Origin of the sequence: Solimonas flava DSM 18980, assembly GCF_000426685.1 — a bacterium.
In the GTDB taxonomy this organism is placed as follows: Bacteria; Pseudomonadota; Gammaproteobacteria; order Nevskiales; family Nevskiaceae; genus Solimonas; species Solimonas flava.
The window spans coordinates 54,924-110,639 of sequence record NZ_AUFV01000009.1; the positions used below are offsets into that span (position 1 = coordinate 54,924).

A 55,716-nucleotide genomic window follows, 5' to 3' on the forward strand; every position below is an offset into this window, starting at 1 on the left:
ATAGTAACCATCGCCCACGGCTTGTCGTTATCCTCGCCGTAGAATCAAGATGGGTGGGCTTATGACACATAAGCGGGGGACGTGCTGGCAGCAATGAGGGTCCGGACCAAACTCCTGGCCGTAATGATCCTGGTGAACCTGGCCATCGTACTGGCCGGGCTGGTGATCGTGCCGTCTCTCGATGCCGACCGCGACATCGAGTCGGATGTGCTCGGCCGCGCCAACCGCGTGGCGATGACCGTCGTGCTGCAGCGTGCGCTGGCCGACGTCCGCCGCGAGAGCACCGCGCTGCAGGCCGATCTGGCTGCCGGCGCCGATCCGGGACCGGCGCTGACACGCCTGCAGTCGGCGCGCGCCATCGTCCGCAACCAGCTCGCCTTCCTGCCGTCCCGCAACGAAGCCGGCGTCAAGGCGCTGCGCCAGTACATCGAGGACGGCGACGCGCAGCTGGAAGCCCTGTTGCAGCCGCCGCTCGACGCCGCCCGCGCCGAGCAGGCCGCCCGCCTCGGCGCCGCGCTCGACGACCGCGCCGGACGGCAGCTGTCGATGCTGATGGAACGCGACAACGCCGAAGGCCTGCGCGATACGTCGGCCGAATTCACGCGTCTGCACCGCCGGCTCGGCATCGCGCTCGGCGCGGTGCTCGGCGCTCTGCTGCTGTCGGTGACGCTGTCGGTGTTCGCGTACCGGCGCGTGCTGCGCCCGCTCGGCTCGGTCACCGGCAGCCTCAACGCGGTGCTGACCGGCCGCCAGCCGAACAGCAACATGATCGAGACCGCCGACGAGTTCGGCGACATCGTGCGCGCGATGCGGCGCATCCAGGCGCAGGCCGAGCACATCCGCCGCATCGCCTATCTCGACCCCGGCAGCGGCCTGCCGAACCGCAACAGCCTCGACGCGGAGCTGCGCGAGGTGCGTCGCCTGCGGCCGATCGACGGCACGCACGGCCTGCTGCTGATCGGCGTCGACACCTACGTGGCGATCCGCAGCGGCTTCGGCACGCGGCTGGCCGAGGCGGCGATGCGCACGGCCGGCGAGCGCCTGCGCAATCTCGACGTGCTGCCGACGCAGACCTTCCGCGTCGACGCCGAGACGATCGCGCTGCTGATCGACCGCGGCAGCACCGAGGCGGTGACCCGCGTCGATCTCAAGCGCATCGCCGCCGAGGCGCTGCTGCGTCTTGCGCAGCCGGTCGAGGTCGACGAGCAGCGCTTCCTGCTGACCGCCAACGCTGGCGGCGCGGTGTACCCGGACGATGCGCGCGATCCGGAGGAATACGTCAATGTCTGCCTCGAAGCGCTGCGCCTGGCGCGCAGCGAGGGCGCCGGCCACCTGCGCTTCGGCGAGCGCGGCCACACGCACCGCCTGCGCCGCCATCTGGCGCTGACCGAGCAGATCCGCAGCGGCCTGCGCCAGGGCCAGTTCGTGCCGTTCTTCCAGCCGATCGTCGACGTTGCGCGCCGCAAGGTCGTCGGCGCCGAGACGCTGACGCGCTGGCGCCAGCCGGATGGCCGCGTCACGCTGCCGAGCGAGTTCATCTTCGTCGCCGAAGGCTCGGACCTGATCGCCGACATGACGCGCGCCGTGCTGGCGCGCGCCTGCACGACCTTCCGCAACTGGAACGATCGCGGCTACGAGCTGCGCGTGTCGTTCAATCTGTCCGCCAAGCTGCTGTCGGCGAACGTGCTCGACATCGTGCGCGAGGCGCTCAAGGAAAGCAGCATCAATCCGGCCCACCTCATCGCCGAGGTCACCGAGACGGCGCTGGTCGGCAACGTCGACGACGTCAGTCTCGTGCTCGACGACCTGCGCAATCTCGGTGTGACGCTGTCGCTCGACGACTTCGGTACCGGCTATTCCTCGCTGACCCACCTGTACCGCTTCGACGTCGGCGGCCTCAAGATCGATCCGGTGCTGACGCGTGCCGCGGCGCAGAACCGCCGCGTGCAGGAAATCATCCGCAGTCTCGTGCAGCTGACCAGCGCGCTCGACATCACGCTGATTTCCGAAGGCGTCGAGACCGAGGATGACATGCGCCTGATGCAGAAGCTCGGCGTGCGCCTGATGCAAGGTTTCCACTTCAGCCGCGCGATGCCGGAGGAGCAGTTCCTCGACTGGCTGCGCAACTACGAGGCCGGCATTCTCGCCGCCTGATTCACGACGCGGACCGCGTCCGCCAACGCCGGAGCAACCCGATGAAAACCCCTGCCTGCAAGCCGCTTGCGCTGGCGCTCGGCGCCGCCTTCGCGGCCGGCGCCGTCAACGGCTTCGCCGCCACCGACCTCGGCCGCGGCTACGAGCTGGCCGCCAGCACCGAGCCGGCGCCGCCGGTGCCGGCGGCCGGAACGCAGGCCCCGGCGGCTCCGGCGGCGCAGCCGGCCGCCACCGACGCCGGCAAGGCCGCCGACAAAGCTGCCGACAAGACGGGCGGCAAGGCCGACAAGGCCGCCGAGCACGCCTGCGGCGAGGGCCTGTGCGGCAGCGCGCCGCCGCCGTCGCGTTGAACGAACGCGGCCGCGTCGGCCTCGGCCTGCGCCGCGGTCTGCTCGATGCGCTGGAGCGTGAGGACGCGCCGCTCGACTTCCTCGAACTCGCGCCCGAAAACTGGCTCGATCTCGGCGGCCGCGACGCGCAGCGCCTGCGCGCGCTGGCGAAGCGCTTCGCGCTGAAGGCGCACGGGCTGTCGCTGTCGCTCGGCGGCTTCGCGCCGCTCGATCTCGACTTCGTCGGCCAGGTGGCGCGCTTCCTCGACACGTTCGGCATCGACGACTACAGCGAGCACCTGAGCTGGTGCGCCGACGATGGCCAGCTCTACGAGCTGCTGCCGCTGCCGTTCAGCGCCGAGGCGGTCGAGCACGTCGCGGCGCGCGTGCGCCGCGTGCAGGCGCTGACCGGCCGCTGCCTGGCGCTGGAGAACATCAGCTATTACGCGAGCCTCGGCGGCGAACTCGACGAGCGGCAGTTCATCGCCGCGGTGCTCGACGCCGCCGACTGCGAGCTGCTGCTCGACGTCAACAACGTCTACGTCAACGGCCGCAATCACGGCTACGACCCGCGCGCCTTCATCGACGCGCTGCCGGCGGCGCGCGTGCGCGGCTTCCACATCGCCGGTCATCGGCGCGGCGACGACGGCGTCTGCGTCGACACGCACGGCGAGGCGGTGGCGCCGGCGGTCTGGGATCTCTATGCGTACGCCTGCCGGCGCTTCGGTGCACGGCCGACGCTGCTCGAACGCGACAGCGCGCTGCCGCCGTTCGCCGAGCTGTGCGCCGAGCTGGACACGATCCGCCGCCTGCAGGCCGCGAGCGCATGAGCGAGACCGCGCTCGCCGCGCGCCAGCGTGCGTTCGCCAGGGCCCTGCGCGATCCGTCGCTGCCGGCGCCGGCCGGGCTCGATCCGGCGCGGCTGGCGCTGTACCGGCGGCTGCTGCGCGACAACGTCGACCGCGCGCTGGCGCGTGCGTTTCCGGTGCTGCGGCGCGCGCTCGCGGCGTCGGCGTGGGACGCCTGCCGTGACGACTTCCTGCTCCGCCATCGCTGCCGCACGCCGCTGTTCCGGGCGCTCGGCGGCGAGTTCGTCAGCTATCTGGAGCACCGCGACGGCGGGCCGCCGCTGCCGGGCTACGCGGCGGCGCTGGCGCATTACGAGTGGCTGGAGGCCTGGCTGGCGGCGGCGCCGGACCCGGCCGAGCCCGGGCCGCTGCGCGATGGCGATCTGCTCGACGGCGTGCCGGTGCTGTCGCCGCTGGCCGTGCTGCAGGCCTACGACTGGCCGGTGCACCGCATCGGCGCGGACCTGCAACCGGCGGCGCCGCTCGCGGTGCCGGTGTTCCTGCTGCTCAACCGCGACGCCGCCGGCGCGGTGCGCTTCCTGGAGGTCGATGCGCTCGGCGCGGCGCTGATCGACGGTCTGCGCCGCGCGCCGCAGCGCAGCGGGCGCGCGCAGCTGAGCGCGCTGGCGGCGCATCACGGCCTGGCGCCGGCCGCCGCGCTTGCCGCCGGCGGCGCTCTGCTGGCCCGCCTGCGCGAACGCGGTGCAGTGCTGGGCGTGCGCGCCGACTGAGGCGGCCGGCGCGACGCGGCGGCTTCGTCCGCCGACGGTCGGACCGGACCGATGCCGCCGCGCTTTGCGCCGCGCGGCGATCCGCCGCCGGCGCGCTCCGTGCGCGGCGGGGATGGCGGCGACGACGGGCCGGCGCAGCCCCGGAACCGGCGCATTGCCCCGCGACGGATCGGGATCGATTCCGGTCCGATCGCGGCAAGGCGCGGCCGTCGTCCGCCCGTTCGTCGCCGGTCCGCGGACCCCGGCCGGCGCGGCGGCGTGCGGGGCGGTGCAGCGGGTACAATGCGCGCCCACCCGGAGGCCTCCATGAGTGTTATCGCCGAGCGCGCGGCACGACGCCGCACGTTCGCCATCATTTCGCATCCCGACGCCGGCAAGACGACCTTGACCGAGAAGCTGCTGCTGTTCGGCGGTGCGATCCAGCTGGCCGGCACGGTGAAGGGGCGCAAGGCGAGCCGCCACGCGACCTCGGACTGGATGGCGCTCGAACAGCAGCGCGGCATCTCGATCACCACCTCGGTGATGCAGTTCCCGTACAACGACTGCATCGTCAACCTGCTCGACACGCCGGGCCACGAGGACTTCTCGGAAGACACCTACCGCACGCTGACGGCGGTCGACTCGGCGCTGATGGTGATCGACGCCGCCAAAGGCGTCGAGGCGCGCACGATCAAGCTGATGGAGGTTTGCCGCCTGCGCGACACGCCGATCGTCACCTTCATCAACAAGCTCGACCGCGAAGGCCGGCCGCCGCTGGAACTGCTCGACGAGGTCGAGAAGGTGCTGGGCCTGCAGTGCACGCCGGTGACCTGGCCGCTCGGCATGGGCCGCGACTTCAAGGGCGTCTACCACCTGCTCGAAGACCGCTTCTACCTGTACTCGGGCGACAAGCACCGCATCTCGGAGATCGAGACCATCGACGGCATCGATGCGCCGGGGCTCGCCGAGCGCTTCGGCCACGTCTACCAGCAGCTGCGCGACGAGATCGAACTGCTGCAGATGGCCGGTTCCGAGTTCGATCTCGACCAGTACCGTGCCGCCATGCTGACGCCGGTGTTCTTCGGCTCGGCGATCAACAACTTCGGCGTGCGCGAACTGCTCAACGGCTTCACCGCCTGGGCGCCGCCGCCGCAGTCGCGGCACGCCAAGACCCCCGGCGGCGAGCGCGACGTGCAGCCGGACGAGGAGAAGTTCACCGGCTTCGTGTTCAAGATCCAGGCGAACATGGACCCGAAGCACCGCGACCGCGTCGCCTTCCTGCGCGTCTGCTCGGGCGTCTACAGGAAGGGCATGAACATCCACAGCGTGCGTCTCGGCGGCCCGGTGCGCGTGTCGAACGCGCTGGTGTTCATGGCCGCCGACCGCGAGGCGGTCGAGGAAGCCTATCCGGGCGACATCATCGGCCTGCACAACCACGGCACGATCTCGATCGGCGATTCGTTCTCGGAAGGCGAGGTGCTGAACTTCACCGGCATTCCGAACTTCGCGCCCGAGCTGTTCCGCCGCGTCGTGCTCAAGGACCCGCTGAAGGCCAAGCAGCTGAACAAGGGCCTCGATCAGCTGTCCGAGGAGGGCGCGACGCAGGTCTACCGGCCGATCGTCAGCAACGACATCGTGCTCGGCGCGGTCGGCGTCCTGCAGTTCGAGGTCGTGCAGTACCGCCTGCGTGACGAGTATGGCGTCGAGTCGGTGTTCGAGCCGGTGCAGGTGCACACGGCGCGCTGGGTCGAATGTGACGATCCGAAGAAGCTCAAGGAATTTCGCGACAAGAACGATTCGCGTCTGGCGCTCGATCATTACGGCCAGCTGGTGTATCTGGCGTCGAGTTCGGTGAATCTGAGCATGACGCGGGAGCGCTTTCCGGACGTGCGCTTCCTTGAAACGCGCGAGCACGGTGCCCAATGAAGGGGTATGCCGATTCTGGCGCGACTTTCGCATCCTTTTCCTGCTGTTCCCGGCGCACTGTCGCGCTGTCACCGTCGATGCAAGACTTAGATGGACACTCCGCTTAAATCCCGCCGCTTCGATCCGTCGAGCTGGCCGATGATGGTCCTGTTCGCCGCCATCCACCTCGCCTGCTTCGCGGCGATCTGGACCGGCGTGCACTGGAGCGACGTCGCCCTGTGCGCGGCGCTCTACGTGGTGCGCATGTTCGGCGTCACCGCCGGCTACCACCGCTACTTCTCGCACAAGGCCTACAAGGCCGGCCGCGTGTTCCAGTTCGTGCTCGCCTGGCTCGCGCAGTCGTCGCTGCAGTCGGGCGCCCTGTGGTGGGCGGCCAAGCACCGCGACCATCACCGGTACTCCGATACCGAGCTCGATGCGCACTCGCCGCGCCAGCACGGCTTCTGGTTCGCGCACGTCGGCTGGATCTTCAACAAGCAGGCGCAGGCGGTCGACTACGAACGCATCGCCGATTTCGCCAAGTACCCGGAGCTGCGCTGGCTCGACAAGTACCACTGGGTGCCGGGCGCCACGCTCGGTGTCGCCGTGTGGCTGATCGGCGGCTGGTCGGCGCTGGTCGTCGGCTTCATCTGGTCGACGGTGCTGCTCTGGCACGCGACGTTCTGCATCAATTCGCTGGTGCACGTGCTCGGCCGCCAGCGCTATCTGACCGGCGACGATTCGCGCAACAACTGGCTGTTCGCGCTGCTCTCGCTCGGCGAGGGCTGGCACAACAACCATCACTACTACATGGCCTCGGCGCGCCAGGGCTTCAAGTGGTGGGAGATCGACATCACCTACTACACGCTGCGCGGCCTCGAGAAGATCGGCCTGGTGTTCGATCTGCGCGATCCGCCGGCGCACGTGCTCGACGGCAGCCGCGCGCTGTCGGCGGACATCAAGGAGCGCGTCGCGCAGGCGCTGGCGCGCCGCTTCTCGCCGGATCACATCGTCTACCGCATGCAGAAGCGCTGGGCCGAGCTGCACGGCGGCCACGCGATCGCCGACTGGCGCCGGCACTGGGCCGAACAGATGGCGAGCCGCCGCGAGCAGCTGCTGCAGAACGTGCACGCCGAGCTGCCGAGTCTCGACCAGCTCTACCGCACGGCGCGCCGCCGCTTCGCGCGCACGCCGGCGATGGAGGAGATCGTGGCGCGCGCCCGCGAGCTGATCGCGCACGCCGTGGTCGCACGCCTCGAGACCGTACCCGTGCATGCCTGAGACGCCGGCGCCGGCGCGGCATGATCCGTATGCCGCGCTGCGCTATCCGGAGTTCCGGGCGTTGGCGGTCGGCGCCTTCCTGCTCAGCTGCGGCCTGCTGATCCAGGAAGTCGCGCTCGCCTACGAGATCTACCGCGTCACGCACGATCCGCTGTCGCTCGGCCTGATCGGCCTCGCCGAAGCGGTGCCGTTCATCATGCTGGCGCTGTTCGGCGGCCATCTCGCCGACCGTCGCGAGAAGCGCGGCATCATCCGCGCCGCGATCGCGGTGATCTTCGCCGGCTCGCTGGCGCTGGCGGCGCTGTCGTGGCCGGGCGTGCGCGCGCAGCTGGCGCACCACGTCTGGCTGTTCAGCGCCTACGGGCTGATCGCGCTGGTCGGCTTCGCGCGCGGCTTCTATTCGCCGGCGGCATCCTCGCTGCGCGCGTTCCTGGTGCCGCGCGAGGTCTACGGCAACAGCGCGACCTGGTGGAGCACCTTTTTCCAGACCGGCGCGATCCTCGGTCCGGTCTCGGCCGGCTTTCTGTTCGCGCTCGGCGGCCTGTCCGGCACGCTGGCGGTCGTGGTCGCGATGTTCACCGGCAGCCTGGTGCTGATCTCGTTCGTGCAGCCGCGCCCGGTGGTGCCCAGTCCCAACGCCGGCAATCTGTGGGCGAGCCTGCGCGAGGGCGTCGACTACGTCTTCCGCACCAAGATCATGCTCTACGCGATCTCGCTCGACATGTTCTCGGTGCTGTTCGGCGGCGTGGTCGCGCTCTTGCCGGTGTTCGCCGAGGACATCCTGCGCGTCGGTCCCGAGGGGCTCGGCGTGCTGCGCGCGGCGCCGGCGATCGGCGCGCTGCTGACCGTGGTCTGGTGCGCCTACCATCCGCCGCTGGCGCGGCCGTGGCGCAACCTGCTGCTGGCAGTGCTCGGTTTCGGGCTGGCCACGTTGGTGTTCGCGGTCTCGAAGCTGTTCTGGCTGTCGATCGCTGCGCTGTTCGCTACCGGCGCGTTCGACAGCATTTCCGTGGTGATCCGCAACACCATCCTGCAGACGGTGCCGCCGGATCACCTGCGCGGCCGCGTGCAGGCCGTCAACAGCATCTTCATCAGCTCGTCGAACGAACTCGGCGCGTTCGAATCCGGACTCGCCGCCAGGCTGCTCGGCACGGTGCCGTCGGTGATCGCCGGCGCGGCGGTGACCTGCGGCGTCGTCGCCTGGATGTGGCGGCGCTCGCGCGAGCTGTTCACGGTGAAACTGTAAGGCGGGATTCCATGCGTATTTGCGTGTTCTGCGGCTCCAGCGCCGGTGCGCGGCCGGCCTATCGCGAGGCGGCGGTCGCATTCGGCGAGGCGCTGGCCGGCGCCGGCATCGGCCTGGTTTACGGCGGCGCCTCGGTCGGCCTGATGGGCGCCGTCGCCGACGCTGCACTGGCGCGCGGCGGCGAGGTCATCGGCGTGATGCCGCGCGCGCTCGCCGACCGCGAGCTGGCGCATCGCGGGCTGACGCAGCTGCACGTGGTCGGCTCGATGCACGAGCGCAAGGCGCTGATGGCGGAACTGGCCGATGCCTTCGTCGCGCTGCCGGGCGGGCTCGGCACCTTCGAGGAATTGTTCGAGATCTGGACCTGGGCGCAGCTCGGCGAGCACCGCAAGGCCTGCGCGATGCTCAACACCGACGGCTACTACGACGGCCTGCTCGCCTTCCTCGACCATGCCGTCGGCGAGGCCTTCATCAAGCCGCTGCATCGCGGCACGCTGCGCGTCGAGCGCGATCCCGCGCTGCTGCTCGACGCGATCCGCGCCTACGTGCCGCCGCCGGCGGCCGGCAAGTGGATCGGCCGCGACGAGACCTGAACGCGGGACGGCGGATCAGGGTTTCTGGCGCGCGGTGTTGACGACGGTGGCCGCGAGCCCGAACGGCTGATCGCCGATCAGCTCGCGCAGGCGCGTTGGCAGGTGGCGCTTGTCGAGCTGCAGCACCGAGACCTGCGCGAAACCGTCCCGCGCTTCGCCGGCCCAGGTCTCGGCGATCGGCTGGTCGCCGGTGCGTTTCGGGCGGATACCGAGCGCGGCGAGGCGCTCCTGCTGCGGCAGCAGGTCATGGCTGCCGGCGTCGAGCGAAGCAGTCGAAGCCTGGATCTCGACCCAAGTGTTGAGATCGAGTTGCAGCAGCGGCTCGGCCAGGCGGCGGACCAGCGGCACGGCGAGCGCGCGTTGCGCGACGCTCTGCACGGCATGGCCGGCGCGTTCGGCGAGACGCAGCGAGCGGCCGCTCGGCGCCGGCGGTGCGCCGGCGGGCGGCAGCGCCGCGCGCTCCGTGCCGTCGCGCCGCGCCTGCGCGGCGGCCAGCGCCGGACGCAGCGCGCTCGCGAAATTGGTTTGCAGGTGCGCGCGCAGGCGCAGGCGCTCGCCGTCGGCCTGCGGTTCGGTGACCATCTGCACCTGCAGTTTCCACAGGGGTTCCTTCTCGCCGACCGGCAGCTCGGCGACGAACGCGAAATTCTCGGTGGCCGGCGCCACCGCCTGCGTCTTGCGCTTGCCGCGCCGGTTTAAGATCGCCATGGGTTTTCCTCGATGCACACTTCGAGCATGTCGACATCGTACCGGTTCCGCGTCCGCGGCCGCGTCCAGGGCGTTTTCTTCCGGCAATCGACGCGCGACCGCGCCGAGGCGCTCGGCCTGTCGGGCTGGGTCGAGAACCGTTCCGACGGCAGCGTCGAGGGGCTGGCCTGCGGTGCGGCGCCGGCGCTCGAAGCGCTGCGCGAATGGCTGCAGCACGGTCCGCCGCGGGCGTGCGTCGATGGGCTCGACTGGGAGCGCAGCGACGAGCCCGCGGTGACCGGCTTCAGCGTGCGGCGCTAGGCAGCGGCCTTGGCGGCCGGCGCCAGGGCTTCGGCGAGCGCCGTGGCATTGCGCGAGACGAAGCCGTAGATCGTCAGCTGCGGGTTGGCGCCGATCGAACTCGGGAACATCGAGCCGTCGAAGATCGACAGGTTCTCGGTCTCGTGATGGCGGCCGCGGCTGTCGATCACGCAGCGCTGGCGGTCCTCGCCCATCGCGCAGCCGCCCATCAGGTGCGCGGTGACCAGGCCGGCGCGGTGCTTGCGCATCGGCAGTGCGGCGATCGCCGCGCGCGCCTCGTCCATGCTGGCGTACGGCTCGGCGTCGATGTGCGCGGGGCGCACGGACTTGGCACCCGCCGCGAACTGGATCTCCGCCATCTGCACGAAGGCGTGGCGCAGGGCGTTCCACAGCGGCTCGTGCACGTCGTAGTCGAACACCGGCTGGCCGGAGTCGTCGATGCGCACGCGGCCGCCGGCCGACTGTTCGTGGAAGCCGTCGCGCATCAGCGCGATCAGCACGTTGGTGTTCGGCAGCTGCGCCATGTCCTGCGCCAGCGCGTCGCCGTAGCGCGCGAGCACGCTGCTGGCGAGCATCGGCTGCAGCGGCGGCACTTCGAGCTTGTAGCCGATGCCGCCGTCCTCCGGCCACAGGAAGTGGTCGGAGTAGATCGACTGCGGCGCGCCGTGGAAGCCGTCGATCTCGCGATCGAACACGGCGAGGCTGGCGTTGACCGGATGCACGCAGGTGCGCTGGCCGATGCGCTGATGCGGGTCCGGCGCCTTCGAGCGCAGCAGCAGCGCCGGCGTGTTGATCGCGCCGCCGGCGAGCACGTAATGCTTGGCGCGCACGTTCAGCGTGATGCCGGTGGGGTGCCGCGTGTCGGCGTCGAGCGCCTGCACGGTCAGGCCGTTGACGCGGCCGCCGGCGAACTGCAGGCGGTCGGCGCGGGCGTGATGGACCAGCGTCATGCCGCGGTCGAGCGCCGCCGGAATCGTCGTCACCAGCATCGACTGCTTGGCGTTGACCGGGCAGCCGAGGCCGCAGTAGCCGAGGTTCCAGCAGCCGCGCACATTGCGCGGGATCGTCTTCCAGTGCAGCCCCAGCTTGTCACAGCCGTCGCGCAGTACGGCGTTGTTGGCATTCGGCTCGGCCGCCCACGGCGCGATGCCGAGGCGTTCCTCCATCTTCGCGAACCACGGCGCCATCTCGTCGGCGGCGGAGCCCTTCAGGCCGAAGTCGCGGGCCCAGTATTCGAGCGTCGGCTTCGGCGTGCGAATGCTGGTCGTCCAGTTGACCAGCGTGGTGCCGCCGACTGCGCGGCCCTGCAGGATCGGGATCGCGCCGTCCGAGGTCGCGCGTCCGGCGGCCTCCTGGTAGAGCTTGCTGTACGAGCTGAATTCGTCGAGCGCCTTGAAGTCGCGCGAGGTGTAGAGCCCGCCTTCCTCCAGCATCAGCACCGACAGACCGGCCGCGCTGAGGATTTCGGCGGCGGTGCCGCCGCCGGCGCCGCTGCCGACGATGACGACGTCGGCTTCCAGCGTTTCGTCGTTCGTCAGCGTCGAGGCGTCGCGGATCTTCCAGCCCTTGGCGAGGCCGTCGGTGTAAAGGTCATTGATGGCCATGGCGGGACTCAGGCGTTGAGGGCGGCGACCGCCCAGGCCGGCGGGCCCGGGTAGCGCGCCAGCGGATAGGCGACCGGCTGGCTCCAGAAGACGACGCTGCCGATCTTCGCGAGCGCGCGGAAGGCGCCGTTGAGCAGGCCCAGGCGGCTGGCGCTGAGGTTGGCGAGCAGGGTCTGCATGTCGGCGGCCGTGGCTTCCGTCCACGGCTTGGCGACGCCGCCGGCGAAGCGGCGGAACGGCGCCCACTGCAGCAGATCGAACAGCTTGCGCACTTCCTTCTGCGCCGGCGCGTCGAGCGCGTCGAGGCAGATGTCGATGCGGCGCGCGCCTTCTTCGAGGGCGGCATCGGCGATAGCCGGGTCGGCGGGCAGCGCCGAGCCGGCGACGCCGGCCACGAGCAGGCGCGCGAACGGCAGATCGGCGGCGGTCAGCCAGCGGAAGCCGGCGGCGGCCGGTGCGGCCTGCTGGCTGCAGCCGGCGAGCTGCACGCTGGCGCCAAGCAGGGTGAAGGCGGCGGCGCTGCCGGCGCCGAGTTTGAGAAAGCCGCGGCGATCCAGCGCCGTGGCGGGCGCCCAGTCGGGGGACATCGGGACTCCTCCGTTCGGTCTTGTATTAATTGAACGATAGATCAATTCCGGCCGGCAAAACGGCCGAAAACGCCGCGACTCTAGCGCGGCGGCACCCGGTCTGCGATTGGCCCTGGCGCCCGCGAGGTGGGCGACCGACCGTCAGAAGCGCAGCGCGCGCCGCAGCCTGGCGGCGGCCGGCCAGGCCTCAGAGACGGACGGCGCGGCCGAAGATGAAGTCGAAGCGGAAGTCGCGGGCCGTGGTCTTGGCGTTCTGGAAGTCCGCCATGCGCGCGAGGCGTGCCGGCACCTTCATCAGCTTTTCCTGGGCTTCGCGCCCGGCGGCCGACAGGTTGGTCATCACGCCGATCTTCCAGAAATCGAGCAGTTCGTCGACGATTTCCTTGTACTGGCTCGCGCAGAAGACGCCGGCGCGGCGCACGACTTCGCTCATGTCGTCATAGCCGCGGATCGCGTGGCCCGGCATCGCGAAGTTCAGCGTGACCTTGAGCAGCGAGTTCAGCGCGCGGTTCGGATCGTGCTCGAGGATCGCGCCGAACACGGCGCGGTAGAACTGGTAGTGGCGCGCTTCGTCGCCGGCCAGATGGGCGAGCACCTTCTGCGCCATCGGTTCGATCGTCGCGCACAGGCGGCCGGTGTTGGCGTGCGAAATCTGCGTGGCTTTTTCCTGCAGCGAGGTATACGCGAGCAGGCGATACGGATCCTGCTCCCAGTCCGGGTTGAAGCCGGCCTCGATGTAGCGGTACTGCAGTTTCTCCAGCGCGCCCATGTCGAACAGGCGGGCGTCGCGCACGTAGTCGCGCAGCGCGCAGCCGTGGCGGTCTTCTTCGGCCGTCCACAGATTGTTCCAGTCGCTCCACGGCGCGCTGTTGCCGAGGTGCACGGCGATCAGGCGGTGGAAGTGCGGCAGGCCTTCCTCGGTCAGCAGGTTCAGCGCGACGGCGACGCGCACGGTGTCCGGCAGGCCGCGCGCGGCGTCGCGGATGCGGGCCAGCTCGGCATCGGCGGCGGCGTCGAGATTGGCGTCGGCCGGCATCAGATCATTCGGGAACCACAGGCGGCGCTTCTCGATATGCAGCGCCATCTGCTGGGCGACCACGCCCTCGATCGCGACCAGCGTCTCGATCTGATCGGGAGAACCGAAACGCGCATTGGGCGCCAAGCCAGACATCGTCACTCACTCCGGGTTCATCGTGTTGGCCGCAGCCCTTGTCGCCGGGCGCGGTAGGTCGAGCTTATAAGAAATTCACATTACCCGCGACGGACCAGGCTGAGGAACTCCTCACGGGTCCGGTGATCTTCCCGGAAGCGGCCCAGCATCATCGACGTGACCATCGTCGAGTTCTGTTTCTGGACACCGCGCATCATCGCGCACAAATGCTGCGCCTCGATGACGACGCCGACGCCGTTCGCGCCGGTCACCGACTGGATGCAGGCGCCGATCTGCTGGGTCAGGTTTTCCTGGATCTGCAGGCGGCGCGCGAACATGTCGACGATGCGCGGGATCTTCGACAGGCCGATGACCTTGCCGGCCGGCAGGTAGGCGACGTGCGCCTTGCCGATGAACGGCAGCAGATGGTGCTCGCACAGCGAGTACAGCTCGATGTCGCGCACGATCACCATCTCGTCGTTGCTCGACTCGAAGACGGCGCCGTTGACGATCTCGTTGACGTCCTGCTCGTAGCCACGGGTCAGGAACTCCATCGCCTTGGCGGCGCGGTGCGGCGTGCGCAGCAGACCCTCGCGCTCGGGATTCTCGCCGATCGCTTCGATGATGGCGCGATAATTCTCTTCCATCGTCCCTTCCGTTATGCGTTGTAACGCTCATTATTTCATGCCTTGCCGGCGCGGCGTGCGCCGAACAGGGGAGAACCGGCGCGGCGGGCGCCGCGCGGCGCCGCCCCGTAAAATGCGCGCATGAGCCGCAAGCGCGCCACCGGCGAAATTCGCGACATCCCGATCGACCTGATCCGGCCCGGCAGCCAGCAGGCGCGGCGGCATTTCGATGCCGATGCGCTGCGCGAGCTGGCCGGCAGCATTCGCGAATCCGGCGTCGTGCAGCCGATCGTGCTGCGCACGCGGGTCTGGGGCTACGAGCTGCTGGCCGGCGAGCGGCGCTGGCGCGCCGCGCAGCAGGCCGGGCTGCACGAGATTCCGGCGCTGATCCGCGACGATCTGTCCGACAGCGAAGCCTTCGTGCTCGGCCTGATCGAGAACCTGCAGCGCGAATCGTTGACGCCGATGGAAACGGCGGCCGGACTGAAGCGGCTCGGCGAACTGTTCTCGCTCAAGCACAGCGAGATCGGCGAGCGCATCGGCAAATCGCGCGAGTACGTGACGAACTACCTGCGCCTGCTCAACCTCGCGCCCGAGGTGGCGGCGCTGGTCAACGAGGGCCATATCCTGCTCGGCCACGCCAAGGTGCTGGCCGGTGTGCCGGTGGCCGAGCAGGTCCGCTACGCCGACGAGATCATCCGGCACAAGCTCACCGTGCGGGGCCTCGAACAGCGCATCGCCGCGGCGCGCGACAAGCTCGTGGTGTTCCGGCCGGGCAAGCCGAGCGACTGGCAGCGCCTCGAGCGCGAGATCTCCGACCATCTGGCCTGCCCGGTGACGGTCAGCGCCGACAAGTCGGGCAAGGGCGAGCTGCGGGTGAAGTTCCACTCGCTCGATGAACTCGACGGCGTGCTCGCCAAGATCGGCTATGTCGCCAAGTGAGGGGCGGCGAGTTGTCCCCAGAAGACGGGGAAAAGCCTGTGGATAGCCGTCGGATGAAGCGGCCGCGATGCCGGCGGCCGCTGCGTTTCAAGCCGATCGGCGCTTTTTTCGACGACCGGCGGTGCGCGGGTGCCGACTTATCGACAGCGGCGCGGGATAAGCTTGTGGATAGCGCGCGGATGAACTGGCGCAGAGCTTGCTGCGACAAGCCTGTCCTGCAGTGCCGGCGAAAAATTCAGCAGCGGCGCGGGCTTGGCGGAAAGAGTTATCGACAGCGGGGCGGGATAAGCCTGTGGATGAGTTGCGCATGAAGCGCCGCCGGGCCAGCTGTGATGCGGCCTGCTGCGGGACTGCGCAAAAAATCATCGCGCCGGCGGGCTGAACGGCAGGAACGGCATGCAGATCGAATTGTTCCGCGACGACTATCACTTCGAGGAGCGGGTCAGCGCCAAGGCGCGCAGCATCCGTCTCGAAGTGCGGCCGGATCGTCGCGTGGTGCTCGTCTACCCGCGCTGGACGCCGCGTGCCGAGGCCCTGGCCTTCCTGCGCTCACGCGAGCGCTGGTTGCGCGAGAAGCTGGCCGAGATGGCGCAGCTCGCCGCGGCCCGGCCGTTGCCGCAGCAGCTGCGCTGGGACGGCAGCGATCTTCTTCAGTTGCGCGGCCGCGAGCTGGCGGTGCGTGTCGAGCCGGCGCGCCTGCGCAGCGTCAACGTGCGCTTCGAGCCCGAGCGCATCGTCGTGTTCGCGCCGCCGGCGCTGCGCGAGACGCCGCGCAAGCTGGAGGCGGCGCTGCGTCAGGCGCTCGCCCATCAGGCGCGGCTGGATGCGGTACGCCTGCTGGAGGACGGCGCGGCGCCGCTCGGTGTGCGTTACCGCGAATTGCGCATCAACGATCCGCAGACGCTGTGGGGCAGCTGCAATCCGGGCGCGGTGATCTGCCTGTCGTGGCGTCTGGTGATGGCGCCGCCCGACGTCTTCCGCTACGTCGCGGTGCACGAGCTTTGCCATCTGGTCCATCTCGATCACTCGGCGCGCTTCTGGAATCTGGTGGGCCGGCAGATGCCTGATTACGAAACGCACAAGCGCTGGCTGCGCGACCACGGCCACCAGCTGCATGGCTGGCTGCCGCGGCGCAAGGCTTGAGTGCGTCCCGCGCAGGGGCTATCGTCGACCCACAAACGCCACCGCGCGTCGGGCGGATCGAGGAGAGCGATATGGCCACGCTGGAAAAAGTCAGCGTCCGCGACTACATGAGCACGCGGCTGATGAGCTTCACCCCCGAGATGGAGGTGATGAACGCCGTGCACCAGCTGGTCAAGAGCGGTCACTCCGGCGCGCCCGTGGTCGATGCGCAGGGCACGCTGGTCGGCATGCTGTCGGAGCGCGACTGCCTGCAGATCGCGATGGTCGCCGCGCAGGACACCTGCGTCGCCGGTCCGGTCAGCCAGTACATGAGCACCAAGGTCGAGACCGTCAGCTCGGACATGAGTCTCGCGCAGCTGGCCGGCTTGTTCATCAGCAACCGCCACTTCCGCCGCTATCCGGTCGTCGATGGCGGCAAGCTGGTCGGGCAGATCTCGCGTTCCGACGTGCTGCGCGCGATCAGCCACTGCTGCTGAAGCGGCGCGCGGCGCTCAGGGCGTGCAGGGCCCCAGGTAGCGGCCGTCGATCTTCTGCGTCATCTTGATCGGCGCGCCGCTGCGGTCCTTGCCGGTGACGTGGGTCGTCGAGGTCATCGTCCCGCCGCTGTAGGTCGCGGTGCCGGTCGCATTCATCTTGCCGTGCGGCGAATCGCAGACCGACGTCCACTCGACGGTGTTGCCGCGGCGATCCATGCGCGTGATCTTGCAGTGCTCGCCGCTCTGCTCGTTGCGCGGCACCAGGTCCGCCCGGGTCACGCACTGCTCGAAGTTCATCGTCATGCCGCCGACGCCCATCTGCGGCAGCGCCATCCCCGGCGGCAGCTTCGAGGCGTCGACCTTCGGCATGGCCGGCATGGCCGGCATGTTCGGCATTTCCATGGTCATGGTGTAGGTCCAGCGGCCCTCGCGAATGCCCTCGGCCTGCGCGCCGAAAGTAACGGTCAGCAACAGCCCGGCCAGCGCCGGCACGATCGTCTTCATGGTCGGGTTCCCCGGTGCGAGGCTTACTTGAACAGCTTGTCGAAAACCTTGTCGAGCGCCTTGTCGACGGCCTCGTCGGTCTTTTGGTCGACTTTGTTGTCGACGCGCTGGGTGACGCGGTCGGTCTGACGCTCGACCTTGCCGCCGGCGTAGTCGCCGGCCGCGTCAGCGGCCTGGTGGCCGGCGTCGTCCGTCTCGCCGGCGGGCGGTTCGGCGGCGAGCGCGCTGCCGAACAGCAGCGCAGCGGTCACGGCGAGATAGGCAGAGTGGTTCATGGGTCCCCCCCGGAAAATGGCGTGGTGCAAGACAGCGCATGGTCGAAGAATCGCCGATCGCCAACCGAGACCTGGGTAGCAACGCGGCGGCGGGTTCGTGCGCCAGTCCACACCCGGCCGGCAACGCGCCGCGCCGCTGCGGGCAACAAAAAAGGGCTCTCTCGGGGGGGGATGAGAGAGCCCTCGGGGCGCCCTGCGGGGGGATGCAGGGCTGGGGGGACTGGTACGGCCTATGGCTTCTGCAGCTTGGCCTCGGCCTGCGCGTCGACGGCGCCCTGGCTGTGCAGCGCGCCAGTGGCCGAGGCGTTGACGGCGCCCAGGGCGTCGCTGGCGAGGCCCTGGGTCTGGCCGATCGTGGCCTGGGTCTTGGCTTTGGCGTGCTGCGATGCCTCGTGCGCGGTCTTGTGCGCCTGATGGCGGGTGGCCTTGGCCTGGTCGGCGGCCGCGCTCTTCGCGGCTTCGGTGTGCGCCTGGACGCCGGCCTTGGCGTCAGCGGCGTCGCTGCGCGCCTCGTCCTTCAGCGCCCGGGCCTGCGCCTGCACGTCGGCGCCCGTCGTGTTCGCCCCGGCTTCGACGCCGGCGCCGGCATTGACGCCGAGCGCGTCGACGCCCAGCTTGACGGCGGTCTTGCCTTCGGCCGCCTGCGCCTGGACGGCGAGGGACAGCAGGGCTGCGGCCGCGGCGACGGAAATGATCTTGTTCATGCAGCGCTTCCCCTGATGGTTCTTGCGGCCGGATTCCGACCGTGGAAGCAGACTACGAGGCCGCGCTGAATTGCAGATGAACGCTCGCCTCAGGCTTGGCGGCGCAGCCGTCCGGTCTTCTTGAGGTGGATCAGCAGCAGCGAGACCGCGGCCGGCGTGACACCGGAAATGCGGCCGGCCTGCGCGACCGTCTCCGGGCGATGCTCGACGAGCTTGGCGCGGACTTCGTTGGAGAGGCCGATGACGCTGTGATAGTCGAGGTCGTGCGGCAGCGGCGCCGCCTCGTAGCGCTGCACGCGCTCGATCTCCAGTTGCTGGCGATCGATGTAGCCGGCGTACTTGGCCTGGATTTCGACCTGCTCGGCGACCCGGGCGTCGATGTCGGCCGGCGCCAGCCCCTGTGCCTGCAGGAAGGCATAGTCGCCTTCGGGCCGGCGCAGCAGGTCGGTGGCGGACAGGCCGCTGTCGCTGGGCGCAGGCCCGAAGCGCTCGACCAGCGCCGCCTGTGCCAGCTGCGCCGGCTTCAGCCACAGCGCGTCGAGCCGCGCCCGCTCGCGCTCGATCGCCTCGCGCTTGCGCGCGAAAGCGTCCCAGCGCGCGTCGTCGACGATGCCCAGTTTGCGGCCGAGCGGCGTCAGCCGCAGGTCGGCGTTGTCCTCGCGCAGTAGCAGGCGGTGTTCGGCGCGCGAGGTGAACATGCGATACGGCTCGTTGGTGCCGCGCGTGATGAGGTCGTCGACGAGCACACCGATATAGGCCTCGTGCCGTTGCGGCGTCCACGGATCAAAGCCCTGCACCTGCCGCGCGGCATTGATGCCGGCGAGCAGGCCCTGCGCGGCGGCTTCCTCGTAGCCGGTCGTGCCATTGATCTGGCCCGCGAAATACAGGCCGGCGATGACCTTGGTTTCCAGCGAGCGCTTCAGGTCGCGCGGATCGAAGTAGTCGTACTCGATCGCGTAGCCCGGCCGCGTGATGCGCGCCTGTTCGAGGCCGCGGATCGTGCGCACGAAGCGCTCCTGGATGTCGTACGGCAGCGAGGTCGAGATGCCGTTCGGATAGATCTCGCGCGTGTTCAGGCCTTCCGGCTCGAGGAAGATCTGGTGGCTGTCCTTGTCCTTGAAGCGGTTGACCTTGTCCTCGACGCTCGGACAGTAGCGCGGGCCGACGCCCTCGATGACGCCGGTGAACATCGGCGAGCGGTCGAAGCCGCTGCGGATGATCTCGTGGGTCTCGGCATTGGTGTGCGTCAGATGGCAGGGCACCTGACGCGGATGCTCGGCGCGCGAACCGAGGAACGAGAACACCGGCGTCGGTTCGTCACCGGGCTGCGGCGTCAGCAGCTCCCAGGCGATCGTGCGGCCGTCGAGACGCGGCGGCGTGCCGGTCTTCAGGCGGCCGACGCGCGGATGCAGTTCGCGCAGGCGCGCGGCGAGCGGATTGCTCGGCGGATCGCCGGCGCGCCCGCCCTGGTAGTTCGCCAGGCCGACGTGGATGCGTCCCGCCAGGAAGGTGCCGGTGGTCAGCACCACGGCCGGCGCGTAGAACTTCAGACCGAGCCGCGTGACGACGCCGCGCACGGCGCCACCCTCGACGATCAGATCCTCGACTTCCTGCTGGAACAGCGTGAGATTCGGCTGGTTCTCCAGCGCCTCGCGCACCGCCCACTTGTAGAGCATGCGATCGGCCTGCGCGCGCGTCGCGCGCACCGCCGGGCCCTTCGAGGCGTTGAGGATGCGGAACTGGATGCCGGCGCGATCGGCGGCGCGCGCCATCAGGCCGCCGAGGGCGTCGATCTCCTTGACCAGATGGCCCTTGCCGATGCCGCCGATCGCCGGGTTGCAGGACATCTGGCCGAGCGTCTCGATCGACTGCGTGACCAGCAGCGTGCGGCAACCCATGCGCGCCGGCGCCAGTGCGGCTTCGGTGCCGGCGTGGCCGCCGCCGATGACGATGACGTCGAAGTGATGCAGGTCCGGCATGGCAGTGATTCGGCGGGTTCCGCGGGGGCGCGGATTCTACGCCAAAGCCGGCGGCGCGGCTAAAAAATGCTCATGGCAGCGGTGCCAGATCCGGCTCGACGAAATCCTGGCGGGCGTCGGCGCGGTCGAGCCGCTGCGCCGAGTAGTGTCGTGCGACGAGGCTGCGCGCATCGCCGAACAGCTCGGGATGGGCGGCGGCGAAGGTTTCCCAGTCGGCCTGCGGCATCTGCCGGCGGCGGGTCTCGATCAGGCGCAGCAGGGCGATCGTCAGCGTGTGGTGGTACTTGGCTTCGGCGCCGAGCGCCGCGACGTAGCCGCGCAGCAGGGCGACGAAGCGCCGCTCGGCCGCGTCGCGATCGGCGGCCTGCTGCAGGCATTGCCAGGCGGCCTCGACGTGACGGGCATGGCCGAATGCTGCCGGCGGCAGCGAGCCGTCGGCCAGCTGATCCAGCAGGCCGCGGTTGCCGGCCGACATTGCTCAGAACGCCAGGCGCCCGCTCAGCATCTCCCACCACATGCGCCAGTCGCCCATGAACGAGTAGAACGGATGCTTGAAGGTGGCCGGCCGGTTTTTCTCGAAGAAGAAATGGCCGACCCAGGCGAAGCCGTAGCCGAGCAGCAGCGCCAGCGGCAGATACCACCACAGGCCCTTGATCGCCGCGAACAGCACGCAGGCCAGCGCCAGACTGCTGCCGGTGAAGTGCAGGCGCCGGGCGGTCTGGTTCGAGTGCTCGGTCAGATAGAACGCGTAGAAATCGGAGAACGTCTTGTACTGCGCGGCAGCCATGTCCCACCCCCGTGACGAGAGTCCGAGTATAGGCGGCCCGTGTGACGCCGCGCAGCCACGGCTTCGCCGCTATGCTTGTCGGACGACGACGATACGGAGTGTTCGTGAGGCGACGCGACGATGAACCCCTGCGGGAGCTCGGCTGGCGGGAGTGGCTCGCGTTGCCGGATCTCGGCGTCACGCGGATCAAGGCCAAGGTCGATACCGGCGCGCGCTCCTCGGCGCTGTACGCCTCGGCGATCGAGGCCTTGCCGGAAGGGCGCGTGCGTTTCGTGCTGCGACCGCTGCAGAACTCCGGCCGCGAGCAGTGGTGCGAGGCGGAGCTGATCGACCGCCGCTGGGTGACCGATTCCGGCGGCCATCGCGAGCTGCGGCCGTTCATCCGGACCACCGCCGTGCTCGGGCCGGAGCGCTGGCCGATCGAGATCTCGCTGTCGGCGCGCGACAGCATGCGCTTTCGCATGCTGCTCGGCCGCACCGCGCTCGCCGGGCGCTTCACGGTCGATCCGGCGGCCAGTTACGTGCAGGGCCGCCGCACCGCGAAGGAGTGCGCATGAAAATCGCCCTGCTGTCGCGCAACCGGCGTCTGTATTCGACGCGGCGTCTGATCGAGGCGGCCGAGGCGCGCGGCCACAAGGTCCAGGTCATCGACGTGCTGCGCTGCTACATGAACATCCAGCCGGGGCGGCCGGAGATCTGGTATCGCGGCCGGCGGCTCGAGGGCTTCGACGCGGTGATTCCGCGCATCGGCGCGTCGGTGACGTTCTACGGCACGGCGGTCGTGCGCCAGTTCGAGATGCAGGGCGTCTACACGCTCAACGAGTCGGTCGCGATCACGCGCGCCCGCGACAAGCTGCGCGCGCTGCAGCTGCTGGCGCGCAAGGGCGTCGGCCTGCCGCGGACCGGCTTCGCCCATGCGCCGGACGACACCGAGGGGCTGATGAAGCTGGTCGGCGGCGCGCCGATGGTCATCAAGCTGATCGAGGGTACGCAGGGGCAGGGCGTGGTGCTGGCCGAGACCGGCAACGCCGCCGCCTCGGTGATCGAGGCCTTTCGCGGCCTCGACGCCTACTTCCTGGTCCAGGAATTCGTCCAAGAGGCCAAGGGCAGCGACATTCGCTGCTTCGTCGTCGGCGGCGAAGTGATCGCGGCGATGCAGCGCACCGCCTGCGCCGGCGAGTTCCGCTCGAACCTGCATCGCGGCGGCAGCGCGGCGCCGGTCGAGATCAGCGCCGCCGAGCGGCGCACGGCGCTGCGCGCGGCCAAGATCATGGGGCTCAACGTCGCCGGCGTCGATCTGCTGCGCTCGAAGTCCGGGCCGATGGTGATGGAAGTGAATTCCTCGCCGGGGCTGGAGGGCATCGAGGCGGCGTCCGGCGTCGACATCGCCGACGCCATCATCCGCCTGGTCGAGGCGCGTGCCCGGCCCGGCAGGACGGGCACGCAGGGACGCGGCTGATGGCTGGCGCCGGCTGCCGTCGCCGGGCGCGGACGGGTAGGGCGCGTGGCGGCCGCTGCGTCTCTATAAAAGGTGTGGCATGGCGATAAAAAAGCAGCGTCGCGCCGGCGACGGCTTCGAACTGGGCGGGCAGCAGATCGCGCCCGGCGAGGCGCGCGTCGTCGAGCTGCCGGTTGCCAACCTCTACACGCACACGCCGGTGACCTTGCCGGTGCGCGTGCTGCGCGGCCGCGAACCGGGGCCGACGCTGTTCGTCAGCGCCGCCCTGCACGGCGACGAGATTATCGGCGTCGAGATCATTCGCCGCCTGCTGCTGCAGCGCGCGCTCAAGCGTCTGCGCGGCACGCTGCTGGCGGTGCCGGTCGTCAACACTCTGGCTTTTCTGCACCAGTCGCGCTACCTGCCGGATCGCCGCGATCTCAACCGCAGCTTCCCGGGCAGCGAGAAGGGCTCGCTGGCGGCGCGGCTCGCGCACCTGTTTCTGAAAGAGATCGTCGGCCGCGCGCAGTACGGGGTCGACCTGCACACCGGCGCGATTCACCGCCCGAACCTGCCGCATATCCGCGGCGACCTCGGCAATCCGGAGGTCCTGCGTCTGGCGCAGGCTTTCGGCGTGCCGCTGGTGCTGAACTCGCCGCCGACCGCCGGCACGCTGCGCCAGTACACGACCGAGCGCGGCATTCCGGTGCTGTTGTACGAGGCCGGCGAGGCGCTGCGCTTCGACGAGCTGGCGATCCGCGTCGGCGTGCGCGGCCTGCTCAACGTGCTCAAGGCGCTGGATATGCTGCCGGCCGACGGCCGTCCGGACCGCATGCCGGAGCCGGTCGTCGCGCGCGCCAGCAGCTGGGTGCGGGCGCCGGCGAGCGGCGTGTTGCGCGCCCAGGTCGCGCTCGGCGAGGAGGTGCGCAAGGGTCAGGTGCTCGGCATGATCGGCGATCCGCTCGGCAGCAGCGAGGCGACGGTGCTGGCCACGGCGCACGGCGTGGTCGTCGGCCGCGCGGCACTGCCGCTGGTCTACGAAGGCGACGCCCTGTTCCATCTGGCGCGTTTCGACGCGCCGGAAACCGCCGCCGGCGTCGCGCGCAACATTCGCAACGCGCGGCGTGTACTCAAACGCAGCCGGCGCAACCAGCCGCGCGTGGTCTGATACCGGGGCGGCGGGAGGGCAATCTGCCCCCAGTCAATTCGAAGCGTTTCCCCATCTGGCTGCAAAAACGTTGTACAGAGCGCCGGATGACGTCGTTCAAGCCGTTGATTTCGGCTTACGAACGGTCGGAATTGTGCGGCCAGTCATATACAATTCCGCCACTTTACGCGGGCGCAACCCGGCAATGACGCCGCTGCGCCCATCCGGATGGCACTCAAGAGGCTTGCGATGGCTCCCATCAGCGCGTGGTCCGCTCAAACCTGGGCCCTGATCGTCTACGTGGTCGCGGTCATCGGTCTGGTGGCGCTGATGCTGGGGCTGTCCTGGGTGCTGGGCGGACGCGACTGGGGCCGCGCCAAGAACGAACCGTTCGAGTCCGGCGTGCTCGGCCAGGGCGGCGCACGCCTGCGTCTGTCGGCCAAGTTCTATCTGGTCGCGATGTTCTTCGTGATCTTCGACGTCGAAGCCTTGTTCCTCTATGCCTGGGCCGTTTCCCTCAAGGAAGCCGGCTGGGCCGGTTTCGTCGAGGCCTTCATTTTCATCTTCATCCTGACCGCCAGCCTCGTCTATTTGTGGAAGATCGGCGCGCTCGAATGGGCGCCGGCCTCCCGCGCGAAACTGGCCCAGGAACGGCAGGCCCAGCGGCCGACGCCACCCTCGCGCTGACCCAAGCCGCCAGCCTACGCAGAGCAAGCAGCCATGGAATACACACTCACGCGAATCGACCCGAACGCGCAGCGCTACCCGATGCAGGAGCGCGAGAAGGTGCGCGATCCGCTCGAGGAGCAGGTCCAGAAGAACGTCTTTCTGGGCACCCTGGAAGGCGCGCTGCACGGCGTCGTCAACTGGGGCCGCAAGAACTCGATCTGGCCGTACAACTTCGGCCTGTCGTGCTGCTACGTCGAGATGGCGACCGCCTTCACGCCGACCCACGATCTGGCGCGCTTCGGCGCCGAAGTCATCCGCGCCTCGCCGCGCCAGGCCGACCTGATGGTCATCGCCGGCACCTGCTTCATGAAGATGGCGCCGGTCGTGCAGCGTCTGTACGAGCAGATGCTGGAGCCGAAGTGGGTCATCAGCATGGGCTCCTGCGCCAATTCCGGCGGCATGTATGACATCTATTCGGTCGTGCAGGGCGTCGACAAGTTCCTGCCGGTCGACGTCTACATCCCCGGCTGCCCGCCGCGTCCCGAGGCCTTCCTGCAGGCGCTGAACCTGCTGCAGGACTCGATCGGCAAGGAGCGCCGCCCGCTGTCGTGGGTGGTCGGCGACCAGGGCGTCTACAAGGCGGAGTTCCCGTCGCGGCGCGAGACGCTGCGCCCGGAGCGCAGCGCGCAGACGACGCTGCGCACGCCGGACCAGGTCTGAGGAAGGGCGATGGCAGACGACGTTCCGCACGCCGTGCCGGGCCTCGACAACGAGGTCCTGCGCGAGCTCTATGCCCGCTTCGGCGCCGACGCCTTCGTCGCGCAGCCGACCAAGGACGGCATGCCGACCCTGTGGGTCGGCGCCGAGCGCATCATCGAGGTGCTGCGCTTCCTGAAGGGCGGCATCGCCAAGCCGTACAAGACGCTGTATGACCTGACCGCGGTCGACGAGCGCCTGCGCAAGAATCGCCAGGGCCTGCCGCCGGCCGATTTCACGGTCGTCTACCAGCTGCTGTCGGTGGAACGCGACATGACGCGCGCCGGCACGCCGGACCTGCGCCTGAAAGTCGCGCTGCACGGCGAGTTCCCGCACCTGCCGACGGCGACCACGGTCTACGCCAACGCCAACTGGTACGAGCGCGAGGTCTGGGACCTGTTCGGCATCGTCTTCGACGGCCATCCGAACCTGCGCCGCATCCTGCTGCCGCCGCGCTGGGTCGGTCATCCGCTGCGCAAGGAGCACCCGGCGCGCGCCACCGAGTTCGATCCGTTCGTGCTCGACCAGATGCGCCAGGATCTCGATCAGGAAGCGCTGCTGTTCAAGCCCGAGGAATGGGGCATGAAGAAGGGCACGGAGAACGAGGACTACATGTTCCTCAACTTCGGCCCGAACCATCCCGCCGCGCACGGCGCGTTCCGCATCGTGCTGCAGATGGACGGCGAGGAGATCGTCGACTGCGTGCCGGACATCGGCTACCACCATCGCGGCGCCGAGAAGATGGGCGAGCGCCAGTCCTGGCATTCGTACATCCCGTACACCGATCGCATCGACTATCTCGGCGGGGTGATGAACAACCTGCCGTACGTGATGACGGTCGAGAAGCTCGCCGGCATCCAGGTGCCGCCGCGCGCGCAGACCGTGCGCATCATGATGTCGGAGTTCTTCCGCATCACCTCGCACCTGCTCTTCTACGGCACCTTCCTGCAGGACGTCGGCGCGATGTCGCCGGTGTTCTACGCCTTCGTCGACCGCCAGAAGGCCTACGACGTCATCGAGGCCGTCACCGGCTTTCGCATGCATCCGGCGTGGTTCCGCATCGGCGGTCTGGCGCACGACCTGCCGCAGGGCTGGGAGCGTCTGGTCCGCGAGTTCGTCGACTACCTGCCGAAGCGGCTCGACGACTACCAGAAGGCGGCGGTCGAGAACAGTCTGGTCATCGCCCGTACGCGCGACGTCGCGGCCTACACCACGGCCGAAGCGCTCGAGTGGGGCACGACCGGCGGCGGCCTGCGCGCCACCGGTCTCGGCTATGACCTGCGCAAGGCGCGCCCGTACTGCGGCTACGAGAACTTCGACTTCGAGGTGCCGACCGGCTCGCGCGGCGACGCGTACGACCGCCTGGTGCTGCGTGTCGAGGAGATGCGCCAGTCGGTGCGCATCATCAAGCAGTGCCTTGAGAACATGCCGTCGGGCCCGTACAAGGCCGATCACCCGCTGACGACGCCGCCGCCGAAGGACCGCACGCTCAAGGACATCGAAACGCTGATCACGCACTTCCTGCAAGTGTCGTGGGGGCCGGTGATCCCGGCCGGCGAGGCGTGCACGATGGTCGAGGCGACCAAGGGCATCAACAGCTACTACCTGACGTCGGACGGCAGCACGATGAGCTACCGCACGCGCATCCGCACGCCGAGCTACGCGCATCTGCAGCAGATCCCGAGTGCGATCCGCGGCGAGATGATCGCCGACCTGGTCGTGTACGTCGCGTCGATCGACTTCGTCATGGCCGACGTGGATCGTTAAGTCATGACCGATACCGTCATCAAAGATACCGTCATCAAGCTCGCCGACCTGGTCGGCCAGCCGGCCGCCAAGGCCGAGCCGTTCGTGCTGTCCGACGCGGAAAAGCACGAGATCGAGCACGAGCTGACGCACTTCCCGGACGGCCGCGCCGCCAGCATCGAGGCGCTGAAGATCGTCCAGAAGCACCGCGGCTGGGTGCCCGACGGGGCGCTCGAACCGGTCGCGCAGCTGATCGGCATCACCGCCGCCGAGCTCGAAGGCGTCGCCACGTTCTATTCGCAGATCTACCGCAAGCCGGTCGGCCGCCACGTCGTCAAGGTCTGCGACAGCATCACCTGCTTCCTGGTCGGCTTCGATGAGATCAAGGCCGCGCTCGAGCAGCAGCTCGGCATCGGCTTCGGCCAGACCACCGCCGACGGGCGCTTTACGCTGCTGCCGATCTGCTGCATCGGCGCCTGCGACAAGGGGCCGGCGCTGATGGTCGACGACGATCTGCATTACGACCTGACGCCGCAGAATCTGGCCACGGTCCTGGAGGCGTACAAGTGAGCGATTACGCCCAAATCGAAAAGGAACTGCTCGTCCGTCCGCTGACGGCGCGCATCAACGCCAAGCTGCCGGTCGACATCGCCTCGTACGAGGCCACCGGCGGCTACCGCGCGATCCGTCAGGCGATCAAGGAGCTGTCGCCGGCCGACGTGCAGACGCGCGTCAAGGACTCGAACCTGCGCGGCCGCGGCGGCGCCGGCTTCCCGACCGGCGTGAAGTGGGGCCTGGTGCCGATGGGCCCGGACGCCGGCAGCAAGTATCTCGTCTGCAACGCCGACGAGATGGAGCCGAACACGTTCAAGGACCGCCTCCTGATGGAGGACGCGCCGCACCAGCTGATCGAAGGCATGCTGGTCGCCGCGTACGCGATCCAGGCGACCGCCGGCTACATCTTCCTGCGCGGCGAGTACGTGAAATCCGCGCAGCGCCTCAACGCCGCGCTCGCCGAGGCGCGCGCCGCCGGCCTGCTCGGCGACAACATCCTGGGCTCGGGCTGGAGCTTCACGCTCATCGTCCACACCGGCGCCGGCCGCTACATCTGCGGCGAGGAAACGGCGCTGATCAATTCGCTGGAAGGCCGCCGCGCCAATCCGCGCGCCAAGCCGCCGTTCCCGCAGATCGCCGGCGCCTGGGGGCGGCCGACCGTCGTCAACAACGTCGAGTCGCTGTCGAACCTCGCGCACATCATCAACAACGGCGCCGACTGGTTCAAAGGCCTGTCGCAGGGCAAGTCCAAGGACGGCGGCACCAAGCTCTACGGCGCCAGCGGCCGCGTCAAGCGCGGCGGCATCTACGAGCTGCCGATCGGCACCACCGCGCGCGAGATCCTCGAAGAGCACGCCGGCGGCATGCGCGACGGCTATACGCTGAAGTGCTGGCTGCCGGGCGGCGCCTCGACCGACTTCCTGATGCCCGAGCATCTCGATCTGGCGATGGACTTCGACACCATCGCCAAGGCCGGCTCGCGCATGGGCACCGGCCTGATCCTCGCGCTCGACCAGACCCACAACATGGTCTCGGCGGTGCGCAACCTCGAAGAGTTCTTCGCGCGCGAGTCCTGCGGCTGGTGCACGCCGTGCCGCGACGGCCTGCCGTGGAGCGTGAAGATGCTGCGCGCGCTCGAGGAAGGCCGCGGCAGCGCCGAGGACATCGTCCAGCTGCAGAAGCTGACGCGCCTGCTCGGCCCCGGCAAGACCTTCTGCGCGCACGCGCCCGGCGCGATGGAACCGCTGCAGTCGGCGCTGAAGTTCTTCCGCTCCGAATTCGAAGCCGGCATCGCCCAGACGCCGGCCCCAGCTGCCGCCGGGGCACCCGCCACCGGCGCAGCCAGTGCCAAGGTCGCATAAGCTCTCATGGCCACGATTCACGTAGACGGCAAGCAGTACGAGGTCAACGGCGCCGACAACCTGTTGCAGGCCTGCCTCAACCTCGGACTCGACATCCCGTATTTCTGCTGGCATCCGGCGCTCGGCAGCGTCGGCGCCTGCCGACAGTGCGCGGTCAAGGCGTTCCGCGACGAGAACGACAAGCAGGGCCGCATCGTCATGTCGTGCATGACGCCGGCGTCGAACGGCACCTTCATCTCGATCGATGACGACGAGGCCAAGCAGTTCCGCGAGGCGATCGTCGAGTTCCTGATGACCAACCACCCGCACGACTGCCCGGTCTGCGAGGAAGGCGGTCACTGCCACCTGCAGGACATGACGGTGATGACCGGCCACCACAGCCGCTCGTACCGTTTCGAGAAGCGCACGCACCTGAACCAGGAACTCGGGCCGTTCATCGGCCACGAGATGAACCGCTGCATCTCCTGCTATCGCTGCGTCCGTTATTACAAGGACTATGCCGGCGGCACCGATCTCGGCGTCTACGGCGCGGCTGCCAACGTCTACTTCGGCCGCGCCGAGGAAGGCACGCTGGAGTCGGAGTTCTCCGGCAACCTGACCGAGGTCTGCCCGACCGGCGTGTTCACCGACAAGACCCACAGCGAGCGCTACAACCGCAAGTGGGACATGCAGTACGCCCCGAGCATCTGCGAGAGCTGCGCGGTCGGCTGCAACCTGTCGCCGGGCGAGCGCTACGGCGAGATCCGCCGCGTCGAGAACCGCTACAACGGCGAGCTGAACGGCTACTTCCTCTGTGACCGCGGCCGCTTCGGCTACGGCTATACCAATCGCAAGGATCGTCCGCGCCAGCCGCTGGTGCAGGGCGAGGTGGTGACGCGCGAGACCGCGATCGCCGCCGCCGCCGCCGCGCTCAAGGGCGCCGGCCGGGTCATCGGCATCGGCTCGCCGCGCGCGTCGGTCGAAGCCAACTTCGCGCTGCGCGGTCTGGTCGGCGCCGAGAACTTTCATGACGGCCACGCGCTCGGCCATGGCGAGCTGGTCCAGCTGGCGCTGAACATCGTCCGCAACGGCCCGGTCGGCGCGGCGACGATCAGCGAGATCGAGGACGCCGACGCCGTGCTGGTGCTCGGCGAGGACGTCACCGCCACGGCGCCGCGCTTCGCGCTGGCGATCCGCCAGGCCGCGCGCGGCAAGGGCAAGGCGCTGGCCGCCGAGAAGAAAGTCTCGGAGTGGCAGACGATCGCGCTGTCCGATCTGCTGCAGCGCGACAGCTATCCGGTCTATCTCGCCAGCGTCGACAGCACCCGCCTCGACGACGTCGCGCGGGCGACCTACCGCGCCGCGCCGGAAGATCTGGCCCGTCTCGGCTTCGCGGTCGCGCACGCGCTCGATGCCGCCGCGCCGGCCGTCGACGGCCTCGATGCCGCGACCGCCGAGCTGGCGCAGGCGATCGCCGCCGCGCTCGGCCAGGCCAAGCGTCCGCTGGTCGTCTCGGGCACCGGCGCCGGGTCGGCGGCCGTGCTGCAGGCGGCGGCCAACGTCGCCTGGGCGCTGAAGGCGAAGAACGAGAACGTCGGCCTGGCCCTGTCGCTGCCGGAAGCCAACAGCTTCGGCCTCGCGCTGCTCGAACCGCAGCCGCTCGACGCGGCGCTGGCCGCCATCGAGCGCGGCGCGGCCGACACGCTGGTCGTGCTCGAAAACGATCTGTACCGGTGCGCGCCGAAGGCCCGCGTCGACGCCGCGCTGGCCAAGCTGAAGAACCTCATCGTCATCGACCATCAGGCGACGCCGACCGCCGCCGAGGCGCAGGTCGTGCTGCCGGCGGCGACGGTATTCGAGGCCGACGGCACGCTGGTCAACTACGAAGGCCGCGCGCAGCGCTTCTTCCAGGTCTTCGACCCGACCTACTACGACAGCAAGATCGGCCTGATCGAGTCCTGGCGCTGGCTGGCGACGCTCGAGCACGCGTCCGGCTGGAAGATCCTCGACGACATCGTGCAGGCCTGCGCGCAGGCGTTTCCGGCGCTGGCCGGCATCGTCGCGGCGGCGCCGAACGCGGCGTTCCGCATCGACGGCCTGAAGATCGCGCGCGAGCCGCACCGCTACTCGGGCCGCACCGCGATGCGCGCCAACCAGAGCGTGCACGAGCCGCGCCAGCCGCAGGACCCGGACACCGCGCTGAGCTTCTCGATGGAAGGCTACAACGGCGTCGGCAGTCTCGATCGCCCGCCGGAGCTGACGCCGTACGCCTGGTCGCCGGGCTGGAACAGCCCGTCGGCCTGGAACAAGTTCCAGCAGGAGATCGGCGGCGCGCTGCGCGGCGGCGATCCGGGCCTGCAGCTGTTCGCCGGCGGCAGCCCGCGGCCGTACTTCGGCGAGGTGCCGGCGGCGTTCGCGCCGCGCGGCGACGCCTACCGCGTGCTGGCGCTGAACCTGCACTTCGGCGGCGAAGAGCTGTCGTCGCGCGCCGAGCCGATCGTCAAGCGCGCCTCGCCGGCCTTCGTCGCGATCGCCCGCGCCGATGCCGTGCGGGCCGGCGTCAACGGCCATGCGACGGTCGCGATCGACGGCCAGCTGGTGCAGCTGCCGACCTTCGTCAGCGACACGCTGCCGGCCGGCACGATCGGTCTGCCGGCGGGCTTCGCCGGCGTGCCGTTCATCGCGCCGGGCGCGACGGCGACCGTGACGGGAGCCTGAGCATGGACGCCATTGCCAACTGGTTCGCGTCTCACCCGCAGTTCACCGCGGCGCTGATCGCCTGCATCAAGGCCGTCGTCATCCTGCTCGGCACGGTGATCGTCGCGGCCTGGATGATCTGGCTCGAGCGTCGCCTGCTCGGCCTCTGGCAGGACCGCTACGGTCCGAACCGCATCGGTCCGTTCGGCCTCGGCCAGGTCATCGCCGACATGATCAAGATCTTCTTTAAGGAAGACTGGATCCCGCCGTTCGTCGACAAGTTCACGTTCATCCTCGCCCCGGCGATCGCGATGGGCCTGATGCTGCTGATGTTCGCGCTGATCCCGGTGACGCCGACCTGGGGCGTCGCCGACTTCAACGTCGGCGTCCTGCTGTTCCTGGCGCTTGCCGGCCTCGAGGTCTACGCGGTGATGCTCGGCGGCTGGTCGAGCAACAGCAAGTACGCGCTGCTCGGCGGCCTGCGCGTGACCGCGCAGACGGTCTCGTACGAAGTGTTCATGGGCATTTCGCTGATGGGCATCGTCATGCTGGCCGGCAGCTTCGACCTGCGCCAGGTCGTCGAGTACCAGGCTCAGAACGGCTGGAACATCATCCCGCAGTTCTTCGGCTTCTGCGCGTTCGTGATCGCCGCGATCGCGGTCGTGCACCGCACGCCGTTCGATCTGCCGGAAGCCGAGTCCGAACTGGCCGCCGGCTTCCACACCGAGTATTCGGGCATGAAGTTCGGCATGTTCTTCGTCGGCGAGTACGTCGGCATCGTGCTGGTTTCGGCCATCACTGTGGTGCTGTTCTTCGGCGGCTGGAGCGGTCCGGGCGTCGCCAGCCATGCCTGGCTGGCGTTTCCGTGGTTCGCGCTCAAGTGCCTGTTCTTCATGTCCGGCTTCATCCTGCTGCGCGCGTCGCTGCCGCGTCCGCGCTACGACCAGATGATGGCCGTCGGCTGGAAGGTCTGCCTGCCGCTGTCCCTGATCAATCTGCTCGGCACGGCCGCGGTCGTGCTCGCCGGGCAAGGAAGCTGATATGGCCGAGACCATCGTCAAGACGAATTCGGAGCGCGGCGCGTTCGGCGCGCTCAAGGGCCTGCTGTGGGGCGTCTACACGCAGCTGCGCAGCATCTGTATGATCTTTTCGCACTCGTGGCACAAGCGCGACGTCATCCCGTATCCGGAAGTGAAGCCGTACCTGCCGCCGCGCTACCGCGGCCGCATCGTGCTGACGCGTGATCCGGACGGCGAGGAGCGCTGCGTCGCCTGCAACCTCTGCGCGGTCGCCTGCCCGGTCGGCTGCATCTCGCTGCAGAAGGCCGAGAAGGAAGACGGCCGCTGGTATCCGGAGTGGTTCCGCATCAACTTCTCGCGCTGCATCTTCTGCGGCCTGTGCGAGGAAGCCTGCCCGACCACCGCGATCCAGCTGACGCCGGATTTCGAGCTCGCCGAGTACAAGCGCCAGAGCCTGGTCTACGAAAAGGAAGACCTGCTGATCAGCGGCACCGGCAAGTATCACGAGTACAACTTCTATCGCGTCGCCGGCATGGCGATCGCCGGCAAGCCGAAGGGCGCGGCGGCCAACGAATCGGCGCCGGTCGACGTCAAGAGCCTGCTGCCATGACGATCTTCTTCTACATCGCGGCCGCGGTCGCCGTCGTCTCGACGCTGTTCGTGATCAGCGGCCGCAATCCGGTGCACGCGCTGCTCAACCTGGTCGTCTCGCTGCTGGCGGTGGCCGGCATGTTCTTCATGCTCGGCGCGCCGTTCGCCGGCGCGCTCGAGGTGATCGTCTACGCCGGCGCGATCATGGTGCTGTTCGTGTTCGTCGTCATGATGCTGAATCTCGGCAAGGCCACGATCGAGCAGGAGCGGCACTGGCTGACGCCGAAGAACTGGGTGGCGCCGAGCATTCTCGCTGGCGCGCTGCTGCTGGCGCTGCTGGCGGTGATCGCCGGCGGCGGCCTGCACCCGGCGGCCCTGGCCGAAATCGACGCCAAGCAGGTCGGCGTCGCCCTGTTCGGCCCGTATCTGCTCGCGGTCGAGCTGGCTTCGATGCTGCTGCTGGCGGCGCTGGTCGCCGCCTACCACCTCGGCAAGCACGACTAAACGACAAGAACAACGACTATGGAAACTGGCACTGGTTTGTCGACGGGCTTGGCCGGGATTCCGATGGAGCACGGGCTGGCGGTTGCCGCCGTCCTGTTCTGCCTCGGACTCGCCGGCGTCATGGTGCGCCGGAACGTCCTGTTCATGCTGATGTCGCTCGAGGTGATGATGAACTCGGCGGCGCTGGCCTTCGTGGTCGCCGGCAGCCGCTGGCAGCAGCCCGACGGCCAGATCATGTTCATCCTCGTGCTGACGCTGGCTGCCGCCGAGGCGTCGGTCGGTCTGGCGATCCTGATGCAGCTGTATCGCCGCTTCCACACGCTGGACGTCGATTCGGCTTCCGAGATGAGGAGCTAAGGCGATGCATCTGCTCTTCCTCGTCTTCCTGCTGCCGCTGCTCGGCTTTCTGACGCTGGCGCTCGGCCGTTCGCGCATTTCCGAGAACGCGGCGGCGGTCATCGGCGTCGGCTCGATCGGCCTGTCGGCGCTGCTGACCGCGTTCATCGGCTGGCAGTTCTACCAGCTGCCGGCCGGAGAGGCCTACACCCAGGTGCTGTGGACCTGGATGAGCGTCGACGGCTTCGCACCGCGCTTCGCGCTGCGTCTCGACCAGCTGTCGATGCTGATGATGTCGGTCATCACCGGCGTCGGCTTCTTCATCCACCTGTTCGCGTCCTGGTACATGCGCGGCGACGAGGCGTATCCGCGCTTCTTCGCGTACATGAACCTGTTCGTCGCGGCGATGCTGTTCCTGGTGCTCGGCGACAACCTGCTGTTCCTGTACTTCGGCTGGGAGGGCGTGGGTCTGGCCTCGTACCTGCTGATCGGCTTCTGGTACAAGGATCCGGCCAACGGCGCCGCGGCGCGCAAGGCTTTCGTCGTCACGCGCGTCGGCGACACCTTCATGGCGATCGGCCTGTTCATCCTGTTCCATGAGCTCGGCACGCTCGACATCCAGCAGCTGCTGACACTGGCGCCGCAGAAGTGGCCGGAAGGCGGCACGATGGTGACGGTCGCGGCGCTGCTGCTGCTCGGCGGCGCGGTCGGCAAGTCGGCGCAGCTGCCGCTGCAGACCTGGCTGCCGGACGCGATGGCCGGTCCGACGCCGGTCTCGGCGCTGATCCACGCGGCGACCATGGTCACCGCCGGCGTCTACCTGATCGCGCGCACGCACACGCTCTTCGAGCTGTCGCCGCTGGCGCTCGACGCGGTCGGCTGGATCGGCGGCCTGACGCTGCTGATGGCGGGCTTCATCGCGCTGACGCAGTCCGACATCAAGAAGGTGCTCGCGTACTCGACGATGTCGCAGATCGGCTACATGTTCCTCGCGCTCGGCGCCGGGGCCTACCAGCCGGCGGTGTTCCACCTGATGACGCACGCCTTCTTCAAGGCGCTGCTGTTCCTGTCGGCCGGCTCGGTGATCCTGGCCTGCCATCACGAGCAGGACATCTTCAAGATGGGCGGCCTGCGCAAGCAGATTCCGTTCACGTTCTGGGTGTTCCTGATCGGCTCGCTCGGCCTCGTCGCGTTCCCGCTGACCTCCGGCTTCTTCTCGAAGGACGAGATCCTGTTCCAGGCCTGGGCCTACGGTCACCACGAGTTGTTCTGGATGGGGCTGATCGGCGCCTTCATGACGGCGCTCTACACCTTCCGCCTGATCTTCATCGCCTTCTTCGGCGAGGCGCACGGGCACGAGGTGCACAAGCCGCACGGCGTCGACCACACGCTGCCGCTGGCCGTGCTCGCGGTCGCCGCGCTGCTCGGCGGCTTCATCCACATCCCGCTCGATGCGGTGCTGCCGCAGGCGGCGATCCCTGAAGAACTGGAGCACATGAAGCACACGCTGGCGTTTGTGTCGGTCGGCGTGTCGTTCTTCGGCATCTTCCTGGCGTGGTTCTTCTTCCTGAAGAACCGCGGCATGGCCGCCGCCATCAAGAACTCCGGCGTCGGCCAGCTGCTGTTCCGCTGGTGGCACGCCGCGTTCGGCTTCGACTGGCTGTACGACAAGTTGTTCGTCAAGCCGTACCTGTTCCTCGTCCACATCAACCGTAACGACATCGCCGACCAGGCGATCGGCCTGCTGCCGCGCCTGACGCTCGCCCTCAATGCGCGCCTGACGCGCACGCAGACCGGGCAGCTGCGCTGGTACGCCGGCGCCACGGCTGCCGGTGCCGTCGTCGTGATCGCCGCGGTGGTGCTCCTATGATTCTGCTCTGGCTCATTCTCATCCCGTTCATCGGCGGCCTGCTGGCCTGGCAGGGCGAGCGCATCGTCGGCCGCGGCTTCCCGCGCTGGATCGCGCTCGGCACGATGCTGGTCGCGCTCGCCATCTCGGTGTGGCTGTGGTTCGTCGGCGACTGGTCGCTGGCCTCGGTCGGCGGCGTGCCGCAGTGGACCATCGAGTACCAGGCCTCGTGGATCCCGCGCTTCGGCATCTCGCTGCATCTGGCGATGGACGGTCTGTCGCTGCTGCTGGTCGTGCTGACCAATCTGCTCGGCGTGATGGCGGTGGCGTGCTCGTGGCGCGAAATCGACCGCAACGTCGGCTTCTTCCACCTGAACCTGCTGTGGAACCTCGGCGCGGTGGTCGGCATCTTCCTCGCGCTCGACCTGTTCCTGTTCTTCGTGCTGTGGGAAATGATGCTGGTGCCGATGTACTTCCTGATCGCGCTGTGGGGCCACAACGCCCCGGGCGGCAAGGGACGCATCTACGCGGCGACCAAGTTCTTCATCTTCACGCAGGCCTCGGGTCTGGTCATGCTGCTGGCGATCCTCGGCCTGGTGATCGTGCACTACCAGCAGACCGGCGTCGTCACCTTCGACTACATGGCGCTGCTGAAGACCGAGATGTCGGCGAATGTCGAGATGCTGCTGATGCTCGGCTTCTTCGTCGCGTTCGCGGTCAAGACGCCGATGGTGCCGCTGCATTCCTGGCTGCCTGACGCGCACTCGCAGGCGCCGACCGCGGGTAGCGTCGACCTCGCCGGCATCCTGCTGAAGACGGCGGCCTACGGCATGCTGCGCTTCTCGCTGCCGCTGTTCCCGAACGCCTCGGCGGCGTTCGCGCCGGTGGCGATGTGGTTCGGCGTGATCGGCATCGGCTACGGCGCGTTCCTGTGCTTCGCGCAGAACGACATCAAGCGCCTGGTCGCGTACTCCTCGGTCAGCCACATGGGCTTCGTGCTGATCGGCATCTACGCCGGCACCGAGTACGCGCTGCAGGGCGTCGTCGTGCAGATGCTGGCGCACGGTCTGTCGGCCGGCGCGCTGTTCATTCTCAGCGGCGAAATCTACGAGCGCCTGCACACGCGCGAGCTGTCGAAGATGGGCGGCCTGTGGGCGCGCTTCCCGTACCTGCCGCCGATCGCGCTGTTCTTCGCGATCGCCGCGCTCGGTCTGCCGGGCCTCGGCAACTTCGTCGGCGAGTTCCTGATCCTGCTCGGCAGCTGGCCGGTCAATCCGCTGATCACCGTGCTGGCGTCGACCGGCCTGATCCTCGGCGCCGTCTATTCGCTGATCCTCGTGCAGCGCGCCTTCCATGGCGCACCGCCGGAGGGAGCGCCGCCGCTCAAGGATCTGGGCAGCCGCGAGCTCAGCATGATGGCGGTACTGATGGTGCTGCTGATCGCGCTCGGCATCTATCCGCAACCCGTCCTCGACACATCGGCTGCCGCGATGCACCAGGTGCACAGCATCTATAGCGCCGCCCAGGCGCTGACCGGGGTGACGCCATGAGCTTCACGTCCGAACTCTTCACGGCGCTGTCACCGATCCTGGCGCTGTCGGCGACGATCGTCGCCGTGATGCTGGCGATCGCCTTCCGTCGCCGCCATACCGCCAACGCGACGCTGGCCGTGATCGGCCTGAACCTCGCGCTGGCCGCCTGCGTGGCGCTGATCTGGACCGCGCATCCGGCGACGATCGTCACGCCGCTGTTCGTCGTCGATGGTTATGCGCAGTTCTACATGGCGCTGATCCTGGTCGCGACGCTGGCGACCGCGACGCTGTCGCACGCGTATCTGGAGAACGCCAGCGGCGAGCGCGAGGAAATGTATCTGCTGCTGACCTTGTCGGCGCTCGGCGCGCTGACGCTGGCCTGCGCGCAGCATTTCGCCTCGCTGTTCATCGGTCTCGAACTGCTCAGCGTGCCGCTGTACGCGATGATCGCCTACCCGGTGAAGGGCCACCGCCCGCTCGAGGGCGGCCTTAAGTACCTGGTGCTGTCGGCAGTCGCCTCGGCCTTCCTGCTGTTCGGCATCGCGCTGATGTACTCGCAGGCCGGCAGCCTCGGCTTCTCCGAGGTCGGTGCCTACTTCGCGGCGGGCGGTACGCCGATCGCCCTGGTCGGCGGCGCGATGCTGCTGATCGGCCTCGGCTTCAAGCTGTCGCTGGTGCCGTTCCATCTGTGGACGCCGGACGTCTACGAGGGCGCCCCGGCGCCGGTCGCCACGTATCTGGCGACCGTCTCGAAGGTCGCGGTGTTCGCGGTGCTGATGCGCTACTTCGTCGAGGCCGGCGGCTATTACCAGGCCTCGCTGGTGCAGGTGCTCGCCTGGCTGGCCTTCGCGTCGATGCTGGTCGGCAACCTGCTCGCGGTGCGCCAGAACAACGTCAAGCGCATGCTCGCGTACTCGTCGGTCGCGCACTTCGGCTACTGCATGGTCGCGCTGATCGCCGGCGGCCCGCTCGCCGTCGAAGCGGTCGGTGCCTACCTGCTGACCTACGTCGTGACCTCGATCGGTGCGTTCGGCGTCATCACGCTCAGCTCCAACGCCGGCGGCGAGCGCGACGCCGACGTCATCTACGACTACCGTGGCCTGTTCTGGCGCCGTCCGTACCTGGCCTCGATTCTCACCGCCATGCTGCTGTCGCTGGCCGGCATCCCGCTGACGGCCGGCTTCCTCGGCAAGTTCTACGTGATCACCGCCGGCGTCGACGCGCATCTGTGGTGGCTGCTCGGCGGTGTCGTCGTCGGCAGTGCGATCGGTCTCTACTACTACCTGCGCCTGATGGTCTCGCTGTTCCTGCTCGATCCGTCGAAGCATCGCTTCAGCGCCAAGCTCGACTGGGCGCAGCGCTCGGGCGGCATCATGGTGCTGCTGGCGATGATCCTGATGCTGGTGCTTGGTCTGTATCCGCAGCCGTTCGTGCAGCTGCTGCGCATCGCGACGCTGATGCCCGGCTGAAGCCGCGACGGCAACCGACCGGCAAGGCCGCGCCTGCGAAGGCGCGGCTTTTTTTGTGCGCCATGCCGCCGACGTGGCCGGATGCGGCTGGCGAGCGCCCGCCATTTCGCATAACGTGTTCGCGACACGACAAGGGGGAGCCGGAATCACCGGCGGCGGCATGCAGGCGTACGAGAGACTGAAGGATCTGGCGCGGCTGGCTTCGCGCGAGGAATGGTACCGGCGCATCGTCACGCCGGAAATCGAGCAGCAGATTGCGCGCATGCCGAAGCCGGTCGGCAGCTTCGGCTACGACGCCTGGGGCTACAACGAGAATGCCGCCAAGCTCGGCCTCGGCATCGTCAAGCTGCTCTACGACAAGTACTTCCGCGTCACCGCGCACGGCCTCGAACATATCCCGCCGCGCGGGCGCGTGCTGGTGATCGCCAACCATTCCGGGCAGCTGCCGCTGGACGGCGTGCTGATCGGCGGGGCGATGGCGATGAATCCGCTCGGCCCGCGTGCGCCGCGCGCGATGGTCGAGCGCTTCTTTCCGACGGTGCCCTGGCTCGGCGGCATGCTGACCGGCCTCGGCGCCGTGATCGGCGACCCGCTCAACTGCATCAAGATGCTCGAGCAGGACGAGGCGATCATCGTCTTCCCGGAAGGCGTGCGCGGCTCCGGCAAGCTCTATCGTCAGCGCTATCAGCTGCAGCGCTTCGGCAACGGTTTCATGCATCTGGCGATGCAGACCGGCGCGCCGATCGTGCCGGTCGGCGTGGTCGGCTGCGAAGAGACCATGCCCTCGCTCGCCAATCTCTCGCCGCTGGCCCGGCTGCTCGGCCTGCCCTATGTGCCGGTCGCGCCGCCGCTGCCGTTGCCGGCACGCGTCTACCTGAACTTCGGCGAGCCGCTGCACTTCGACGCGGCGGCCTGCAGCGAGGAGGAGGTGACGGCGCGCGTCGAGACCGTCAAGGAGCGCATCCGCGCGCTGATCGACCGGGGTCTGGCCGAACGCAGCAGCGTGTTTTGAACGGCGGCGCGCATCCCATGAACGAAAAGAAGAAAACCGTCCTCGTCACCGGCGCCGCCGGCTCGCTGGCCAAGCGCGTCATCGCGCGGCTGCACGGGCGCTACCACGTGGTCGCCGTCGATTTCCGTCGCAAGGTGGAGACCGACGCCGATATCCCTTCGTACAAGGTCGAGATCCACAAGCGCGGCTTCGAGGATGTGTTCCGCCGGCACAAGATCGATGCCGTGCTGCATCTCGGCCGCATCTTCGCGCACGAAGGCGATCGTACGCGCCGCTACAACGCCAACGTGCTCGGCGGCAAGAAGCTGTTCGAGCTGTGCCGCAAGTACGGCGTCGGTCAGGTCATCCTGCACTCGACCTACTTCGTCTACGGCGCCTCGGCCTTCAATCCGGCGCTGCTCGACGAGGATGCGCCGCTGAAGGCCAGCGAGGTGACGCAGGACCTCGTCGATTCGGTCGAGCTCGAGAATCTCGCGCAGATCTACCTGTGGAAGGCGCCGGAGCTGAACATCACGATCCTGCGTCCCTGCAACGTGCTCGGTCCCGGCGTCCGCAATACGATGTCGGTGCTGCTGTCGCGGCCGCTGGTGCCGGTGCTGGTCGGGTTCTCGCCGCTGATGCAGTTCCTGCACGTCGACGACATGGCCGATGCCATCGTCTGCGCGTTCGAACAGAACAAGCCGGGCATCTATAACGTCGCGCCGGACGACTACGTAACCTACCAGGTCGCCGTCGAGCAGTGCGGCTGCCGCAAGCTGCCGGTGCCGTCGATTCCTCCGCTGCTGCCGAAGATGATCAGCGGCGCGCTGAACTGGAATGCGTTCTTCCCGTCGTACCTGATCAACTACTTCAAGTATCCGGTGATCATCGACGGACGCCTGTTCCGGCAGACCTTCGGCTGGAAGCCGAAGCGCAACCTCAACGACATCTTCAGCTATTACCGCAAGCACAAACTGCTGATGGCCTGAGTCGCGCCCTAATCGCCAGCGGCTCGATAGCCCGTCTCAATCGCGCGGCTTGATAAAGATCATTTCGCTGGCGCGATGATGCACTCTAAACTCATTTGCATCATTCGACAGGAGCCAAACGTCATGGCCAAGCACAAAGCCAAGGAAGCCGGGTCTGCCAAGATCGACATCGGCATCGACAAGCAGCATCGCAAGGCGATCGCTGAAGGGTTGTCGCGCCTGCTGGCCGACGAGTACACGCTGTACCTGAAGACGCACAACTTCCACTGGAACGTCACGGGGCCGATGTTCAACTCCCTGCACCTGATGTTCGAGACGCACTACACCGAGTCGGCGACCGCGGTCGATCTGGTCGCCGAACGCATTCGCGCGCTCGGCTTCCCGGCGCCGGGCACCTACAAGCAGTACGCCGCGCTGTCCTCGATCGAGGAGACCGATGGTGTGCCGGAGGCGATGGACATGGTCCGCCTGCTGGTGAAAGGGCATGAGGCCTGCGCGAAGACCGCGCGCAGCGTGTTCCCGATCGCCGAGTCGGCGCAGGACGAGCCGACCTGCGATCTGCTGACGCAACGCCTGCAGCTGCACGAGAAGACCGCCTGGATGCTGCGCTCGCTGCTCGAGTGAATCTTCATGCGGGACGGCCGGGCCTGCCCGCCCGGCCGGCGGCGGGGCAGGCCGTTCTCGGCATCGGGGTGTCGGCCGTAAAATAGCGCGGTCGTGCGCTGCCGATGCGAGATCGGCCTGCCTGCCCAGAGTCGTGCCGCGGTGCGTCCTGCTCCCACTCCTGCGAATTCCGAAGTCGTGCCGCCCCTGCTCGCGGTTCGACAGTTGCGTGTCCACTACCGCGGCCGGCGCTGGCTGCCGTGGCAGCCGCCGAGCCTGCTGCGCGCGGTCGACGATCTCAATTTCAATCTGCGCCGCGGCGAGACGCTGGGCGTGGTCGGCGAATCCGGTTCCGGCAAGTCGACGCTGGCCCGGGCTCTGGCCGGGCTCGAGCCGGTCACGGCCGGTTCGGCGCGCTTCGAAGGCCGCGAGCTCAAAGGGCTCGACAAGCGCGGCTGGAAGGAATTGCGCCGCGACATCCAGATGGTCTTCCAGGATCCGCTGGCCAGTCTCAATCCCAAATTCAAGGTCGGCCGCTGCATCGGCGAGCCGCTCAAGATCTTGCACCCGGAGTTGCCGGCCGACGAGCGTCGCCGCCGCGTGCTGGAGATGCTGGAGCAGGTCGGCCTGTCGGCGGACGACGCCGAGCGCTATCCGCGCGAGTTCTCCGGCGGGCAGTGCCAGCGCATCGCGATCGCCCGCGCACTGATCGTGCGGCCGAAGCTGCTGATCTGCGACGAGGTGGTGTCGGCGCTCGACGTCTCGGTGCAGGCGCAGATCGTCAACCTGCTGCGCGATCTGCAGCGCCGATACCAGCTGGCGATCCTGTTCATTTCGCATGACCTGGGCGTCGTCCGTCACATCAGCGACCGCGTGCTGGTCATGTACTTCGGCAAGCTGATGGAGCAGGCCGAGCGCGACGCACTGTTCGCGACACCCCGGCATCCGTACACCCGGGCGCTGCTCGCCGCGATTCCCGGGCACGACGCATTCGCGGCTTTTCGCGCCCGCGACGGCGAGCTGCCGAGTCCGTACGCGCCGCCGGTCGGCTGCCTGTTCGTGTCGCGCTGCCCGATGGCCGACGAGCGTTGCACGCGTCAGCCGCCGCATTACCGGCGCTATCCGGACGGTGCCGTCGCGCTGTGCCATTACGCCAGCGAGTTCGGACGTGACGGCATCGTCGATTTCGAGGCGGCAGCGCTGGCACGCTCCTGAAGCCGCTGCCATGATGGCGGCCCACGCAATCAGGAGCACGGCGATGCGGATCCTCTGGGCCTGTGCCGCGGTCGGCGCATTGGCGCTGAGCGGCTGCGACGACGGGCGGCTCGACCTGCAGCTGACCGACGCGCCCTACACCGACGCCAGCAGCGTGCTCGTGACGATCACCGGCGTCGAGCTCAAGTCCGTCGACAAGGGCTGGCAGCGCTTCGAGTTCGCCACGCCGCTGCGCGTCGATCTGCTGGCGCTCAACGGCGGCAAGACGCAATCGCTGCTGAGCAACGAAAGCGTGCCTTCCGGCGACTACGATGCGGTGCGCCTGTTGCTGCGTACGGCCGACGACAGCACCGCCGACGCCTACGTGCGCCTGCGGACCGGCGAGACCTTGCCGCTCTACGTCGCCGACGACAGCGACGATCGCCTGACGCTCGCGTCCGATTTCTCGGTCGACGATGTCGACAACACCGCACTGACGCTCGATGTCGATCTGCGCCGCGCGCTGCTCAAGCCGACCGATGCCAAGCCGGATGTGTATCGCCTGGTGTCGGCTCTGCGCCTGGTCGACAACAACAAGACCGGCACGCTCAGCGGCACGGTGTCGGCGCTGGGCTCCGGCTGCGTGCCGGCAGTCTATGTCTACGAGGGCGAGGTCACGCCCGACGACATCGGCGGCAGCGGCGCGCAGCCGCTGACCTCGGCGACGGTGACGACCAGCGGCGGCGGCAGCTTCACCGTCGCGTTCCTGCCCGACGGCCGCTATACCGCCGCGCTGACCTGCCAGGCCGACGAGGACGATCCGGCCCGCAACGACAGCGTCGACTTCTCGGATACGGTCCGTTTCGACATCGACCGGCGGCAGACGACGACGATCCGCTTCTGAGCGCGCCGCCGCGCCGGAAAGGAAAAAGGCCGCGGCATGCGCCGCGGCCCTTTCCGTTCTCTCCTCCAGAGGCCCTCTGGACTATGCGGCGCGCGAGTCGCGTGCCGCTTTCATCTGCTCGAATTTCTTCTTGCCCGGCAGGATGCCCATCATCTTGCAGATGATGCCGAGCATGACCTCGTCGGCGCCGCCGCCGATCGAGACCACGCGCGTGTCGCGATACGCGCGCGTCACGACGTTGTCCCACATGAAGCCCTGGCCGCCCCAGAACTGCAGGCAGGCATCGGTCACCTCGCGCGACACGCGCCCGACCTTGAGCTTGCACATGCTGGCGAGCATCGCAATGTGCTCCGGCGAGTGCTTGCCGCTCAGGTACTCCTCGGTGGTCTGGTAGACCAGCGCCTTCAACGCCTCGACCTCGGTACGCAGTTCGGCGAGCCGGAAGTGCACGTACTGGTTGTCGAGCACCGATTGTCCGAAAGCCTGGCGCTGGCCGGTATAGGCAATCGTCTCGTTGATGACGTTGAACAGGCCGTCGATGCCGCTGGCGGCGCCGAACAGGCGCTCTTCCTGGAATTGCAGCATCTGGTAGGTGAAGCCCATGCCTTCCTGGCCGATCAGATTGCGCTGCGGCACGCGCACTTCGTCGAGGAAGATCATCGCCGTGTCGGACGCGCGCATGCCGAGCTTGTCGAGCTTGGTCTTGCGATCGATGCCCTTGGCGTCCATCGGCACGACGATCAGGCTCTTGTTGAGGTGCGGCTTGCCGTCCGAGGTATTGACCAGCATGCAGGCCCAGTCGCTTTGCGTGCCGTTGGTGATCCACATCTTCGAACCGCTGATGACGTAGTCGCCGCCGTCCTTGCGCGCCGTGGTCTTGATGTTGGCGACGTCGGAGCCGGCGCCGGCCTCGGAAACCGCGATCGACACCACCATGTCGCCGCGGATCGCCGGCTCGAGATATTCCTTGCGCAGCTCATGCGACCCGAAGCGGGCGAGCGCGGGCGTCGCCATGTCGGTCTGCACGCCGATCGCCATCGGCAGCGAGCCGCAGTTGCAGTTGCCGAGCGCCTGCGCGAACAGCACCTCGTACGAATAGTCGAGCCCGAGGCCGCCGTACTGCGTCGGCTTGGTGATGCCGAGCAGGCCGAGGTCGCCCATCTTCTTCATCACCTCGTGCGCCGGAAAGATGCCGGCCTGTTCCCATTCGGCGATGTGCGGATTCAACTCCCCTTCGACGAAGGTCTTGACCGTGCGGTACAGCTCCTTGTGCTCGTGCGTAAGTTGCATTACCGCTTCTCCGGAAGGCGTCGGGTGAGCCGTTATAAGGCGCTTGCGGATTTAGCGTCAATGCTGGCTATGCATTTATCGATGCAGTGGAAATTACAGTTACCATTTGGCTCGTATCTTCAGCGCTCCGGGATGCCGTCGGCCATCGCGGCGCGCGGCTTCGGCAGCCTGGCGAGGCGCAGTTCGTACATCACCGGCCAGCGCTTGCCGGTCACGTAGTAGCGGTCGTGTGCGGCGTCGTGGGCGATGCCGTTGAGGACGTTGTCGGTGGCGTCCCAGTCGGCGCCGCGTTCGAAGCGCTGCGACAGCGCCGACAGATCCAGCCACGCGAGCACGGCGCCGTCCGCGGGATCGATCACGGCGATGCGGCTCGACTGCCAGATGTTCGCGAAGATCAGGCCGTGCGCGTACTCGAGTTCATTGAGACGATCAATGGCGTGCGCGCCGTCGTGAACCTCGATCGTGCGGGCGACGCCGAAGTCGTCGCGGCGGCGGAAGAACAGGGTAGCGCTGCCGTCGCTCATGATGAGGTGCTCGTCGTCGTGCGTCAGACCCCAGCCTTCGCCTTCGTAGTGCAGCACGGCAAGCGGCTGCAGCTGGCGGTCGTAGACGACGGCCGTGCCCTCGCGCCAGCTGATCTGGTAGATGCGATCGCCCACGCAGGTCGCGCCTTCGGCGAAAAATGCCGGCGGCAAACGGTAGTGCCGCAGCGCTTCGCCGCTGTCGATGTCCTTCCGAATCAGCGCAGAAACGCCATAGAGGCCGACGCTTTCGATCATCGTGCCATCGCAGATCTCGAGCCCTTGCGTGAAGTCGGAACGCGCGTGCGGCAGCGTGCGCACGACGTCGTAACGCAATGACGCGAATGCCCTGAAACCCGCATCAGAGCTAGGTTTCAGGGCGATGACGGAGGTGCTGAAAAACGCAGTCGTGACGATGCAGATTGCGGCGATGAAAGTGTGTCGGCGCATGATGACTTGAGTTCTGTCCTGATGAAGACATTGATTTGAAAACTTTTTATCAGTAAAAATTCACAACGTGGAAATACGCAAGCAAGCGATTCCCGAATCTGCGCGGAGATTTCCGCGAACCTTGTCTCTCGAGGAGGATGTCCAGATGGCGACTGCGAAGAAGGCTGCGAAGAAGGCGACGAAGAAGGCTGCGAAGAAGGCTCCGGCCAAGAAGGTGGCCAAGAAGGCGCCGGCCAAGAAGGTCGCGAAGAAGGCTGCCAAGAAGGTCGTGAAGAAGGCGGCCAAGAAGGTCGCGAAGAAGGCCGTGAAGAAGGTCGCGAAGAAGGCGGCCAAGAAGGCCACGAAGAAGGCGGCGAAGAAGTAAGCGGACTGTCTCCGCAAGGGCGGTTCTCCCAGGGAGTAAATGCCGCAAAGGCTGCCGCCCGGTTCCAAACGAAGTAGCACAGCGCTTCACTCTTACGCCGCGGCTATGCGAACGCTCGTCTAGCCGCGTTTTCTTCGGCGCGACGCGCGCCGTCCGTGTCCGTCCGCCATCATCCCGCAGCGACGCCGCTACAATGCCGCGTCATCCGGTCCGCCCCGTCGGCGGCGGACAGCCATCGGGAGTTCACATCACATGATCCACAGCATGACGGGCTACGCCCGTGTCGAGGCCGCATTCCCCTGGGGGCGCCTCAGCTGGGAGCTGCGGTCCGTCAATCATCGCTACTTCGACGTGCAGTTCAAGCTGCCGGAGGAGTTCCGCGTGCTCGAGGGCGAGCTGCGCCAGGCGGCGGGCGCCAAGATTGCGCGCGGCAAGGTCGAATGCGGGATGCGCTACGTCCGCGAGGCGGCGGCTGCCGACCGCATCGAACTCGACCGCCCGCGCCTCGTGCAACTCAAGGACGCGCTCGATGCGCTCGCTGCGGAGCTGGGCGCTACCGCCGTGCCCGAGCCGATGCGTGTGCTCGCGTATCCGGGCGTCGTCAAGGAAGAGCAGTCCGATTTCACGCCGCTGCTTGCCGAGGCGCGCAAGCTGTTCGATGCCGCGCTGCGCGACTTCGCTGCGGCACGTGCGCGCGAAGGCGAGCGTCTGCAGCAGTTCATCGTCGAGCGCTGTGCGGCGATCGAAGCGCTGGTCGCCGACGTCCGCGCCCGCCATCCGCAGGTGCGTGACCAGTGGCTGGCGCGGCTCAAGGCGCGCTGCGCCGAGCTCGGCGTCGAGGTCGAGCCCCAGCGCCTCGCGCAGGAGCTGGCGCTGATGGCGCAGCGCCTGGACGTCGAAGAAGAGATGTCGCGTCTGCTGAGCCATCTGCAGGAAGTGCGCACCTCGCTGGCGCGCGGCGAATCGGTCGGCCGCCGGCTCGACTTCCTGATGCAGGAGCTCAACCGCGAGGCGAACACCTTGTCGTCGAAGTCGCAGGACGCGGAGATGACGCGCTGCGCGGTCGAGATGAAAGTCGCGATCGAGCAGATCCGCGAGCAGGTCCAGAACATTGAGTGAGCGGCGACCGGACGTGGGAGCGGGCAGCGCATGAGCCAGGGCAGTCTTTTCATCGTTTCGGCGCCGAGCGGCGGCGGCAAGACCAGCCTGACGCGGGCGCTGGTGCCGGCGCTTGCGCGGCATGGCGTGACGGCGACGATTTCGGTGTCGTTCACGACGCGCTTGCCGCGACCGGCCGAGACCGACGGCGTGCATTACCACTTCATCGACGAGGCCTGCTTCGTCGACAAGATCGGCCGGGGCGATTTCCTCGAGCACGCCGAGGTGTTCGGGCGTCGCTACGGGACCGGCCTGTCGGAGACGCGGGCACTGCTCGACGCCGGCCACGACGTCATCCTCGACATCGACTGGCAGGGCGCCCGGCAGGTCAAGCGCGAGTGGCCGCAGGCGATCGGCATCTTCATCCTGCCGCCGTCGCTCGCCGAGCTGGAGCGGCGTCTGCGCGGCCGCAGCCAGGATTCCGACGCGGTGATCGCGGCGCGGATGCGCGAGGCGCATGAGGAGATCGCCCACCATGCCGAGTACGACTACCTGATCGTCAACGAGCACTTCGAATGCGCGCTGGCCGAAATGGTGTCGATCTTCCTCGAGCCGCGCCTGCGCGGTCAGCGGCAGATCGCGGCGCATGCCGGCCTGATCGCCCAGCTTCTGGCCAATTAGTGCCCGTTCCGGTATGATCCCGCGCCCTTCCGTTGTGATGCCCGATGGTAGCTAAGTCATGGCACGTGTAACCGTTGAAGATTGCCTGAAGCTGATTCCGAACCAGTTCGACCTGACGCTGGTCGCCGCCAAGCGTGCCCGCCAGCTGGCGCGCGGCGCCGAAGCCAAGCTGCCGTGGGGCAACCACAAGTCGACGGTGCTGTCGCTGCGCGAGATCGCCGAGGGCTACACGGACCGCTCGGTGCTCGACGAGGTCGATCTGCCGGCGATCCAGCAGCCGAAGATGGAGCTCGAGGCGCTGGACCCGTCGTTCGACGCCTGATCCGTCTCGCTTCGGTCCGAAGGCCCGCCTCGCGCGGGCCTTTTGCTTTTCCGGCTTCGCGTGAAGGAGCGGCCGGTGCGGCGCCGCATTCGAGCGCTCCGGACGTCCGGACGGACGCCGCGCTGCGCGCCGGGGCACGCCGCGCAATCGCGGCGATGCAGTGGTGACCGGCGCGCGGCGCCGGACGGCGCGGCGGGACCGTTGCGGATCGGCAGGTTCTGCTTGCGCGACGACCGCCGCGCCTTCATATACTCCGGTCATGGAGCAGCTTTCCGTCATTCAGCGCCTGGGCAACGCCCTGCGCACGCAGCGTGCCGAGCGCGAGTTCGGCATGGACGCGCTGACCCGCATGCTGGAGGGCTACCTGCCGGAAGAGCAGATCGCCCAGGTCCGTCGCGCCGCGGAGTTCGCCAAGAACGTTCATGAGGGGCAGCGGCGCTCGTCCGGCGAGCCGTACGTCTACCACCCGCTGGCGGTGGCCCGCATCCTCGCCGAGATGCGGCTCGATCACACCACGCTGATCGCGGCGATCCTGCACGACGTCATCGAGGACACCGGCATCTCGCGCGAGCAGCTGGCGACCGAGTTCGGTCCTGACGTCGCGGTGCTGGTCGACGGTGTCAGCAAGATCGCCAAGATCGAAGGCCGCTCGCGCGCCGAGATGCAGGCGGAGAGCTTCCGCAAGCTGCTGCTGGCGATGACGCAGGATCTGCGCGTCATCCTCGTCAAGCTCGCCGACCGCCTGCACAACATGCGCACGCTCGGCGCCATGGCGCCCGAGAAGAAGCGGCGCATCGCCCGCGAGACGCTCGACATCTATGCGCCGATCGCGCAGCGCCTGGGCATCTATTTCATCCGCACCGAGCTCGAGGACCTGGCGTTCGCCAACCTCTATCCGCGCCGGTACGCGGTGCTGGTGCAGGCGATCAAGGCCCAGCTCGGCGATACCCGCAAGCTGATCCGCGAGGTCGAGCAGAAGCTGTCGACGGTCCTGCGCGAGGAGGGCATCGGCGCCAGCGTCGTCGGCCGCGAGAAGAACGTCTACGGCATCTACCAGAAGATGCGGCGCAAGAAGCTGAAGCTGCTGAAGATCACCGATCTGCTCGGCTTTCGCGTGATCGTCAACAAGGTCGACGACTGCTATCGCGCGCTCGGCGTCGCCCATCATGTCTACAAGCCGGTGCCGGGCGAGTTCGACGACTATGTCGCCAATCCGAAGTCGAACGGCTACCAGTCGCTGCATACCTCCTGCGTCGGCCCGGGCGGCCACAAGATCGAGATCCAGATCCGCACGCGCGACATGCACCATGTCGCCGAGAGCGGCATCGCCGCGCACTGGCAGTACAAGCTCGGCGAGCGTGACAGCCAGTCGGCGCCGCAGGTGCGCGCGCGCGAATGGGTGTCCGGCCTGCTCGACGAGTACGGCTCCACCAACGCCATGGACTTCGTCGACAACGTCAAGGTCGACCTGTTCCCGGACGAGGTCTACGTGTTCACGCCGCGCGGCGAAATTCGCCGCCTGCCGCGCGGCGCGACTTCGGTCGATTTCGCCTACGCGGTGCATTCCGAACTCGGCGACCACTGCGTCGCGGCACGTCTCGACGGCCAGCTCGAGCCGCTCAACACGCATCTGCGCAACGGCCAGACGGTGGAGATCATCACCTCGCGACATGCGCGCCCGAACGCCGCCTGGCTGAACTTCGTCAAGACCGCCAAGGCGCGTGCCGCGGTGCGCGGCTATCTGCGCACGCAGCGCGAGGATGAGGCCGTGCGCCTCGGCCGGCGTCTGCTGGAGATCGCGTTGCGCGAGCTCAACGTGCCGGCCTCGGTGCTCAAGGAAGAGGCGCGCCTGCAACCGGTGCTGAAGATGCACCAGATGCACGATGTCGAGGAACTGTTCGCCGCGATCGGCTCGGGCGAGCGCCTGGCCGCGCTGGTCGCCCGCCATTTCCTGCCGGAGGGCGAGGCGGACCGCCAGCCGGGGCAGGCGGCGCCGCTGGCGATCGAAGGCACCGAAGGGCTGGTGCTCGATTACGCGCGTTGCTGCTACCCGCTGCCGGGCGACGAGATTCGCGGCCACGTCAGCACCGGGCGCGGCATCGTCGTGCACCGGCTCGACTGCCGGCAGGCCAAGGCGCGGCCCCAGGACTGGGTGCCGCTGGCCTGGTCGGAGCGCGTGCAGGGCGATTTCCTCTCGGAAATCCGCATGAAGACGATCCGCAAGCGCGGCATGCTGGCCAAGGTCACGGCCGAGATCGCCGGCGCCGAGTCGTCGATCGAGAACGTGCAGATGCCGGATCGCGCCGGCAGCGAGGCGGTCGAGATGCGCTTCATCATCACCGTGCGCGATCGCGTGCACCTGGCGCGCGTGCTGCGCCGCCTGCGCCGCATCGAGGGCGTCGAGCGCGTCATTCGCGCGTAATCGGCGCGCCGGCGGCGGTGGCCGTCCGGAACGTCCGCTTTCGCCGGCGATCGCCGGACGCGCCGGGCGGCGATGGCGACGGATTCCGGCGAGTTCGGGCTTCCTGCCTTGGCTGTCGCGCCGGCTTCGCGGACAATCACCGGCGCTTCATCCTCATCCCCAGAAAACTAGAGAAAGAAACGACATGGCACGGCAGATCATTCACACCGACGCCGCCCCGGCGGCGATCGGCACTTATTCGCAGGCGGTTCGCTGCGGCGACACGGTGTACCTCTCCGGGCAGATTCCGCTCGATCCGCAGACCATGCAGCTCAGCAACGCCACGATCGAGGACGAGATCCATCAGGTGTTCAAGAATCTCGACGCCGTCGCCAAGGCTGCCGGCGGTACGCTGAGCCAGCTTGCCAAGCTCAACGTCTACCTGACCGACCTGACGCACTTCGCCAAGGTCAACGAAATCATGGCGCAGTACTTCAGCGCGCCGTATCCGGCGCGCGCCGCGATCGGCATCGCCCAGCTGCCGCGCGGCGCGCGCATCGAAGCCGACGGCGTTCTCGTCCTCGACTGATCTCTTGGCCTCCGCACGGCCGGCGCCCGGTGGTCCGCGTCCCGCGCTGACGCTCGACACCGAGGCGACCTTCCTCAAGGGCGCCGGCCCGGCGGTGGCGATGCGCCTGCGCACGCTGGGGCTCGCCCGCGTGCGCGATCTGCTGTTCCATCTGCCGTTGCGCTACGAGGACCGCCGCGCGCATCAGCCGGTCGCGCAGCTGCGCATCGGTCAGGAAGCGCTGGTGCGCGGCCGCATCGTCGCTCAGGATCTGCGCTTCGCCGGGCGGCGCACGCTGCGCGTCACCCTCGATGACGGCAGCGGGCCGTTGCTGCTGCGCTTCTTCCATTTCAACGAAGCGCAGCGCGCCCAGCTCGCCAGCGGGCGCTGGCTGCAGGTCTTCGGCGACGTGCGTGCCGGCAGCGGCGGCCTCGAGATGGTGCACCCGCAGTGCCGCGTCGCCGACGCGGCCGAGGACCTGCAGCCCGAGGCGACGCTGACGCCGATCTATCCGCTGACGACCGGCCTCACGCAGGCGCGCCTGCGCCAGCTGATCGAGCAGGCGCTGGCCCTCGCCGCGCGCGATGCCGATCTGGCGCGCCCGCTGCCGGGGCTCGACGGCCCGGACACGCTGGCGGCGCTGCGCGCGATTCATCAGCCCCGGGACGATCGCGACGCGCAGCGTCTGCTCGCGCGGACGCATCCGGCGCAGCAGCGCCTGAAGTGCGAGGAGCTGCTCGCGCACCAGCTGAGCCTGCGCGTGCTGCGCCAGCGTCAGCGCAGCCGGCCGTCGCCGCGGCTGCCGGACGCCGCGCAGGCGACGGCCGAGCTGCAGGCCGTGCTCGGTTTCGCGATGACCGGTGCGCAGCGGCGCGTGATCGCCGAGGTCTGCCGCGATCTCGGCGCCGCGCAGCCGATGCTGCGTCTCGTGCAGGGCGATGTCGGCAGCGGCAAGACCGTGGTCGCGGCGGTGGCGATGCTGGCCGCCGCGCGCGCCGGTCTGCAGGCGGTGCTGCTGGCGCCGACCGAGCTGCTCGCCGAGCAGCATCAGCGCAATCTCGAACGCTGGTTCGCGCCGCTCGGCCTGACGCCGGTGCTACTCGCCAACAAACTGAAGAAGGCGCGCCGCGACGCCGCGCTGGCGGCGATCGCCGACGGCAGTGCCGCGCTGATCGTCGGCACGCATGCGGTGTTCCAGGACGAGGTGCGCTTTCACCGCCTCGCGGTGGTCGTTGTCGACGAGCAGCACCGCTTCGGCGTGCAGCAGCGCCTGGCGTTGCGCGACAAGGGCGGGGCCCGGGCGCCGCACCAGCTGATCATGTCGGCGACGCCGATTCCGCGCACGCTGGCGCAGACCGTCTACGCCGATCTCGACGTTTCGGTGATCGACGAGCTGCCGCCGGGGCGTACGCCGGTGCAGACCGTGGTGCTGTCGAACGAGAAGCGCGACGAGGTGCTGGCGCGCATCGGCGAGGCCTGCCGCCAGCAGCGTCAGGCGTACTGGGTCTGCACGCTGATCGAGGAGTCCGAGGAACTGGACGCCGAGGCCGCCGAGGCGACCGCGACGCGCCTGCGCGCCGAGCTGCCCGGCGTGCGCGTCGGCCTCGTGCACGGGCGCATGAAGGGCGAGGCCAAGGACGAGCAGATGCGCGCGTTCAAGGACGGCGTCACGCAGCTGCTGGTCGCCACCACGGTGATCGAGGTCGGCGTCGACGTGCCGAACGCCAGCATCATGGTGATCGAGAACGCCGAGCGCCTCGGTCTTTCGCAGCTGCATCAGCTGCGCGGCCGCGTCGGCCGCGGCAGCGAGAAGAGCCAGTGCGTGCTGCTGTATCAGGGGCCGCTCGGCGAGGCGGCGCGGGCGCGCCTGGAGACGATGCGGGCGACGACCGACGGCTTCGCGATCGCGCAGCGCGATCTCGAACTGCGCGGGCCCGGCGAACTGCTGGGCCGTCGCCAGACCGGCGAGATCGGCATGAAGCTCGCCGACCCGCTGCGCGACGCGGCGCTGGTGCCGCCGCTGCAGCAACTCGCCGAGCGCTGGCTCGAACGCGAGCCGGAACTCGCCAAGCTGCTGATCGCGCGCTGGGTCGGCGACCCGGACCGCTACGCGCGCGTCTGAGCATCACGCCGCGATGCGATACTGCGTCCGATCATGAATCCGCTCTCCCGCGACAAGCTGGCCGACTACTGGCGCCTCACGCGCATGGACCGGCCGATCGGCATCTACCTGCTGCTGTGGCCGACGCTGTGGGCGCTGTGGTTCGCCGCCGGCGGACCGCCGTCGCTGCACGTGCTCGCGGTCTTCGTGCTCGGCACGGTGCTGATGCGCGCGGCCGGCTGTGCGATCAACGATTACGCCGACCGCGATTTCGATCCGCACGTCAGCCGCACGCGGCAGCGGCCGGTCGCCGCCGGTCGCGTCAGCGGCCGTGAGGCGGTCGGCGTGTTCGTCGTGCTGTCGCTCGTCGCGTTCGCGTTGCTGCTGTCGCTGCGCAATGCGTATGCGGTCGCGCTGTCGGTGCCGGCGGTGCTGCTCGCCGGCAGCTATCCGTTCGCCAAGCGCGTGCTGTCGATCCCGCAGGCGATTCTCGGCCTGGCGTTCTCGGCCGGCATCCCGATGGCCTACGCCGCCGTGCGCGGCACCGTCGATTGGGGGATGGCGACGGCGCTGATCGCCGCGAACCTGTGCTGGGTGATCGCCTACGACACCTACTACGCGATGGCCGATCGCGAAGACGATCTGAAGATCGGCGTGAAGTCGTCGGCGATCCTGTTCGGCCGTCACGACCGCCTGATCACCGCGGCGCTGCAGGCGCTGTCGCTGCTGATCCTGCTGCGGGTCGGCCTGCACGAGGGGCGCGGTGCGTTCTACTACGCCGGGCTGGCAGTCGGCGCCGGCTGCGCGGTCTACGAGCAGTGGCTGATTCGTGCGCGTGAGCCGGCGGCGAGCTTCCGCGCCTTCCTGCACAGCCATTACATCGGCCTGGCGATCCTGATCGGGCTCGTGCTCGATTGGCGTTAGCCGGGCCGGTCGCCGACGGCTTCAGGCGACGCGCGCGAGCGCCCAGGCCTCCACCGTCGCGGCGCCGGCGCGCCGGCAGCTGCGTGCCAGTTCGCCGAGCGTCGCGCCGGTCGTCATCACGTCGTCGAGCAGGGCCACGCGCAGGCCGCGCACGCTGGCGTCGACGCTGAACGCGCCGCGCACGTTGCGCCGCCGCGCGATTGCATCCATGCCGATCTGGTCTTGCGTCGTGCGCGTGCGTCGTGCCCAACCGGCCTCGACGCGCAGCCCGGCTTCGTCGGCGAGCGGCCGCGCCAGCTCGACGCTCTGGTTGTAGCCGCGCCGGCGCAGACGCCCCGGATGCAGGGGTACCGGGATGACGACGTCCACGGCGTCGCCGCCGCGTGCGCCCAGGCTCAGCGCCAGCAGACGGCCGAGCGTGCGCGCCGGCACGAAGTCGGCGGCGTACTTCAGCGCGTGGATCTGCTCGCGGATCGGCGCTTCGAGGCGGAACGGCGCCCAGGCGCGGACGTACGGCGGCGGGTTCGCGAGGCAACGGGCGCAGGGCTGGTCGTGCGTTTGCGGCAGCGCGCAGCGCGGGCAGGCCGGCTGATTCCACGGCAGGCCGGCGCGGCAGGCCGCGCACAACGTCAGATCGCCAGTCGGCGCGTCGCAGAACTGGCAGCGGGCGGGGGACAGCAGGGCCAGTAGTTCCCGGCGGATGTCAACCATGGCATGGCATTTTGAGTTGACAACTCATGGCGCGACCCGGAACACTAAAACCATCGGCGCACGGAAACTGCGTGCGCTTCGATGCGTCTCAAAATCATTAGTCGAATTTTCATCACAGGGTTCGCTCCCTGAAGGAATCCGCATGTCGGCCGTGCTCAGCCCCAGCGTATCCGCCGCGTCCGGCGCTTCCGAGACGTGCCGCCCGGCCGACGGCCTGCGTCACGACTGGCGCCACGACGAGGTCCAGGCGCTGTTCGATCTGCCGTTCAACGACCTGCTGTTCCGCGCGCACACGATACACCGGCAGCACCATGAGCCGAACACCGTGCAGCTGGCCACGCTGCTGTCGATCAAGACCGGCGCCTGTCCCGAGGACTGCGCGTACTGTCCGCAGTCGGTGCGCTACGAGACCGGGCTGAAGAAGGAACCGCTGATGCCGCTCGACGCGGTCGTGGCGGCGGCGGCCGAGGCCAAGGTCAACGGCGCGACCCGCTTCTGCATGGGTGCGGCCTGGCGTTCGCCGAAGGATCGCGACATCGAGCGCGTCGAGGCGATGGTGCGCGCGGTGAAGGACATGGGCCTGGAGACCTGCGTGACGCTCGGCATGCTCAAGCCGGCGCAGGCGCAGCGTCTCGCCGATGCCGGCCTCGATTACTACAACCACAATCTCGATACCTCGCCGGAGTTCTACGGCAAGATCATCACCACGCGCACCTACGAGGATCGCCTGCAGACGCTTGACAACGTGCGCGAGGCCGGCATCAAGGTCTGCTGCGGCGGCATCGTCGGCATGGGCGAGGCGTCGCAGGACCGTGCCGAGCTGCTGCGCCAGCTCGCCAATCTCGACGTCCATCCGGAAAGCGTGCCGATCAACAATCTGGTGCAGGTCGAGGGCACGCCGCTGCAGGGCCAGGATGAGGTTCATCCGATCGACTTCGTGAAGATGATCGCGGTCGCGCGCGTGCTGATGCCGAAGTCGCAGGTGCGCCTGTCAGCCGGGCGCCAGCAGATGAGCGAGGAGATGCAGGCGATGTGTTTCTTCGCCGGCGCCAACTCGATCTTCTACGGCGAGCGCCTGCTGACGACCGAGAACCCGCAGAACGCC

The 55,716-nt window shown here is 68.5% G+C and carries 56 protein-coding genes (1 of these 56 cut by a window edge); 42 read left to right on the forward strand and 14 right to left on the reverse strand.

Annotated elements, in window-relative coordinates; genetic code table 11:
- Positions 1-132: 132 nt before the first annotated feature.
- From K343_RS0110770 to K343_RS0110805, 8 genes are all read left to right on the forward strand, one after another.
- A complete protein-coding gene (locus K343_RS0110770) occupies positions 133-2,154 on the forward strand; it encodes a putative bifunctional diguanylate cyclase/phosphodiesterase (protein WP_161628881.1) in 2,022 nt (673 codons plus the stop codon).
- Between the two features lie 41 nt (positions 2,155-2,195).
- Positions 2,196-2,504, forward strand: coding sequence for a hypothetical protein (locus tag K343_RS21715; RefSeq protein ID WP_043112538.1), 309 nt, complete (start codon positions 2,196-2,198; stop codon positions 2,502-2,504).
- Positions 2,501-3,313, forward strand: coding sequence for an MbnB/TglH/ChrH family RiPP precursor modification enzyme (locus K343_RS0110780; protein WP_028008227.1), 813 nt, complete (start codon positions 2,501-2,503; stop codon positions 3,311-3,313). Before K343_RS21715 ends, K343_RS0110780 begins: the two co-directional genes overlap by 4 nt.
- Complete coding sequence (locus K343_RS0110785; protein WP_028008086.1) at positions 3,310-4,062, forward strand: HvfC family RiPP maturation protein; 753 nt, start codon at positions 3,310-3,312, stop codon at positions 4,060-4,062. The genes K343_RS0110780 and K343_RS0110785 overlap by 4 nt, the downstream gene beginning before the upstream one ends.
- Positions 4,063-4,368: 306 nt before the next feature.
- Positions 4,369-5,967, forward strand: a complete 1,599-nt coding sequence (locus K343_RS0110790; protein ID WP_028008087.1) for a peptide chain release factor 3 — start codon at positions 4,369-4,371, stop codon at positions 5,965-5,967.
- A gap of 90 nt (positions 5,968-6,057) precedes the next feature.
- On the forward strand, positions 6,058-7,227 hold the full coding sequence (locus tag K343_RS0110795; protein ID WP_028008088.1) for an acyl-CoA desaturase: 1,170 nt from the start codon (positions 6,058-6,060) through the stop codon (positions 7,225-7,227).
- Positions 7,220-8,473, forward strand: coding sequence for an MFS transporter (locus K343_RS0110800; RefSeq protein WP_028008089.1), 1,254 nt, complete (start codon positions 7,220-7,222; stop codon positions 8,471-8,473). Before K343_RS0110795 ends, K343_RS0110800 begins: the two co-directional genes overlap by 8 nt.
- Before the next feature lie 11 nt (positions 8,474-8,484).
- A complete protein-coding gene (locus K343_RS0110805; protein WP_028008090.1) occupies positions 8,485-9,066 on the forward strand; it encodes an LOG family protein in 582 nt (193 codons plus the stop codon).
- 15 nt (positions 9,067-9,081) lie between these two features.
- Here the strand turns inward: K343_RS0110805 and K343_RS0110810 are convergent, their stop codons facing one another.
- Positions 9,082-9,774, reverse strand: coding sequence for a hypothetical protein (locus tag K343_RS0110810; protein WP_028008091.1), 693 nt, complete (start codon positions 9,772-9,774; stop codon positions 9,082-9,084).
- Positions 9,775-9,786: 12 nt separating this feature from the next.
- Here K343_RS0110810 and K343_RS0110815 point away from each other — a divergent pair, with 12 nt between their 5' ends.
- On the forward strand, positions 9,787-10,074 hold the full coding sequence (locus K343_RS0110815) for an acylphosphatase (RefSeq protein WP_028008092.1): 288 nt from the start codon (positions 9,787-9,789) through the stop codon (positions 10,072-10,074).
- Here K343_RS0110815 and K343_RS0110820 read toward each other — a convergent pair.
- The 4 genes from K343_RS0110820 to folE form a co-directional block, all read right to left on the reverse strand.
- On the reverse strand, positions 10,071-11,678 hold the full coding sequence (locus tag K343_RS0110820) for a GMC family oxidoreductase (RefSeq protein WP_028008093.1): 1,608 nt from the start codon (positions 11,676-11,678) through the stop codon (positions 10,071-10,073). The two genes, K343_RS0110815 and K343_RS0110820, sit on opposite strands and share 4 nt — an antisense overlap.
- Before the next feature lie 8 nt (positions 11,679-11,686).
- Positions 11,687-12,265, reverse strand: a complete 579-nt coding sequence (locus K343_RS23410) for a hypothetical protein (protein WP_051278193.1) — start codon at positions 12,263-12,265, stop codon at positions 11,687-11,689.
- A 187-nt stretch (positions 12,266-12,452) separates the two neighbouring features.
- Complete coding sequence (locus K343_RS0110830; RefSeq protein ID WP_051278195.1) at positions 12,453-13,436, reverse strand: acyl-ACP desaturase; 984 nt, start codon at positions 13,434-13,436, stop codon at positions 12,453-12,455.
- A gap of 80 nt (positions 13,437-13,516) precedes the next feature.
- A complete protein-coding gene (gene folE / locus K343_RS0110835; protein WP_281169394.1) occupies positions 13,517-14,077 on the reverse strand; it encodes a GTP cyclohydrolase I FolE in 561 nt (186 codons plus the stop codon).
- A 105-nt stretch (positions 14,078-14,182) separates the two neighbouring features.
- Here folE and K343_RS0110840 point away from each other — a divergent pair, with 105 nt between their 5' ends.
- From K343_RS0110840 to K343_RS0110850, 3 genes are all read left to right on the forward strand, one after another.
- On the forward strand, positions 14,183-14,983 hold the full coding sequence (locus tag K343_RS0110840) for a ParB/RepB/Spo0J family partition protein (protein ID WP_028008096.1): 801 nt from the start codon (positions 14,183-14,185) through the stop codon (positions 14,981-14,983).
- Positions 14,984-15,379: 396 nt separating this feature from the next.
- A complete protein-coding gene (locus K343_RS21725) occupies positions 15,380-16,126 on the forward strand; it encodes a M48 family metallopeptidase (RefSeq protein WP_051278197.1) in 747 nt (248 codons plus the stop codon).
- 71 nt (positions 16,127-16,197) lie between these two features.
- The gene (locus K343_RS0110850; RefSeq protein ID WP_020650545.1) at positions 16,198-16,602 is read left to right on the forward strand and encodes a CBS domain-containing protein; all 405 of its coding nucleotides are present in this window, start codon (positions 16,198-16,200) and stop codon (positions 16,600-16,602) included.
- A 15-nt stretch (positions 16,603-16,617) separates the two neighbouring features.
- Here the strand turns inward: K343_RS0110850 and K343_RS0110855 are convergent, their stop codons facing one another.
- The 6 genes from K343_RS0110855 to K343_RS0110880 form a co-directional block, all read right to left on the reverse strand.
- On the reverse strand, positions 16,618-17,106 hold the full coding sequence (locus K343_RS0110855) for a DUF3617 domain-containing protein (RefSeq protein WP_028008097.1): 489 nt from the start codon (positions 17,104-17,106) through the stop codon (positions 16,618-16,620).
- A gap of 23 nt (positions 17,107-17,129) precedes the next feature.
- On the reverse strand, positions 17,130-17,381 hold the full coding sequence (locus K343_RS0110860) for a hypothetical protein (protein WP_028008098.1): 252 nt from the start codon (positions 17,379-17,381) through the stop codon (positions 17,130-17,132).
- A gap of 230 nt (positions 17,382-17,611) precedes the next feature.
- Positions 17,612-18,085: a hypothetical protein gene (locus tag K343_RS0110865; RefSeq protein WP_028008099.1), complete on the reverse strand. Its 474-nt coding sequence runs from the start codon at positions 18,083-18,085 to the stop codon at positions 17,612-17,614.
- Between the two features lie 89 nt (positions 18,086-18,174).
- Positions 18,175-20,064 carry a tRNA uridine-5-carboxymethylaminomethyl(34) synthesis enzyme MnmG gene (mnmG, locus tag K343_RS0110870; RefSeq protein ID WP_028008100.1) on the reverse strand — a complete coding sequence of 630 codons (1,890 nt, stop codon included), beginning with the start codon at positions 20,062-20,064 and terminating at the stop codon, positions 18,175-18,177.
- A gap of 70 nt (positions 20,065-20,134) precedes the next feature.
- Positions 20,135-20,539, reverse strand: coding sequence for a hypothetical protein (locus K343_RS0110875; RefSeq protein ID WP_028008101.1), 405 nt, complete (start codon positions 20,537-20,539; stop codon positions 20,135-20,137).
- 3 nt (positions 20,540-20,542) lie between these two features.
- Complete coding sequence (locus K343_RS0110880; protein WP_028008102.1) at positions 20,543-20,851, reverse strand: Mpo1-like protein; 309 nt, start codon at positions 20,849-20,851, stop codon at positions 20,543-20,545.
- A 104-nt stretch (positions 20,852-20,955) separates the two neighbouring features.
- Here K343_RS0110880 and K343_RS21730 point away from each other — a divergent pair, with 104 nt between their 5' ends.
- The 21 genes from K343_RS21730 (at position 20,956) to K343_RS0110985 (ending at position 43,180) form a co-directional block, all read left to right on the forward strand.
- A complete protein-coding gene (locus K343_RS21730) occupies positions 20,956-21,408 on the forward strand; it encodes an ATP-dependent zinc protease family protein (protein WP_245585176.1) in 453 nt (150 codons plus the stop codon).
- A complete protein-coding gene (gene rimK / locus K343_RS0110890; RefSeq protein WP_028008103.1) occupies positions 21,405-22,310 on the forward strand; it encodes a 30S ribosomal protein S6--L-glutamate ligase in 906 nt (301 codons plus the stop codon). Before K343_RS21730 ends, rimK begins: the two co-directional genes overlap by 4 nt.
- 79 nt (positions 22,311-22,389) lie before the next feature.
- Positions 22,390-23,457, forward strand: a complete 1,068-nt coding sequence (locus K343_RS0110895) for a succinylglutamate desuccinylase/aspartoacylase family protein (protein WP_028008104.1) — start codon at positions 22,390-22,392, stop codon at positions 23,455-23,457.
- A 228-nt stretch (positions 23,458-23,685) separates the two neighbouring features.
- Positions 23,686-24,123 carry an NADH-quinone oxidoreductase subunit A gene (gene ndhC, locus K343_RS0110900; RefSeq protein WP_028008105.1) on the forward strand — a complete coding sequence of 146 codons (438 nt, stop codon included), beginning with the start codon at positions 23,686-23,688 and terminating at the stop codon, positions 24,121-24,123.
- 33 nt (positions 24,124-24,156) lie between these two features.
- Positions 24,157-24,825, forward strand: coding sequence for a NuoB/complex I 20 kDa subunit family protein (locus tag K343_RS0110905; RefSeq protein ID WP_028008106.1), 669 nt, complete (start codon positions 24,157-24,159; stop codon positions 24,823-24,825).
- Positions 24,826-24,834: 9 nt separating this feature from the next.
- The gene (gene nuoC, locus K343_RS0110910; protein WP_051278199.1) at positions 24,835-26,628 is read left to right on the forward strand and encodes an NADH-quinone oxidoreductase subunit C/D; all 1,794 of its coding nucleotides are present in this window, start codon (positions 24,835-24,837) and stop codon (positions 26,626-26,628) included.
- Positions 26,629-26,631: 3 nt separating this feature from the next.
- Positions 26,632-27,177, forward strand: a complete 546-nt coding sequence (gene nuoE / locus K343_RS0110915) for an NADH-quinone oxidoreductase subunit NuoE (RefSeq protein WP_154662520.1) — start codon at positions 26,632-26,634, stop codon at positions 27,175-27,177.
- Positions 27,174-28,523 (forward strand): NADH-quinone oxidoreductase subunit NuoF, encoded by a 1,350-nt coding sequence (gene nuoF / locus K343_RS21735; protein ID WP_051278201.1) that lies wholly within the window; start codon positions 27,174-27,176, stop codon positions 28,521-28,523. Before nuoE ends, nuoF begins: the two co-directional genes overlap by 4 nt.
- 6 nt (positions 28,524-28,529) lie before the next feature.
- The gene (gene nuoG / locus K343_RS0110925; RefSeq protein WP_028008109.1) at positions 28,530-31,220 is read left to right on the forward strand and encodes an NADH-quinone oxidoreductase subunit NuoG; all 2,691 of its coding nucleotides are present in this window, start codon (positions 28,530-28,532) and stop codon (positions 31,218-31,220) included.
- Positions 31,221-31,222: 2 nt separating this feature from the next.
- The gene (nuoH, locus tag K343_RS0110930; protein WP_051278203.1) at positions 31,223-32,239 is read left to right on the forward strand and encodes an NADH-quinone oxidoreductase subunit NuoH; all 1,017 of its coding nucleotides are present in this window, start codon (positions 31,223-31,225) and stop codon (positions 32,237-32,239) included.
- A gap of 100 nt (positions 32,240-32,339) precedes the next feature.
- Complete coding sequence (gene nuoI, locus K343_RS0110935) at positions 32,340-32,828, forward strand: NADH-quinone oxidoreductase subunit NuoI (protein ID WP_436278817.1); 489 nt, start codon at positions 32,340-32,342, stop codon at positions 32,826-32,828.
- On the forward strand, positions 32,825-33,313 hold the full coding sequence (gene nuoJ, locus K343_RS0110940) for an NADH-quinone oxidoreductase subunit J (RefSeq protein ID WP_028008112.1): 489 nt from the start codon (positions 32,825-32,827) through the stop codon (positions 33,311-33,313). Before nuoI ends, nuoJ begins: the two co-directional genes overlap by 4 nt.
- A gap of 48 nt (positions 33,314-33,361) precedes the next feature.
- Positions 33,362-33,670: an NADH-quinone oxidoreductase subunit NuoK gene (gene nuoK / locus K343_RS0110945; RefSeq protein WP_028008113.1), complete on the forward strand. Its 309-nt coding sequence runs from the start codon at positions 33,362-33,364 to the stop codon at positions 33,668-33,670.
- Between the two features lie 4 nt (positions 33,671-33,674).
- Positions 33,675-35,519 carry an NADH-quinone oxidoreductase subunit L gene (nuoL, locus tag K343_RS0110950; RefSeq protein ID WP_028008114.1) on the forward strand — a complete coding sequence of 615 codons (1,845 nt, stop codon included), beginning with the start codon at positions 33,675-33,677 and terminating at the stop codon, positions 35,517-35,519.
- Positions 35,516-37,048: an NADH-quinone oxidoreductase subunit M gene (gene nuoM / locus K343_RS0110955; protein ID WP_028008115.1), complete on the forward strand. Its 1,533-nt coding sequence runs from the start codon at positions 35,516-35,518 to the stop codon at positions 37,046-37,048. The genes nuoL and nuoM overlap by 4 nt, the downstream gene beginning before the upstream one ends.
- A complete protein-coding gene (nuoN, locus tag K343_RS0110960) occupies positions 37,045-38,499 on the forward strand; it encodes an NADH-quinone oxidoreductase subunit NuoN (protein ID WP_028008116.1) in 1,455 nt (484 codons plus the stop codon). The genes nuoM and nuoN overlap by 4 nt, the downstream gene beginning before the upstream one ends.
- Before the next feature lie 160 nt (positions 38,500-38,659).
- Positions 38,660-39,511, forward strand: coding sequence for a lysophospholipid acyltransferase family protein (locus K343_RS0110965; protein ID WP_211226218.1), 852 nt, complete (start codon positions 38,660-38,662; stop codon positions 39,509-39,511).
- Positions 39,512-39,528: 17 nt separating this feature from the next.
- Positions 39,529-40,479, forward strand: coding sequence for an SDR family oxidoreductase (locus K343_RS0110970; protein ID WP_028008118.1), 951 nt, complete (start codon positions 39,529-39,531; stop codon positions 40,477-40,479).
- Between the two features lie 123 nt (positions 40,480-40,602).
- On the forward strand, positions 40,603-41,103 hold the full coding sequence (locus K343_RS0110975; RefSeq protein ID WP_028008119.1) for a Dps family protein: 501 nt from the start codon (positions 40,603-40,605) through the stop codon (positions 41,101-41,103).
- 177 nt (positions 41,104-41,280) lie between these two features.
- The gene (locus K343_RS21740) at positions 41,281-42,297 is read left to right on the forward strand and encodes an ABC transporter ATP-binding protein (protein WP_043112544.1); all 1,017 of its coding nucleotides are present in this window, start codon (positions 41,281-41,283) and stop codon (positions 42,295-42,297) included.
- Between the two features lie 43 nt (positions 42,298-42,340).
- Entirely contained in the window at positions 42,341-43,180 is an 840-nt protein-coding gene (locus tag K343_RS0110985) for a DUF4382 domain-containing protein (RefSeq protein WP_028008120.1), read from the forward strand.
- An 81-nt stretch (positions 43,181-43,261) separates the two neighbouring features.
- On the opposite strand, the gene K343_RS0110990 is transcribed toward K343_RS0110985, so the two are convergent.
- Together K343_RS0110990 and K343_RS0110995 are read right to left on the reverse strand one after the other, a co-directional pair.
- Positions 43,262-44,470 (reverse strand): acyl-CoA dehydrogenase family protein, encoded by a 1,209-nt coding sequence (locus K343_RS0110990; protein WP_028008121.1) that lies wholly within the window; start codon positions 44,468-44,470, stop codon positions 43,262-43,264.
- A gap of 119 nt (positions 44,471-44,589) precedes the next feature.
- On the reverse strand, positions 44,590-45,441 hold the full coding sequence (locus K343_RS0110995; protein ID WP_084615830.1) for a glutaminyl-peptide cyclotransferase: 852 nt from the start codon (positions 45,439-45,441) through the stop codon (positions 44,590-44,592).
- Positions 45,442-45,508: 67 nt separating this feature from the next.
- On the opposite strand from K343_RS0110995, the gene K343_RS21745 reads away from it, so the two are divergent.
- The 8 genes from K343_RS21745 (at position 45,509) to ubiA (ending at position 53,900) form a co-directional block, all read left to right on the forward strand.
- The gene (locus K343_RS21745; RefSeq protein ID WP_211226219.1) at positions 45,509-45,805 is read left to right on the forward strand and encodes a hypothetical protein; all 297 of its coding nucleotides are present in this window, start codon (positions 45,509-45,511) and stop codon (positions 45,803-45,805) included.
- 264 nt (positions 45,806-46,069) lie between these two features.
- Entirely contained in the window at positions 46,070-46,924 is an 855-nt protein-coding gene (locus tag K343_RS0111005) for a YicC/YloC family endoribonuclease (protein WP_245585177.1), read from the forward strand.
- 30 nt (positions 46,925-46,954) lie between these two features.
- On the forward strand, positions 46,955-47,584 hold the full coding sequence (gmk, locus tag K343_RS0111010; RefSeq protein ID WP_028008124.1) for a guanylate kinase: 630 nt from the start codon (positions 46,955-46,957) through the stop codon (positions 47,582-47,584).
- Positions 47,585-47,642: 58 nt separating this feature from the next.
- Positions 47,643-47,906 carry a DNA-directed RNA polymerase subunit omega gene (gene rpoZ / locus K343_RS0111015; RefSeq protein WP_020650577.1) on the forward strand — a complete coding sequence of 88 codons (264 nt, stop codon included), beginning with the start codon at positions 47,643-47,645 and terminating at the stop codon, positions 47,904-47,906.
- Positions 47,907-48,165: 259 nt separating this feature from the next.
- The gene (locus tag K343_RS0111020) at positions 48,166-50,328 is read left to right on the forward strand and encodes a RelA/SpoT family protein (RefSeq protein ID WP_028008125.1); all 2,163 of its coding nucleotides are present in this window, start codon (positions 48,166-48,168) and stop codon (positions 50,326-50,328) included.
- Positions 50,329-50,512: 184 nt separating this feature from the next.
- Positions 50,513-50,896 carry a RidA family protein gene (locus tag K343_RS0111025; protein ID WP_028008126.1) on the forward strand — a complete coding sequence of 128 codons (384 nt, stop codon included), beginning with the start codon at positions 50,513-50,515 and terminating at the stop codon, positions 50,894-50,896.
- Between the two features lie 4 nt (positions 50,897-50,900).
- Entirely contained in the window at positions 50,901-52,997 is a 2,097-nt protein-coding gene (gene recG / locus K343_RS0111030) for an ATP-dependent DNA helicase RecG (RefSeq protein WP_211226221.1), read from the forward strand.
- A gap of 33 nt (positions 52,998-53,030) precedes the next feature.
- A complete protein-coding gene (gene ubiA, locus K343_RS0111035; protein ID WP_028008128.1) occupies positions 53,031-53,900 on the forward strand; it encodes a 4-hydroxybenzoate octaprenyltransferase in 870 nt (289 codons plus the stop codon).
- Between the two features lie 21 nt (positions 53,901-53,921).
- Here ubiA and K343_RS0111040 read toward each other — a convergent pair whose 3' ends face one another.
- Entirely contained in the window at positions 53,922-54,611 is a 690-nt protein-coding gene (locus K343_RS0111040; protein WP_028008129.1) for a ComF family protein, read from the reverse strand.
- Positions 54,612-54,753: 142 nt separating this feature from the next.
- On the opposite strand from K343_RS0111040, the gene bioB reads away from it, so the two are divergent.
- Positions 54,754-55,716 carry the 5' portion of a biotin synthase BioB gene (gene bioB / locus K343_RS21750; RefSeq protein ID WP_154662521.1) on the forward strand. Its footprint extends 150 nt past the window's final position, so only the first 963 of its 1,113 coding nucleotides appear in the window; it begins with the start codon at positions 54,754-54,756; the stop codon falls past the right edge of the window.

Excerpts from the sequence above, each read along its gene's own strand:
- nuoM (WP_028008115.1), top strand. The coding sequence starts at position 35,516 with ATGATTCTGCTCTGGCTCATTCTCATCCCGTTCATCGGCGGCCTGCTG.
- K343_RS0110800 (WP_028008089.1), top strand. The coding sequence starts at position 7,220 with ATGCCTGAGACGCCGGCGCCGGCGCGGCATGATCCGTATGCCGCGCTG.
- K343_RS0110795 (WP_028008088.1), top strand. The coding sequence starts at position 6,058 with ATGGACACTCCGCTTAAATCCCGCCGCTTCGATCCGTCGAGCTGGCCG.
- K343_RS0110875 (WP_028008101.1), bottom strand. The coding sequence starts at position 20,539 with ATGTCGGCCGGCAACCGCGGCCTGCTGGATCAGCTGGCCGACGGCTCG.
- K343_RS0110860 (WP_028008098.1), bottom strand. The coding sequence starts at position 17,381 with ATGAACCACTCTGCCTATCTCGCCGTGACCGCTGCGCTGCTGTTCGGC.
- K343_RS0110820 (WP_028008093.1), bottom strand. The coding sequence starts at position 11,678 with ATGGCCATCAATGACCTTTACACCGACGGCCTCGCCAAGGGCTGGAAG.
- K343_RS0110880 (WP_028008102.1), bottom strand. The coding sequence starts at position 20,851 with ATGGCTGCCGCGCAGTACAAGACGTTCTCCGATTTCTACGCGTTCTAT.
- rimK (WP_028008103.1), top strand. The coding sequence starts at position 21,405 with ATGAAAATCGCCCTGCTGTCGCGCAACCGGCGTCTGTATTCGACGCGG.
- K343_RS0111020 (WP_028008125.1), top strand. The coding sequence starts at position 48,166 with ATGGAGCAGCTTTCCGTCATTCAGCGCCTGGGCAACGCCCTGCGCACG.
- K343_RS0110830 (WP_051278195.1), bottom strand. The coding sequence starts at position 13,436 with ATGTCTGGCTTGGCGCCCAATGCGCGTTTCGGTTCTCCCGATCAGATC.
- nuoJ (WP_028008112.1), top strand. The coding sequence starts at position 32,825 with ATGACGATCTTCTTCTACATCGCGGCCGCGGTCGCCGTCGTCTCGACG.
- gmk (WP_028008124.1), top strand. The coding sequence starts at position 46,955 with ATGAGCCAGGGCAGTCTTTTCATCGTTTCGGCGCCGAGCGGCGGCGGC.
- K343_RS0110810 (WP_028008091.1), bottom strand. The coding sequence starts at position 9,774 with ATGGCGATCTTAAACCGGCGCGGCAAGCGCAAGACGCAGGCGGTGGCG.
- K343_RS0110855 (WP_028008097.1), bottom strand. The coding sequence starts at position 17,106 with ATGAAGACGATCGTGCCGGCGCTGGCCGGGCTGTTGCTGACCGTTACT.
- K343_RS0110985 (WP_028008120.1), top strand. The coding sequence starts at position 42,341 with ATGCGGATCCTCTGGGCCTGTGCCGCGGTCGGCGCATTGGCGCTGAGC.
- K343_RS0110995 (WP_084615830.1), bottom strand. The coding sequence starts at position 45,441 with ATGCGCCGACACACTTTCATCGCCGCAATCTGCATCGTCACGACTGCG.
- nuoL (WP_028008114.1), top strand. The coding sequence starts at position 33,675 with ATGCATCTGCTCTTCCTCGTCTTCCTGCTGCCGCTGCTCGGCTTTCTG.
- K343_RS0110850 (WP_020650545.1), top strand. The coding sequence starts at position 16,198 with ATGGCCACGCTGGAAAAAGTCAGCGTCCGCGACTACATGAGCACGCGG.
- K343_RS0110965 (WP_211226218.1), top strand. The coding sequence starts at position 38,660 with ATGCAGGCGTACGAGAGACTGAAGGATCTGGCGCGGCTGGCTTCGCGC.
- nuoN (WP_028008116.1), top strand. The coding sequence starts at position 37,045 with ATGAGCTTCACGTCCGAACTCTTCACGGCGCTGTCACCGATCCTGGCG.
- K343_RS0110840 (WP_028008096.1), top strand. The coding sequence starts at position 14,183 with ATGAGCCGCAAGCGCGCCACCGGCGAAATTCGCGACATCCCGATCGAC.
- mnmG (WP_028008100.1), bottom strand. The coding sequence starts at position 20,064 with ATGCCGGACCTGCATCACTTCGACGTCATCGTCATCGGCGGCGGCCAC.
- K343_RS0110815 (WP_028008092.1), top strand. The coding sequence starts at position 9,787 with ATGCACACTTCGAGCATGTCGACATCGTACCGGTTCCGCGTCCGCGGC.
- nuoG (WP_028008109.1), top strand. The coding sequence starts at position 28,530 with ATGGCCACGATTCACGTAGACGGCAAGCAGTACGAGGTCAACGGCGCC.
- ubiA (WP_028008128.1), top strand. The coding sequence starts at position 53,031 with ATGAATCCGCTCTCCCGCGACAAGCTGGCCGACTACTGGCGCCTCACG.
- K343_RS0110970 (WP_028008118.1), top strand. The coding sequence starts at position 39,529 with ATGAACGAAAAGAAGAAAACCGTCCTCGTCACCGGCGCCGCCGGCTCG.
- nuoI (WP_436278817.1), top strand. The coding sequence starts at position 32,340 with ATGATCTTTTCGCACTCGTGGCACAAGCGCGACGTCATCCCGTATCCG.
- K343_RS0110805 (WP_028008090.1), top strand. The coding sequence starts at position 8,485 with ATGCGTATTTGCGTGTTCTGCGGCTCCAGCGCCGGTGCGCGGCCGGCC.
- K343_RS0110895 (WP_028008104.1), top strand. The coding sequence starts at position 22,390 with ATGGCGATAAAAAAGCAGCGTCGCGCCGGCGACGGCTTCGAACTGGGC.
- ndhC (WP_028008105.1), top strand. The coding sequence starts at position 23,686 with ATGGCTCCCATCAGCGCGTGGTCCGCTCAAACCTGGGCCCTGATCGTC.
- K343_RS21725 (WP_051278197.1), top strand. The coding sequence starts at position 15,380 with ATGCAGATCGAATTGTTCCGCGACGACTATCACTTCGAGGAGCGGGTC.
- nuoH (WP_051278203.1), top strand. The coding sequence starts at position 31,223 with ATGGACGCCATTGCCAACTGGTTCGCGTCTCACCCGCAGTTCACCGCG.
- nuoC (WP_051278199.1), top strand. The coding sequence starts at position 24,835 with ATGGCAGACGACGTTCCGCACGCCGTGCCGGGCCTCGACAACGAGGTC.
- rpoZ (WP_020650577.1), top strand. The coding sequence starts at position 47,643 with ATGGCACGTGTAACCGTTGAAGATTGCCTGAAGCTGATTCCGAACCAG.
- K343_RS0110790 (WP_028008087.1), top strand. The coding sequence starts at position 4,369 with ATGAGTGTTATCGCCGAGCGCGCGGCACGACGCCGCACGTTCGCCATC.
- K343_RS0111040 (WP_028008129.1), bottom strand. The coding sequence starts at position 54,611 with ATGGTTGACATCCGCCGGGAACTACTGGCCCTGCTGTCCCCCGCCCGC.
- K343_RS0110975 (WP_028008119.1), top strand. The coding sequence starts at position 40,603 with ATGGCCAAGCACAAAGCCAAGGAAGCCGGGTCTGCCAAGATCGACATC.
- nuoE (WP_154662520.1), top strand. The coding sequence starts at position 26,632 with ATGACCGATACCGTCATCAAAGATACCGTCATCAAGCTCGCCGACCTG.
- K343_RS0111025 (WP_028008126.1), top strand. The coding sequence starts at position 50,513 with ATGGCACGGCAGATCATTCACACCGACGCCGCCCCGGCGGCGATCGGC.
- K343_RS0110865 (WP_028008099.1), bottom strand. The coding sequence starts at position 18,085 with ATGAACAAGATCATTTCCGTCGCCGCGGCCGCAGCCCTGCTGTCCCTC.
- K343_RS0110785 (WP_028008086.1), top strand. The coding sequence starts at position 3,310 with ATGAGCGAGACCGCGCTCGCCGCGCGCCAGCGTGCGTTCGCCAGGGCC.
- K343_RS23410 (WP_051278193.1), bottom strand. The coding sequence starts at position 12,265 with ATGTCCCCCGACTGGGCGCCCGCCACGGCGCTGGATCGCCGCGGCTTT.
- K343_RS21715 (WP_043112538.1), top strand. The coding sequence starts at position 2,196 with ATGAAAACCCCTGCCTGCAAGCCGCTTGCGCTGGCGCTCGGCGCCGCC.
- K343_RS0110905 (WP_028008106.1), top strand. The coding sequence starts at position 24,157 with ATGGAATACACACTCACGCGAATCGACCCGAACGCGCAGCGCTACCCG.
- K343_RS0110990 (WP_028008121.1), bottom strand. The coding sequence starts at position 44,470 with ATGCAACTTACGCACGAGCACAAGGAGCTGTACCGCACGGTCAAGACC.
- K343_RS0111005 (WP_245585177.1), top strand. The coding sequence starts at position 46,070 with ATGACGGGCTACGCCCGTGTCGAGGCCGCATTCCCCTGGGGGCGCCTC.